The organism is Streptomyces malaysiensis subsp. malaysiensis (assembly GCF_040653035.1).
Lineage (GTDB): Bacteria > Actinomycetota > Actinomycetes > Streptomycetales > Streptomycetaceae > Streptomyces > Streptomyces malaysiensis.
This window is the reverse complement of sequence record NZ_JBEZNG010000003.1, coordinates 230,687-286,770: the sequence shown is the minus strand read 5'-3', so window position 1 is coordinate 286,770 and position 56,084 is coordinate 230,687. Positions and strand designations below refer to the sequence as shown.

The window sequence follows — 56,084 nt, the reverse complement described above, 5'->3', positions numbered from 1 at the left end:
CCCGCTACGACCTGAGCGAGGACGCCGCGACCGAGACCGCCATGGTCTTCGGCGAGCTGTACCGCAACGGCGCCGAGTGGAAGTTCCGCGCGGTCGGCCAGGGCTATGCCTCCGGCCTCGTGGGCATCGCCAAGGACTTCGGCGTCAACGTCTGAGGTTCACCAGCGCGCCATCACCAAGGGCCGCCCCCACTCACCGGGGGCGGCCCTCGCCATGCCTGCGTCGCACTCGCCCTGACCGGCGTCGAAGGGGAACGCCGAAGAGGAACACCGAAGAGGAACGGGGTCAGAACTCGCTGGTGTCCAGGTCGAACCCGAGGGGCTCAGGCAGCGACAGCGGCTGGGAGATGTCGACCTCGACCTTGCGGGTGTACCTCTTGGCGACGGGCAGGGAGTGCAGAACGGCCTGATTCCGCTCCCGGTCGATCAGCAGGTAGAACGGAATGCCCGCTGCCGCATACCCCCGGAGCTTGGGGCCCCGATCGTTGTCGGCGGTCGAATGCGATGTGACCTCGCCGACGAGCATCACCGCTCCCGGGTCGTGGTACTCCAAGGAGTCGTCGAAGCTCCCCTTGGGTGCGATGACGATATCCGGAACAACCTTGCCGGTGGTCGAAGCTCCAGGGACGAGGAGCCCGAGCCCGGTACGCGTCCGCAGTTCCTTGTTCGTGCGACGACTGGTCACCTGGTCCGCGACCTCGGACACAATCTCTTCGTGCTCACCGTTAGCGGGAGGCACCACGTGGATTTCTCCTTCGATCAGTTCCACGCGCCATCCCTCGGGGGCTGCCGCGCTCAACGCCACGAAGGCTTCCTCGACCGATGAAGCGGTGCTCTCGCCACTGTCCGTGCGCGCCTCGCGCTCGGGGGCCGTCAATGCCACGGTGGACCTCCTTCGTACGGAGCGATGCTTCCAGCGTAGGCGAGCGGTCTCGGGCGACTGAGCCCGTTGTCACCCTTTCGGAGGACGGCCGGCGCCTGTGCCGAAGGCGCCCGAGACCGCCTGGGAGAGGGCCTGCTTACGGCGGTCATGGGCCGCGGGCGGGTCGTCGGAGGCGGCCGTGGCGGACGGGCCGACCGCGGACCAGGTCAGGGCCATGGCCAGCACCAGCGCGAGGACGTCCTGGGGTTCGATCGAGGCGGTGACACGCCCGTCGCGCTGGGCCTCGGCGATCGCCTGGAGCTTGACGACGACCGCCGGTGACTCGGTCACCTGGTTGTCGGTGACCACTCCTTCGAGCCTGGCCCAGGCGGCCAGGCGGACCAGCTCCGGCCGCTCCAGGACGGCGTCGTAGAGCCGCACGGCGTACTGGGGAAGATCGTCCGCCATGAACGGCACGGCGTTGACGACGCTGTCGGCGTGCAGGCGGAAGACGGCGCCGAAGAGGCCGAGCTTGTCCCCGAAGTAGGCGTACAGCTGCGCCTTGTTGATGCCCGCGGCGGCCGCGATGCGGTCGACCCGGGCGCCCGCGATGCCATGGGCCGCGAAGTCGACGGTGGCCGCGTCGAGCAGGCGGCGGCGGGTGGCATCGCTTTTCCGGGGAGACACGGAGCTCAGGTTACCAACTGGTTAGTTGCCGGCACGGGCACGGTCCCGTAGCGTACAAAAAACCAACCAACTAGTTAGTTAGAAAATTGAGGTGGGACGCATGACCGTGCGCGCATACGCGGTGGAGCGGGCCGGTGGCCCCGTTCAGCGGCTCGAGTACGAGCCGGAGCCGCTGGGGCCCCTGGAGGTCGACATCGCCGTGACGCACTGCGGCGTCTGCCAGACCGACATCGGCATGGTGGACGACGTGTACGGCTACTCCCGGTTCCCGGTGGTCGCGGGGCATGAGGCGGTCGGCGTGGTCGAGGCCGTGGGCAGCGCCGTCGACGGCGCGCGGCTGGCCGTCGGCCGGCGCGTTGGCATCGGCGCGGTGGCCGGGGCGTGCTTCGCCTGCGAGTGGTGTCTCAGCGGTCGGCAGTATCTGTGTCCGCACAAGGACGACACGGTGCTGCGCGGCGAGCGCGGCGCGTTCGCCACCCGGCTGCGGGCGAGCGACTGGCGGTATGTCCAGCCCCTGCCCGAAGCCCTCGCCTCCGAGCACGCGGCGCCACTGCTGTGCGCCGGGATCACGGTGTTCTCGGCGATCGCCCGGAACGGGGTGCGGCCCACGGACCGGGTCGCCGTGGTGGGGGTGGGCGGCCTGGGCCATCTCGCGATCCAGTTCCTCGCCAAATGGGGCTGCCATGTGACCGCCATCTCCTCGACGGCGGCGAAGGCGGACGACACCCGCCGGTTCGGCGCCCATGAGTTCATCGTCGCGGAGGAGGGGCTTCAGCGGGCCGCGGGCTCGTTCGACTTCATCCTCTCGACCGTCTCGGCCGATCTGCCGTGGGACGCGTATCTCGCGGCGCTGCGCCCGCAGGGGACGCTGTGCGTGGTCGGGGTTCCGCACGGGGCGTTCAGCGTCCAGCCGTTGAGCCTTCTGCTGGGCGAGAAGCGGCTCGTCGGCGGGGTGGTGGGATCGCCGATGGAGAACCGGCAGATGCTGGACTTCGCGGCGCGGCACGGCATCCGCCCGGCCGTCGAGACCTTCCCGGTCGCGCGCGTGGACGAGGCGCTCGACCACGTCCGCCACGGACGCGCGCGCTACCGCGCGGTACTGGAGTTCTGACCCGGCGTCACGCCCCGAGCGGGGACCGCGCAACCCGAGCCGGGACAACGCCCCCGCCCCGCCGGGCCCGCACATCCCGCGGCCGGGGCCGCAACGCCGCCGGACCGGGCCGCACCCCGGACCGGGCCGCGCGCCCGTGCCCGTGCCCGTGCCAGGGGATGCGTACCGTGCGGCCGGGGTTGCGTACCCGCGCGGCCGGGGTTGCGAAACCGGGGGCGCAGGGCCCGAGTCGGGGCTCGGGAGGTGCGGTGGCCGGGCACCCGCCCACGCCACGGTGGCGGCCGGACCTGACCCATCGGCGGAAACGCGCCGCGCGCTCCGCCCGGCGCACAGATCGTCTTCTCGTCGCGTACACAGCAACACACGGCAACGCCGCCCTCCGTGGCCGCCGGACGGTCCGGCGCGCTCGCCACCTGGGCGATCGGCCGGGACCCGGCGCCATCGCGACCGCGGGCGCCAACGCGGCAGGGGCATGACGTAGCGGCATAAGTCGGCATGAACCAGCCGTTGTTGCCTGATGCCTCGCTGACCGAATTCGCCCCCACTTGAACAACGTCGAGTCAAATTCTTGTTACGCGCCTACCCCAATCGATCGTTCAATGACAATCTCTGGTCGGCCCGCCGCACGTCCTCTGACGCCGCGGTAAGGCCCGCACGCACCGCTATGTGCACCACTCGCACCACTCCTGCTCGACCGGACGGCCCACCCATAGCCGTCCGTACCCCCTACACAGGGCCGCGACCCGGCGGCCCCAAAGCAAGGAGATCGAGTGAGACCCATCGCTTCCTCCCCCCGTAAGAAGACCATCCGCGTGGCGGCGCTCGTCGCCTCCGCCGCCATGGTCGTCATCGGGGTGCAGACCGGCCAGGCCAGCGCCCAGCCGGAGCGCGAGGCAGGCGCCTCGGCGCTTCCGCTGACCGCCACCGAGCGCGCCACCGCGATCAAGGCGGCCCAGGCCGACGCCTCCGCGCAGGCCGAGTCCCTCGGACTCGGGGCCAAGGAGAAGCTCCTCGTCCGCGACGTCATCAAGGACGCGGACGGAACCGTTCACACCCGCTATGAGCGCACCTACGCGGGGCTGCCCGTCCTCGGCGGCGACCTGGTCGTCCACGAGAAGACCAGCGGCGCACGCTCCGTCAACAAGGCCACCGGCGCCCGGATAGCGGTCAAGAGCACCGACGCCGCCGTTGCCCCCTCGGCCGCCTCCGGCACCGCGCTGAAGGCCGCGCCCGAGGCGACCACCGGCGAGAAGGCCAAGTCGCCGCGGAAGGTCGTCTGGGCCGCCACCGGCACGCCCGTCCTGGCCTGGGAGACCGTCGTCACCGGGACGCAGGCCGACGGCACCCCGAGCGAGCTGCACGTCGTCACCGACGCCACCACGGGCGCGAAGCTGTCGCAGTGGGAGGGCGTCGAGACCGGCACCGGCACCAGCAAGTACAGCGGCACGGTGACCCTCGGCACCACCAAGAGCGGTTCCACCTACAGCCTCACCGACGGTGCGCGCGGCAACCACAAGACCTATGACCTGAACCAGGGCAGCTCGGGAACCGGCACCCTGTTCACCGACGCGGACGACGTATGGGGCGGCGGCCGCCAGACCGCCGGCGTCGACGCGCACTACGGCGCGGCCGAGACCTGGGACTTCTACAAGGAGTTCCTGGGCCGCAACGGCATCAGGAACGACGGCGTGGGCTCTTACTCCCGCGTCCACTACGGCAACAACTACGTGAACGCCTTCTGGCAGGACTCCTGCTTCTGCATGACCTACGGCGACGGCTCGGGCAACGCCAACGCGCTGACCTCGCTGGACGTGGCCGGCCATGAGATGAGCCACGGTGTGACCGCGGCCACCGCCAATCTCAACTACAGCGGCGAGTCCGGCGGTCTCAACGAGGCCACCTCCGACATCTTCGCCACCGCGGTGGAGTTCTACTCGGGCAACTCCGCGGACGTCGGTGACTACCTCATCGGCGAGAAGATCAACATCAATGGCAACGGCACCCCGCTGCGCTACCAGGACAAGCCCAGCAAGGACGGGGCGTCCAAGGACTACTGGTCCTCGACGCTCGGCAACATCGACGTCCACTACTCCTCCGGCCCCGCCAACCACTTCTTCTACCTGCTGTCCGAGGGCAGCGGCGCGAAGGTGATCAACGGCGTGAGCTACAACAGCCCGACCTACGACGGCTCGACCGTCACCGGGATCGGCCGGGACAAGGCCATCAAGATCTGGTACCGGGCCCTGACCACGTACTGGACCTCGACGACCAAGTACGCGGGCGCCCGCACCGGCACCCTCAGCGCCGCGGCCGACCTCTACGGCTCCAGCTCCACGGAGTACAAGGCCGTCGCCGCCGCGTGGACCGCGATCAACGTGAAGTAATCCCCGTACGAAGCCCGGACGGGCCGTACCGGGGGACCGGTGCGGCCCGTTCCGGACAAGCCTCGTCATCCCTGTCGTAGCCGGTGGTCTGCACTTACGCTGCTGTCATGACTCAACAGGTACGCGGTGTGGTGGCCCCCGGCAAGGGCGAGAAGGTCAGGATCGAGACGATCGTGGTGCCGGACGCCGGCCCCGGCGAAGCGGTGGTGCGGATCCAGGCGTGCGGCGTCTGCCACACCGATCTGCACTACCGGGAGGGCGGGATCAACGATGAGTTCCCCTTCCTCCTCGGCCATGAGGCGGCGGGCATCGTGGAGTCCGTGGGCGAGGGCGTCACGGAGGTGGCCCCCGGCGACTACGTGATCCTCAACTGGCGGGCGGTCTGCCACGAGTGCCGGGCCTGCCGCCGGGGCCGCCCCTGGTACTGCTTCAACACCCACAACGCCGAGCAGCCCATGACACTGACCGACGGCACCCCGCTGTCCCCGGCGCTGGGCATCGGCGCGTTCGCCGAGAAGACGCTGGTGGCCGCCGGGCAGTGCACCAAGGTGGACCCCTCGGCCTCGCCCGCCGCGGCCGGACTGCTCGGCTGCGGAGTGATGGCCGGGATCGGCGCCGCGCTCAACACCGGCAATGTCCAGCGCGGTGACTCCGTCGCCGTGATCGGCTGCGGCGGGGTCGGCGCCGCCTCGGTCGCCGGGGCGCGGCTGGCCGGGGCCGCGAAGATCATCGCGGTGGATCTGGACAAGCGGAAGCTGGAGTGGGCCCGCTCGCTCGGCGCCACCCACACCATCGACGCGGGCAGCGCCGATGTCGTCGAGGCCGTCCGGGAGCTGACCGACGGCAACGGCGCCGATGTCGTCATCGAGGCCGTGGGCCGCCCCGAGACCTACCGGCAGGCGTTCTACGCCCGCGATCTGGCCGGCACCGTCGTCCTGGTCGGCGTCCCCACCCCGGAGATGAAGCTGGAGCTGCCGCTGCTGGACGTCTTCGGGCGCGGCGGCGCGCTCAAGTCCTCCTGGTACGGGGACTGTCTGCCGTCGCGCGACTTCCCCATGTTGATCGACCTCTACCAGCAGGGCCGCCTCGACCTGGACACGTTCGTCAGCGAGACGATCGGGCTCGAGGACATCGAGGAGGCGTTCGCCAAGATGCACCGCGGTGAGGTGCTCCGCTCGGTGGTGATGTTCTGATGACCCCGCCGCCCGTACGCGTCGACCACCTCATCACCTCCGGCACCTTCTCGCTGGACGGCGGCACCTGGGAGGTGGACAACAACGTATGGCTGATCGGCGACGACCACGAGGTGTACGTGATCGACGCCGCGCATGACGCCGACGCCATCGCGGACGCCGTCGGCGACCGCCGGCTGCTCGGCATCATCTCCACCCACGGCCATGACGACCACATCGACGCGGCCCCGGCGCTCGCCGACCGCACCGGCGCACCGATTCTGCTGCACCCGGAGGACGAGGTGCTGTGGCGGATGCGCCACCCGGACCGCGCCCCGGACAAGCCACTGGCCGACGGCGACGTCCTCACGGTCGCCGGGACCCAGCTGCGGGTCCTGCACACCCCCGGCCACTCCCCCGGCGCGGTCTGCCTGCACGCCCCGACGCTGACCACGGTCTTCTCCGGGGACACCCTCTTCCAGGGCGGTCCGGGCGCGACCGGGCGCTCGTACTCGTCCTTCCCGACGATCGTCGAGTCGATCCGGGAGCGGCTCCTGACGCTGCCCCCGGAGACGGTGGTCCGCACCGGCCACGGCGACTCCACGACCATCGGGGACGAGGCCCCGCACCTCGAGGAGTGGATCGCACGGGGGCACTGAGCCGCGGGCGCGGAGGCGCAGAGCCGCGGGCGCGGAGGCGCAGAGCCGCGGGCGCGGAGGCGCAGAGCCGCGGGCGCGGAGGCTGAGCGTCGTGCGGGGGCTGAACTCCGCGCGGGGCTGCACCCCGTTGCGCGGGAACACCGGCCCCGTTGCGCGGGGCCGCCCGGCGGCGGGGCGGCCCCGCGCCCCATGACACCATCGACCGCGTGATCGACCTGGGCTACTCCCTCTCCCGCCGCTTCCCCGACCCGCCGCAGACCGACTACCGGCGCGCGGACGCGCACACCCTGCGGCACGACCTGTTCTGCGGGGACGTCTACCTCGCCGATACGAAGACCGACCGCGAGTTGTCCACAGCCTGGGGATGGGTGCCGGTTCTCGACTTCGCCTGGGCGCTGTGCGACATCGTGGAACGGCTCGACCGGGACCCGCGCGGCAGCCGCTCGGCCACCCCGGTCCACGCCGAACTGGACTTCACCGAATCCACGGACCGGCTGCTCTTCGAGCGCCGCTTCGGCTGGGTGGACATCACCGCCGACTGGGTGCCGCTCGAGGAGGCGCCGCTGACCTTCAACCATGCGGCGCTGCGCCGCGAGGCCCGCGACTTCCTGCACGATCTGATCGCCGACCTCACGGATATGCACGAGGGCCTGGGCGACAACCCGCTGGTGTGGGACGTGCAGTCCCGCTTCCCGCGCGTATGAGATGCCGCCGCGCCGGCGGGTTCGGTTCGTCCCCGATCGATTCATTCGGTTCGTGCCCGATCGATTCAGCGGAGGTCCGGTGCGGCTGGAATCCGTGGCCGAACCTCCGCTCCGGCAGCGTTCTCGGGGGTTGAATGCCGCCGGTGGGGAATCTCCCCCGCGCCGCGGCACGGGGGCTGATTTCCCTCGTCGCCATATGTATCGACCGCCGAGAACCCTCCGCAAAGGGCACTACAGGAAGCTGCCAGACCCGAGCCGGGCCTCGCGGTCACCGGCGTTTCCGGCCCCCGGAGGCCCCGCTCCGCTCGCCGTTTCCGGCCATCATCTCCAGGGCTTTGGGGGTTCCTGGGGCGGTGTCATGGGCAGCAGGCCCAGCTCCGCCGCCCGTACCCCGGCCTGAAAGCGTGAGTTGGCCCCCAGCAACGCCATGATTTCGGCCACATAGCGGCGATATGTACGAACGGAGACCGCCAACTCGCGGGCCGCGACCTCATCGGTGGCCCCCAGCCGCAGCCGCTCCAGGATCGGCCGCACCAACTCCCCTCGCGATCGCTCGCCCAGCTCGACGCGCTCGCTGGCCGACAGCGCGGTGCGCCAGATGCCGTCGAAGAGCGTCTGGAGCGTCTCGATGACCCCCGAGTCCCGCAGGGTGGAGGCGCGCCGGCCCGCGGCCGAGTCCGCGCACACCAGGGCGGCCCGGCCGTCCACGATGAGGGCGGCGAGCAGCGGTATGCGCGCCACCCGCACCTCCAGGGGGTTCCCGTCCCGCACATGCCGCTGTACGAAGCCCCAGTCCACGGTGTTCTGGGCGCACAGCATCCGGGTGCGCACGGTGCCGCCGCCCGACCGCAGCCAGCCGTCGAGGACGCCGTGCAGTACGTGCACATGCGCGGCCTCCGCCGCCAGCACCACGTCCACCCGTTCCGTGGCCGTTCGCAGCAGGTCCTGTGCGGCGGCGTGCACTTCCTTGTCGTCCGCCTCGACGGCCGCCACCCAGGAGTTCCGCAGCTGTCGGTCACGGTGTTTGACCACGGTGGATTCGATGAGCGCCCGGACCGCCAGCAGTTCCTGGGTGATGTCGTCAGCGGGGCGCTCGTCATCGCGAGAGTCCCCCTCGTCGCGGGAGTCCCCCTCATCACGGGAGTGCCCGCCGTCATCAGGGTGCCCCTCGTCACCGGCGCGCCCACCGTCACCCGGATCCCTCTCGTCACCGGGGTGCCCGTCGTCACCGTCGCCGTCATCGTGCTGTCGCTGGACCCCGGCCCCCGTCGGCGTGGGAACCCTCATTGCCCTCACCCCCGTGATTTCGCTCAATCCACCAGCTCGCTGCCCGAATGGGAGAGCAGCCCGAGCTCCACCGCGCGCACCCCCGCCTGGAAACGCGAACTCGCGCCCACGTCCCGCATGATCGCCGCCACATGGCGGCGATAGGTGCGCAGCGAAATCTGGATCTTCTTGGCCGCGACGTCGTCGGTGTGCCCCTCGCGGAGCCGCTCGAGGATCACCCGCATGGAGTCCGAGCGGAGCCGATCGGCCAGCCTCAGATGTTCATGGACCGGCATCGCGCTGCCCCAGGCCCCGGCGAACATCAGATACAGCGCGCGCACGGAGGCGAGGTCGGTGTTGACGGTGGCGTAACGCCCGTCCCGCTCGGGTCCCGAACGCCCGAACGCCGCCTTGCCGTCGACGATGACGGTCCCGTGCAGATCGGCGTCGGTGATCCGGACCTCGAAGCCCAGCTGCCCGCCGCGCAGCGCGGCGAGGATGCCATGGGGGACCGCGAGCACCTGCGGAGTGCACAGCAGCCGGACGGTGACCCCGGACTTGGCCGCCGCGGCGAACCGCCCCATCAGCGCGAGCATCGGCCTGGCCCGCTCCAGAGCGCCCGGAACGATCACGCTGACGCTGTACTTGGCACCGGCCAGCAGAGGCCCGACGGCTTGCCCGACCGCCATTCCATCGGTGGCGAGCACCATGGGCGAGGGCTGCGGCGGAATGCTGCGGTGCAGGGTCACCGCCGATTCGATCAGCTCACATACCTGCTTGAGCGTCTCTTCTACGCCGTCGGATCTTCCACTCGAATTCGACAGTTCTGACATGACTCCCCCATGCGGTACGCGACAGCACCGCCGCGAACCCGTCGATGAACGCCGAGCGGCGGACGGCCGAGATATGGCCGCATCGACGACACCCGACGTTTTCCCCAGCGTTTTGATACGCGAATGACACGGGCAACCGAACTGCCCGTCTCCCCCCTGCATCGCCGTACATTCACGTACGTTCAAGTGCGCGTTGACCAGCGTGCGTTATCTCCGGAAGGCCGCCCCCTAGGCCGTGCGGCGGCGAGATTAGTTCGCCGACCGCGCCTCAGTCAACGCATCATAGTTGATAACGTTCGGATAAATCGGCCGACTCTCGAACGGAAACCGATTCCACTCCGCATCCGGGGCGCGGGATTGACATCAAGCTGCACATCTGTCCGGAATTACGGCTCGGACGATCACGCTCCGGGTGCGCAACGCAGTCGTACGGAGACGGTGCGCAATCAAAACGGTGCCCGATGACCGCTTGCTGTCAGCTATGCACCAACACCCGCCACATCACGGCCCGCTAACCCCGCACGCCACCCGGCAACTCCGTAAAGTACCAGGTCAGTTGGGCTCTTCACACCTCCGACGGCGAACCCCGCCCCGGACCGCGCCACCCCGACAGCGCCACGCTTTACACCGATCGGAGCGCCGTCCATGCACGGGCGCGGACCCGCCGCAAGGGTGCGATCCACCCCGTACCGGCCGAGACCGGCCCACCGGGTGCACCGCCGGGCTTCCGGTGACATGCCGCCCTCAAGCCGCCGCACACGCGTCCTTCATGTCGTCGATGAGCGCCAGCACCGCCCGCGCGGACGGAAGAATCGCCCACCCCGCCTTGGTCAGCTGAGTACCGGTGGAGTCCCGCGTGAAAAGCCGCACGCCCAAGGCTTGTTCAAGACACTTGATCTGGTAGCTGATGGCCGGCTGTGAATAATCGAGTGCTTTCGCCGCCTCATCCATACGTCCGATCTCGGCGATGGATACGAAGGCACGGAACTCACGCTCATGCATTTCTTCCCCCTGATATCCGCTTCAGCCCATATCAACGGATCGAATCCCGATAGGCAACAGCGGATGCAGGAAGCTGCAAGGGGCAACATCATCTGCCCCGCCGTACGCCCGGCACCGAACCGCCCCTCGCCGCCCGACCGCCCCCGGAGCCCGGCGTCCACCCCAGGCCACCGGCCCCGCCGCCACCCCGCGGGACGCGCCACGGAGGCGCCCCGGCAGACCCGCGGAGACCCCACGGCCGCCCCGATCGCCCCGATCGCCCCGAGACAAAGAAAAAACCGCAGAGTCACGTCTGTGATCTGCGGTTTCCAGAGCCGACTGTCGGGTTCGAACCGACGACCTTCGCTTTACAAGAGCGGTGCTCTACCAGCTGAGCTAAGTCGGCGTCCACAGCAGTGTACCCGTCCCCGTGGTGTGATCCGTTCGAAAAATTCTCGGGTCTCACCTAGAGACATGGCCGCCCTCGCCGGTATAACGTCACGCCAATCCACCTCCGGTGGACTAGACCCCTACCTTTACTCGGATCGTCCGGCACGTTCCTGCCGGTGAAGGGACATATCACCATGGCCACGGTCACGTATGACAAGGCGACCCGGGTGTACCCGGGCACTGAGAAGCCCGCTGTCGATCAGCTCGACATCTCGATCGAGGACGGCGAGTTCCTCGTACTCGTCGGCCCCTCCGGCTGCGGGAAGTCGACCTCCCTGCGGATGCTCGCGGGGCTGGAGGACGTCAACGGCGGCGCCATCCGGATCGGCGACCGCGATGTCACCCACCTGCCGCCGAAGGACCGGGACATCGCCATGGTGTTCCAGAACTACGCGCTGTACCCGCACATGTCCGTCGCCCAGAACATGGGCTTCGCGCTCAAGATCGCGGGCGTGAACAAGACCGAGATCCGGCAGAAGGTCGAGGACGCGGCGAAGATCCTCGACCTCACCGAGTACCTGGAGCGCAAGCCGAAGGCACTGTCCGGTGGTCAGCGGCAGCGTGTGGCGATGGGCCGGGCGATCGTCCGGGAGCCGCAGGTGTTCCTCATGGACGAGCCGCTGTCCAACCTGGACGCCAAGCTGCGTGTGCAGACGCGTACGCAGATCGCGAGCCTCCAGCGGCGTCTCGGCATCACGACGGTCTACGTCACGCACGACCAGGTCGAGGCCATGACCATGGGCGACCGGGTCGCGGTCCTCAAGGACGGGCTGCTCCAGCAGGTCGACTCGCCGCGCAACATGTACGACCGCCCCGCCAACCTCTTCGTCGCGGGCTTCATCGGCTCGCCGGCGATGAACCTCGTCGAGGTGCCGATCACCGACGGCGGTGTGAAGTTCGGCAACAGCGTCGTCCCGGTCTCGCGTGAGGCGCTGAGCGCCGCGTCGGACAACGGCGACCGCACGGTCACCGTGGGCGTCCGGCCCGAGCACTTCGACGTGGTCGAGCAGAACGGCGGCGCCGCCAAGGGCCTCGCCAAGACGTCCGACGACGCCCCGGCCGGTCTCGCCGTCACCGTCAACGTCGTCGAGGAGCTCGGCGCCGACGGCTACGTCTACGGCACCGCCGAGGTCGGCGGCGAGGTCAAGGACCTGGTGGTCCGCGTGAACGGGCGCCAGGTGCCGGAGAAGGGCGCTCAGCTGCACGTCGTGCCGCGGCCGGGCGAGACCCACGTCTTCTCGACCTCCTCCGGCGAGCGGCTCAGCGACTGAGCCCGATGCCCTGACGGTCATCCGAAGTCGTTCCGACGGCGCCGTCCGTCCGCTCCCCGCGGACGGGCGGCGCCGTCGCGTCGTACCCGTGCCGTGCTGCCCACGTTGTGCCCGTGCCGTGCTCACGCTGTGCTCGCACCGGGCGTCCCGGCCGGTGGCGCGGGGCACTCCCACGATGTTGTGTTGTCGATAAATTCCCCGACATTTCGAGCATTTCGCCCTCGAACGTCAACTCTTTGATCGCCAAGAGCGGCTTTCCGTCACCCGGGTTGGTGACTGAATGTCGCCAAATCGTCGCTCCTCGCTACGATCACCGCGTACCGCAGTTCCGTACCACCCACCCGCGAGGAACCGCCCCGTGAACACCGCAGCCCGCCGCATCGGCAGAACGCTCGCTCTCGTCCTCCCCGTCGTGCTCGTCCTCTCCGGCACCCTCGCGGTCACCCGCGTCCCCTGGGCCTCGCCGAGCGCCGAGTCGCAGATCCTCACCGCCTCCTCCGACCGGGCCTCCACGCACGCCACCCACCGGGCCCCGCACGAGCTGCTGCGCGATCGCCTGCTCGCCGAGCTCCAGGAGAAGAACCCCTCCGTGGCGCTCACCCACCTCCAGGTCGCCACCGCCGAACGGCCCTCGCTCGCCAAGCACTGCGCCTCCATCGCCCGCGCGCTCGGCCGCGCCGCGGTCGCCAAGTACGGCGGTGTGAGCCGCGCCCAGGGGTACGCCCGGCCCGTCTGCGACACCTCGTTCGCCTCCGGGATCACCCAGGCGTACCGCTGACCCGCGTCAGCCGCGCCGCCTGGGCCACGCGGCTGGCGGGCGTGCCCCGTCGCCGCCGCGCTGCCCGCTGCCGCGCTGCCCGCTGCCGCTCTTCCCGCCGTTCCCGCTCCGGCTCCGCCTACGGCGGTCCCCCCACCGCATATGGTGCGGTTCATGAGCGATGACGACGAGCGCAAACCCGGGCATCACCACCAGAGCGCGCGCCCCACACAAGCCGTCGTCCTGGCCGGCGGCCAGGGCTCGCGGCTGCGTCCGTACACCGACGACCGCCCCAAGCCGATGGTCGAGATCCCGGGCACCGGGACGCCGATCATCGGCCACCAGCTGGCCTGGCTGGCCGCCGAGGGCGTCACCGACGCCGTCGTCTCCTGCGGCCACCTCGCCGCCGTCCTCCAGGACTGGCTCGAGGCGGCGGAGCTGCCGCTGCGGGTGACGACCGTCGTCGAGAAGGAGCCGCTGGGGCGCGGCGGCGGCCTGAAGTTCGCCGCCGCCAGGCTCCCCCACCCCGACCGGCCCTGGTACGCCACCAACGGCGACATCTGGACCCGCTTCTCGCTTCGCGACATGGCGGACTTCCACGACGAGCGCGGCGCCACCGCCACGCTCGCCCTCGCCCGGCCGCGCATTCCGTGGGGGGCGGTGGAGACCAATGAGTTCGGGCATGTCCTGGACTTCATCGAGTCGCCGCCCTCGCCGTATCTCATCAACGCGGGCGTCTACGTCTTCTCCGCCGCCTTCACCGCGCTGCTGCCCGACCGGGGCGACCACGAGCGCACCACCTTCCCGCGCCTGGCGCGCGAGCGGCGGCTGGCGGGCTTCCCACTGCCCCAGGGCGCGTACTGGCGCGCCATCGACACCGCCAAGGATCTGACCGAGGCCGCGAAGGAACTCGCCGCGGGCCCGCCGCCGCACGGCCACGGCCCCTTCGACTCGGAGCCGGTGCCGCACGGCTGAGCCCACGGCTCAGCCGTGCGGCACCGCTGAGCCGCGACTCGTTCGGCACGACACCGGCGGTGCCGGGCCCGCCACCGCTCGCGGACACAGCACCACACAGCTGAGCCGCGCTTCGCTGGCACCGGGCCCGGACCCGGGGCGTCGGCCGCACCCACTGGTCCGTCCTCCGCCCACGGCCTCATCGCCAGCTGCGGGCAGTTCCCCACAGCCGAACCGCGACTAAGCCACTTCGGCGGTGCTGAGCGCAGGCCCAGGCCGTCACAGCCGCCCACAGGGCCGTCGGCCACCCGCGGCCTCGTCACCGCCCGCAAGCAGCACCGCTCAGCTGAGCCGCGGCCAAGCCGCGCTTCGATGGTGCCGGGCCTGGGCCCAGGTCGCCGACCGCCCACGGGGCCGCCAGCCGCCCGCAGCCTCGCCGCAGACCGCAGAGCTGAACCGCGCTGACCCGCTCCGGTGATACTGAGCGCGGCCCGGGGCGTCAGCCGCCCGCTGGTCCGTCGTACGCCCACGCACTCGCCGCCGACCGCGACAACTCCGCACAGCCAAGCCCCGGCTGCTCAGCCACGCTCCGGCAATACTGAGCACGAGCCCAAGCCCTCAGCCGCCCACAAGACCGCCCGCCGCGCGCGGCCTCGCCGTCGCACGCAAACAGGACCGTGAACCGCGGCTCAGCCACGCTCCGGCAATGCTGGGCACGGGCCCCGGCCGACAGCCGCCCTCTGGTCCGTCGTACGAACGCCCACGACCTCGTCACCGCCCACAGACAGCACACCGCACAGCTGAGCCGCGGCCAAGCCGCGCTTCGATGGTGCCGGGCCTGGGCCCGAACCGGCAGCCACCCACGAGGCCACCGTCCGCCCATAGCCTCGCTGCCGACCACAAACAGCGCCGTACGGGCCAGGCAGCCCTGGGCCCAGGCAGCGCCGTGCAAGGTCAGACAAACGCCGTACGCGCCGTGCGGACCCCGGCTCAGCCGAGGAGGCCGCCCAAGGCGGCCTCCTCGGCTGCCGGGTCGGTGTTGCTGTACGTGTTCTCCTCCGACGGGCCGCCCTCCGGGCCGCCCGCGGACAGCCCTCCCCCGGCGCCGCCCAGCGACGACGGGTCCGCCGTCGGGGCGAGGGGGTGGCGTGGGGTGCGAGGGGTGGTCCCCAGGCCCGGGCGCGGCCGCGATCCGCCGGTGGGGCGGCCGGAGATGCCGGACGCCGACTCCTCGGCGCTCGGCACGCCGGAGGAGGACGTCGACGCCGCGGTGTCCGAGGCGGACGGCTCCGGGTGGCGCGACAGCCGCTCACGCGGCGACGGGGCATCGGCCGATCCGGTGCCCGTGCCCACCGGCCCGCGCTGCCCGCCGCGCTTGCTCTCCGCGGGCTTGCTGGGCAGCGGTGAGCCGGGCAGGTTGTTCGTCGGCAGATCGCTGGGCTCCGGCGCCTTCACGACCTCCGAGGACCGTACGGCGGCACCCAGCATCGAACCGATCAGCAGCGTCAGCCCGGCGACCACCATCGCCATCACGCCGCCACGGCGCAGCACCCGCCGCCGCAGCTCCCACAGCCCGGCCCGGGGGCCGAGCCGCCGCCATGCCTCGCCGGTGAGCCGGGCGTCCACCGAGTAGACCGGCGCGCCCGCGATGATCAGCGGGCTCCAGGCGGCGAGGTAGATGATGTCGGGCGCGTCGTAGACCGGCACCGTACGCCAGCTCACGGTGACGATCAGCGCCGCGGACAGCAGCGCGCCGAACGCGGCGGCCAGCCGCTGCCAGAGCCCGAGCACCGTGAGCACGCCGACCACGATCTGGAGGAACGCCACGGTCAGCCCGGCGCCCACCGGATGCTCCAGCGCCAGGTCGCGCAGCGGCTCCGCGATCGGCCAGGGGTGGAGCGTGCGCAGCCAGGTGACCATCGAGCCACGCTCGCCGCCGTCGAAGTAGACGGGGTCGGAGAGCTTGCCCATCCCGCCGTAGACGCAGATGAAGCCGAGGAAGATGCGCAGCGGGAGCAGGACGACGCCGAGGTTCATCCGGCGCCCGGGGTAGTAGGCGTGGCGTACGGACTCGGAGTGGCGGCGCGGGCGCGGCAGCGGGGCGCGCCCCGGCTCCTGCCCATCGCCGTCGGTGGCGCCCGGCCGCACGGAGGACGCGCCGCGCCGCTCCGCCCCGGCCGCCCTGGCCACCTCGCTCGCCCCGCCCGCCGCGGCCGGGCGCTGCCGCCCGGACGACCGGGGCACGCTGTCCGTATGAGGGCTGCGCGGGCCGATGACCGTGGGCGTGTCGTCGTCGAAGGCGATCCGCGGCAGCACCTGCGTGGCGCCCACCACGTCATCGGCGCCCTCGCCGGACCGGGAGCGGCCCAGAGGGTCGTTCAGGCCGTCGGACAGAGTGTCGGCCGGACCCTCGGCGGAGTACCGCACGGCCTGGAGCAGCCGGGTCGCCGCGGTGTCCCCGCCGGGGCGGGTGCGGCCGCTCCACACCACGGGCGGCCGGCGCCGGCCCGGGGCCGGGACGCGGGCGAGCCGGGTCGTGTCCGCCAGCGCGCTGCTGACGACCGGCGTGCTGAGCTGCACCCGGAAGCTCGGGGCGTTGACGGCGACCTGCGCCGGATCGCATGGCACCTTGGCCATGGTCAGCTGCGGCTCGTCGTCAAATCCCCGCGCGCGTCCCGCCAGGGGCGAAGGCATGCGGGCGTTTCTGGTCTCCACGCCCAACTAACCGAGTGACGGACGGGAAAGACACTGCCGGGGACGTCCCGATCTGTCCGAGGCCCGTCAAGATCATCGCCCGGAGGCCAGGGCCCTACGGAGGCGTCCACGCCCCGCCCACGGCCCCACCGGTCACGCGTCGCGGCCGCACCACGACTCCACCGAGCCCGCACCGCGGCCGCATCACGGCCGCACCACGTCGCCACAGCGGCCGGACAACGACCGGACCACAACCGGACGGCGACCACGCGACCACCGGTCGACGCCGACAGCGCACACCCCTGCCAGGACTCGCGCGGCGGCCCGCACCAACCCCGCAACGGAGCCCGCAGCAGACCCCCGTCCCGCCTACGCCCGGCGGCGTGCCGCCTCGTAGAGGACGACGCCCGCCGCCACACCCGCGTTGAGCGACTCCGCGCCGCCCGGCATCGGGATCCGCACCCGCAGGTCGCAGGTCTCGCCCACCAGCCGGGAGAGCCCCTTCCCCTCGCTGCCGACGACGATCACGACCGGGCCGTCCAGCGCCTCGAGGTCCTGGAGCTCGACATCGCCGTCCGCCGCCAGGCCGACCACCATCAGGCCCGCCTTCTGGTAAGCCTCCAGCGTCCGGGTGAGGTTGGTCGCGCGGGCGACCGGGGTGCGGGCTGCGGTGCCCGCGGAGGTCTTCCAGGCGCCCGCGGTCATCCCGGCCGCGCGCCGCTCCGGTACGACCACGCCGTGGCCGCCGAAGGCGGACACCGAGCGGACCACCGCGCCCAGGTTGCGCGGGTCGGTGACGCCGTCGAGGGCGACGATCAGCGGGTCCTCGTCCTCGTCGAAGGCGGCCGCGCTCAGGTCCTCGGGGTGGGCGTACTCGTACGGCGGGACCTGGAGCACCAGGCCCTGGTGGTTCAGTCCGTTCGTCAGCCGGTCGAGCTCGGCCTTGGGGGCCTCCATGAGGTGGATGCCGCCGCGGTCGGCGGCCAGCTTCAGCGCCTCGCGCACCCGGTCGTCGCTGTCGATGAACTGCTGCACATACAAGGTGTTCGCCGGAACGCCCTCGCGCAGCGCCTCGACCACCGGATTACGGCCCACCACCATCTCGTTCGGCCCCTTGCCGCCGCGGCGCGGTACGGGTCGCTTGGCGGCCTGGCGGGCGCGGGCGTTGGCCACCCGCTGCTTGACGTGCCCCTTGCGCATCTCGGCGGGCGGGGTGGGCCCCTTGCCCTCGAGGCCCCGGCGCCGCTTACCGCCGCTGCCGACCGTCGCACCCTTCTTGTTGCTGGTACGGCGGTTCCTGCGCTGGCTGTTGCCGGCCATGAATGGTCACCTGTCTCTTCACTGCTCGGCGCTGCTCAGCAGGCGGCTCGAACGTCGAACGTCACACATCTGTGTGGTCGAAGGCGTCTGTGCGGTCATTTGTACGGTCACAAGTGTGCCGCCCGGGGCGCCGGGCGGCACAACACGGGAGGTCAGGGCCTCAGCGCTGACCCAGCTCCCAGCGCGGTCCGGACGGGGTGTCCTCGATCACCAGACCCGACTGCTGGAGCTGGTCGCGGATCGCGTCCGCCGTCGCGTAGTCCTTACGGGCCCGCGCGGCCTGCCGCTGCTCCAGGACCAGCCGGACGAGGGAGTCGACCACGCCGTGCAGATCCTCGCCGCGGTCCGAACCGCCCGCCCAGTGCTCATCGAGCGGATCGAGGCCCAACACGCCCAGCATGGCCCGCACTTCGGCGAGCCGGGCGACCGCCGCCTCCTTGTCGTCGGCGGTCAGGGCGGAGTTGCCCTGGCGGACGGTGGTGTGGACGACCGCGAGCGCCTGCGGCACCCCGAGGTCGTCGTCCATCGCCTCCGCGAAGGCGGGCGGCACCTCGGCCGCTGCCGGGACGGCCTTCCCCGCCTTCTCGGTCACCCGCTGGACGAAACCCTCGATCCGCGCGAACGCCGACTCCGCCTCGCGCAGGGCCTCCTCGCTGTACTCGATCATCGACCGGTAGTGCGGGGTGCCCAGGTAGTAGCGGAGCACGATCGGACGCCAGCGCTTGACCATCTCGGAGACCAGCACCGAGTTGCCGAGCGACTTGCTCATCTTCTCGCCGCTCATGGTCACCCAGGCGTTGTGCGCCCAGTAGGCGGCGAAGTCATCGCCGAACGCCTTGGCCTGCGCGATCTCGTTCTCATGGTGCGGGAAGATCAGGTCCACGCCGCCGCCGTGGATGTCGAAGGCGCGCCCGAGGTACTTGTGCGCCATCGCCGAGCACTCCAGATGCCAGCCGGGGCGGCCGCGCCCCCACGGGGTCTCCCAGCTGGGCTCCCCCGGCTTCGCCGCCTTCCACATGGCGAAATCGCGCGGGTCGCGCTTGCCGGTCTCGCCCTCGCCGGAGGGCTGGCGCAGCCCGTCCAGATCCTGGTTGGAGAGCCTCAGATACTCGGGGAACGAGCGCACATCGAAGTAGACATTGCCCTCGGCGGCATAGGCATGACCCCGGTCGATCAGCTCCCGCATCATCTCGATCATCTCGGGAACATGACCGGTGGCCCGCGGCTCATAGGTCACGGGCAGGCAGCCGAGGATGTCGTACGCCTGGTTGAAGGCGCGCTCGTTCTCGTAGCCGATCGCCCACCATGGGCGCTTCTGCTCCGCCGACTTCGCGATGATCTTGTCGTCGATGTCCGTGACATTGCGGATGAACGTCACGTCATAGCCGCGGTAGGCGAACCAGCGGCGCATGATGTCGAAGTTCAGCCCCGACCTGATGTGCCCGATGTGCGGGGCGGCCTGCACGGTGGCACCGCACAGGTAGATCGAGACACAGCCCGGCCTGAGCGGGACGAAGTCACGAATCTGCCGGGCGCTGGTGTCGTACAGGCGAATAGTCACGCATCAAGGGTAGTGGGAAGCGAACGGTGCCCCGTGCTCCTTCGACCACGGGGACACAGAAGCGTGACACTCCGGACGCGCGTGACACTCCGGACGCGCCCGCGCACCCCCGCCTCCCGTGCACCGGCGCCACCGCCGGAAAAGCGCCGGAGCCCCCGCCGAAAAGCGCCAGCGCCACCGCCGGAAAGCGCCGAAACCACCGCCGGGATACGGGTGCCACCACCGCGATACGGGCACTGCTGCCGCGATACAGGCGCTACCGGCACTACCGCCGGAACACCAGCGCCGTCGCGATCGCCGCGAGGCCCTCGGCGCGGCCGGTCAGACCGAGACCGTCCGTGGTGGTACCGGACACCGAGACGGGGGCGCCCACCGCCGCCGTCAGCGCCTTGATCGCCTCCTCGCGCCGTTTGCCGATCTTGGGGCGTACGCCGATCACCTGGATCGCCACATTGCCGATCCCGAAGCCCGCGTCCCCGACGATCCGGGCCGCCTCGGCGAGCAGCGTGGTGCCCGCGGCGCCGGACCACTCGGGGCGGTCGGTGCCGAAGTGGGCGCCGAGGTCGCCGAGCCCGGCGGCGGAGAACAGCGCGTCACAGGCGGCGTGCGCGGCCACATCGCCGTCGGAGTGACCGGCCAGACCGTACGGCTCGCCCTCCCACAGCAGCCCCGCGCACCACAGCTCACGGCCCTTCTCGAAGGCGTGCACATCCGTGCCGATGCCCACCAGGGGGAGCACCACCGGGTCAGAAGCCATCGTTCGCCCTCCTGCGGGCCAGGACCGCCTCGGCCAGCACCAGATCCAGCGGCCGGGTCACCTTGAACGCCTCCTCATGGCCGGGGACGACCACGACCTCGACGCCGAGCCGCTCGACCATGCCCGCGTCGTCCGTCGCACCGTCGCCCTCCAGGGCGATCTTCTCGTGGGCGGCCACGAGCGTGGCGCGGTCGAAGCCCTGCGGGGTCTGGACGGCGCGCAGCAGGGCGCGGTCGGGGGTGCCGACGACCGGCTCGGGCTCACCGGCCCGCTCCCCGGTGCGCGGCTCGACCTCCTTCACGGTGTCGGCCAGCGGCAGCGCGGGCACGACGGCGGGCGCCCCGTCCCGTACGGCGGCGACGACCGCGTCCACCGTGTCCACCGGCACCAGCGGCCGCGCCGCGTCGTGCACCAGCACGGTGGTGACGGTCTCGGGGACGGCGGCCAGCCCCTTGCGCACCGACTCCTGGCGGGTCTCGCCGCCGGGCACGACCACCACCTCGGTGGTGTCGGTGAGGCTGCCGCTCAGCGGATACGCGTCCAGCAGCAGCCGCACCTCGTCGGCGCCGTCCGGCGGGGCGACCACGACGACGAGGGAGACGGAACGGGATCCGGCCATCGCCCGTACGGCGTGGACGAGCATGGGCGTGCCGCTCAGCGGGCGCAGCGCCTTGGGGGCGCCCGGACCCAGCCGCACTCCGCGGCCCGCGGCGGGGATCACGGCGGCGGTACGGGCGGTTCGACCGGACGCTCCGGAGCCGCCGTGATCCTGGGTTGCGGACATTGAGTTGGCGTTCAGGTTTGCTTCCTCAGCCGAAATGGGTATGGCCACAGCGTGCCGGGCGCGATGCCCCGACCGGCCCCTTCCGTGACGACTGGTCGAGCCAGCTGCCCGGGCCCGGCACACCTCTACACCGCGCACCGTGGCGCGGATGCACCCATCGGCACAGGGTGCGGTGACCGGGGGCTCAGGAGATCGCGTTCAAGGGATCACAGCGTCCGGCAGGTACGCATGCCGCAGCGCCCGGCGACAGACTTGGCGGGATCAGGTCTGAGTCACTCGGGCACCACGGCATTGATATGTCAGGACGCGAGAACCTCGTCGAGCAGGGCCTCGGCCTTGTCCTCATTGGTGCTCTCGGCGAGAGCGAGCTCGCTCACCAGAATCTGGCGGGCCTTGGCGAGCATGCGCTTCTCACCGGCGGAGAGTCCGCGCTCACGCTCTCGGCGCCACAGGTCACGCACGACCTCGGCGACCTTGATCACATCGCCGGAGGCGAGCTTCTCGAGATTTGCCTTGTAGCGACGGGACCAGTTCGTCGGCTCTTCCGCATACGGTGCGCGCAGCACCTCGAAGACCCGATCCAGCCCGTCCTGGCCGACCACATCACGCACACCGACGAACTCCGCATTGTCCGCCGGCACACGAACCGTCAGGTCACCCTGAGCGACCTTGAGCACCAAGTAGGTCTTGTCCACGCCTTTGATCTGGCGAGTTTCGATGGCCTCGATCAGCGCGGCCCCGTGATGGGGATAGACCACGGTGTCGCCAACCTTGAACGTCATGTGACAGGTACCCCTTCCGTGGCTATCCAGGGTAACACGGGAACGCCTTCTTCTGAATGGCGTTTTCGCAGGTCAGGGCATATCTCGGGGCTTGACAAGTGCGGCACGAACGTGCTGCACGGAGCCTGCGGAACCGGGTATTCGCAGGTGGGAGCGGCTGTCCGGGCACCGGGAAACCCGCCCGTTACGTACCGGAAGAGCCCCCGACGAGTGGTCGTACGTCCCGTTTTGCCGGAGTCCGGTCGATGGACTTCCGCTACTCCGTTCGGATCAGGAGCGGGGGATCCGGCACCGATTCGCGAATTGATCACGAACTTGATCACGCAGAGCGGATCAAGTCTGTGATCAATTCTCGGACATGCATGGATTCCTTACCGATAATCTCCCGCGCGACCCGTCGAGCCGATATTCGGGACGGTGTCACACCCACCTCGTAAGGCACACCCGAACCTCGTAACCCACCCGGTAACCAGGATCGCACGGGTGCCCCACCCCGGGTCCGGTCGCCTTGAGGCGGGTCGGGTGCGGGCCGAAGAGGGCGGATCGGTAATCTAAGCGCGCTGATCCAACCTTTACCTCGTCCTAGGAGATGCCGCCGCCGTGAGCAGCAGCCTTCGACGCGGCGCCCTCGCCGCAGCCGCCATCGTGGTCTCGGTCGCCCCGCTCTCCGCCTGCGGAGCCGGGAAAGACGCGCAGACACTGGGGGTCAAGCCCGACAACGCCGCGACCGCTGTCGGCGATATCAAGATCCAGAACGCCACCGTGGTGACCCAGCCGGACCGCAAGGCCGTTGGCCCGGCCGTCGTCACCGGCAGGCTCTTCAACAACGGCAAGAAGGACCAGACCGTCAAGGCCGTCTCCCTCCCCGGCACCGACGCCCGGGTGAAGCTCTCCCCGGCCAAGGGCAAGGGCCCGGTCGTGGTCCCGGCCGGCGGCTCGGTGGCCTTCGGCGGCAAGGGCAACGCCTCCGCCGTCATCAGCGACGGGCGCGAGGCCGCCCAGGACGGCAACGCGCAGCGGATCGTCTTCGACCTCAGCTCGACCGGCAATGTCCCGATCACCGCGTTCGTGGTCCCGGCGAAGAGCTACTTCGAGGGCTGGGGCCCGTCCGAGCTGCCCACCGCCAAGCCGTCGGGCTCGGCGACCCCCGGCGGTACGCCCAGTGGCACGCCCAGCGGCACCCCGTCCGGCTCGGCGAGCAACAAGCCGGGCGGTACGGCGAGCGGCCAGCCGGGCACCGATGCGAGCAGTGGCGCCCCGAACGGCATCGCCTCCGGCGAGCCCAACCCGAACGGCACCGATCACTGACACGGGTCCGCCGGGCCCGCGCGGGCATGCGCGAGGGCGGCCCTGGAGCTCTCCAGCCCTCCAGGGCCGCCCTCGCGCATGAGCCGGTTCCCCGCGGCTCATGCCCGGTGGTCCACCGCCCGAGTCCCCTCCCCCGTGCGCCCCTCGCACCGCTCGGCCCTGGCGGGCCGCACGGGCTTCGGGACGCCGTGCCGGACTCCGTCCGGCGGTCCGGGGCCGGGGCCGGGGCCCGATTCTTACGGCTCGAACTTGTAGCCCAGACCCCGCACCGTCACCAGGTAACGAGGCGCGCCCGGGTCGGGCTCGATCTTGGCCCGGAGCCGTTTGACATGGACGTCGAGCGTCTTGGTGTCGCCCACATAGTCCGCGCCCCAGACGCGGTCGATCAGCTGCATACGGGTCAGCACCCGGCCCGCGTTGCGCAGCAACATCTCCAGCAGGTCGAACTCCTTCAGCGGGAGGTCCACCTTGCCGCCGCCGACCGTGACCACATGGCGGTCCACGTCCATCCGGACCGGTCCGGCCTCCAGGGCCGCGGGGGTGACCTCCTCCGGCTCGCCGCGGCGGCGCAGTACGGCCCTGATCCGGGCAACCAGCTCGCGCGAGGAGAAGGGCTTGGTCACATAGTCGTCGGCGCCTATCTCCAGCCCGACCACCTTGTCGATCTCGCTGTCCTTGGCGGTCACCATGATCACCGGGACATTGGACCGGCCGCGCAGCTGGCGGCAGACCTCCGTACCGGGCAGGCCCGGCAGCATCAGGTCGAGCAGCACCAGGTCGGCGCCGTTCCGCTCGAACTCATCGAGGCCCTCGGGGCCCGTGGTCGCGATGGCGACCTCGAATCCCTCCTTGCGAAGCATGTACGACAGCGCGTCGCTGAACGATTCCTCGTCCTCGACGACCAGAACTCGGGTCACGGAAGGACCTCCGGGGCTGAGAGTGGTTCATTGGTGAAGGTCTCGTACGGCCGGCCGTGCTCCTCGCCATCGAGGTCCGCTCCGGTCTCGTACGACTCGCTCGACTCGCGCGTCCGGCTCCGCGAGCGGTCCCGGTCCCTCGCCGCACCGGCTTCCGGGAGTCTCAGGGTGAAGGTGGAGCCCTGTCCTTCGGCGCTCCACACGGTGACCTCTCCGCCGTGCGAGGCGGCCACATGCTTGACGATGGCGAGCCCGAGCCCGGTCCCGCCGGTCTGCCGCGAGCGGGCCGGGTCGACCCGGTAGAAGCGCTCGAAGACCCGCTCGCGGTCCTTCTCGGAGATGCCTATGCCCTGGTCGGTCACGGCGACCTCGATCAGATCCCCGCCGGTCGCGGGGATGCGGCGGGCGGCGATACCGACCCGGGTACGGGCCGGGCTGTAGTTGACCGCGTTCTCGACGAGGTTGCCGAGTGCGGCGGCCAGCTGGCCTCGGTTGCCCCATACGTGCAGGTCGGCGGTGCCGCCCGTGGCCATCGTGATCTGCTTGGTGCCCGCCTGGTGGCGGCACCGGTCGATGGCCTCGGCGACGAGCTCGTCCACCCGGACCGGTTCGGCGTCCTCCAGCGGATCGTCGTTCTGCACCCGGGAGAGGTCGATCAGCTCCTGGACCAGGCTGGTCAGCCGGGTCGCCTCGACCTGCATCCGGCCGGCGAAGCGGGTGACCGCCTCCGGGTCGTCGGACGCGTCCATCACGGCCTCGGACAGCAGGGACAGCGCGCCGACCGGGGTCTTGAGCTCATGGCTGACGTTGGCGACGAAGTCGCGCCGTACGGCCTCGATCCGGCGGGCCTCGGTGAGGTCCTCCACGAGCAGCAGGACCAGCCGGGAACCCAGCGGGGCCACTCTGGCCGAGACCGCGAGCGCGTCGCCGCCCCGGCCGGTGCCGCGGCGCGGCAGATCCAGCTCGATCTGCCGGATCTCACCGTCCCGCCGGGTGTCGCGGGCCATCGCCAGCATCGGCTCGACGGCCAGCTTGCCGCCGCGCACCAGGCCCAGTGCGTACGCGGCCGAGCTGGCCTTGACGACGGCGTCCGCCTCGTCGAGGACGACGGCGGAGGAACGCAGCACCGAAAGCACCGTGTCCACGCCGGGCGGCAGCACGGCGTCGGTATGCAGCGAGGAGCGCGTAGGCTTCGCCTGTTCGCGCTCACTCCAGCGGAACGCCAGCATGGCGATGACGCCGGTGCACAACCCGGCGAGCGCCGCCACTGCGGCGATCGCCGCGTTCACGTTCATGCGTCCAGGTTATGCGGGCGGTGAGACCCCTCCACAGCCTTGTGACGATCCCCTCGGTCAGACGTTGCCGAGAGTTCACCGGGGCGTCGGTATCGGTTCACTCCGGACGTTTCGACAGGCCGGTGTCACACGGGCGAGCCGGGGGTGCGTTGCCGAGAGTTCACCCGGGAGTCAGCTGTGATTAACGCCCGATGCCGGAAGCGGACGCGTTTCGGCCGGAGCGTGGAAGTGTGGGGCCCCCGGGGGCATGAGCCACGGAGATCTGCCAGAAATTTGTCAGAGATCGTCACCGAGAGTCAGTGAAAGAGGTCATGATGCGGGACGCGTACCACGAGGAGCTTGATTCGATCGGGGACGGCCTGGTCGACATGGCCCGGCTCGTCGGTTCGGCCATCGGCCGTGCCACCACCGCCATTCTCGACGCGGACCTCAAGCTCGCCGAGAGCGTCATCGCCGCCGATGAGAAGGTCGATGATCTTCAGCGGGACCTGGAGGGACGGGCGATAGCCCTGCTCGCCCGGCAGCAGCCGGTCGCCACCGACCTGCGGATCGTGGTGACCAGCCTCCGGATGAGCGCCGACCTGGAGCGCTCCGGCGACCTCGCGCAGCATGTCGCCAAGCTGGCCCGGCTCCGCTTCCCGGACACGGCCGTACCGCACGATCTGCACGCCACGATCCTGGAGATGGGTCAGCTCGCCCAGCGGCTGATGGCGAAGTCCGCCGAGGTGATCATCACCAAGGACGTCGACCTCGCGCTCCAGCTGGAGCAGGACGACGACGCGATGGACCTGCTGCACCGCGCCCTCTTCCAGCACCTGATGGACGACCGCTGGAAGCACGGCATCGAGACGGCCGTGGACGTCACGCTGCTGGGCCGCTACTACGAGCGGTTCGCGGACCACGCGGTCTCGGTCGCCAAGCGCGTCGTCTACCTGGTCACCGGTGAGCACGCCGACGAGATCGCCCCGCAGGGAGACGTCGAAGGGGCGTGAGCCTCCGCGACGGCGTGCATCGAAGCGCCGTCGACGCGCCCCTGCGCGCGGTCGCCGGGTCGTCGGCACCATGGGCGGCAGGTGACATGACCCCTCCCGAGGAGGAGACGCATGGCGGACCTCTCCAAGCCCGAACCCGCTCCGACGCACCCCGTCGGCCACCCCGTCGGCGCCTGCGGCTGCGGCTCGAGCTGCGGCTGTGGCTGCCAGTCCGGCGGCCCGTGTCAGTGCGGCGGCAACTGCGGCTGACCTCGGCCCGGCCGAGACGACCGGCACGACCGACACAACCGACACGACAGAGGGCCTGGGACCGGTGACCGGTCCCAGGCCCTCTGTCGTGGCTCCCGGTCGCCCGGGAACTCCTGTGTCTCCCAGGCTGTCTTGCGTCGGCACCTCCGGCGCGTCCCGCCCGAGGTGCGGTCGGAGTCGGAAGCGGCGAGCCTGGTGCTGTGACTCCGCCCCCACCTGAGGGAGGGGGCTTCCAACCCGAAGGTTGCGGTCCAGCCCGAACCGATCCCTTTCGGGACAAGAGGAAGATATCAAATCACGGCCCAGGGAAGCGATTCCCCCACCGGCTGAAGCCGGTGGTCCCTCGCTAGGAGACCAATGGAGGACAAGACCCCGTCCGCACCTCGTGTGGTGGTGGACGAACCGCTGGACGGCCGCCGCCTCGTGCTGATCGACGGCCAGGACGCCGGAGTGGTGGTGAGCGCGGACGAGCTCCGGCGGCTCCTGCACCGTGCGGGTGTGATGGAAGAGGACGCGCCCCTCGACAACCCCGAGCTGATCGAATGGAACGGCGGCGGCTCCGACGACTGGCCCGCCGCGCCCAGGTGACGCATCGGATGACGTATCGGATGACACACCTGATGCCGCACCTGATGCCGCGCCAAATGGCATATCGGACGACATAACCGCCACAACGTCCGGCGCCGGTCCCTCCCCTCGTGGGGACCGGTGCCGAACGCTGGAGCGGTGTCGATCCGCGCCGTACCGGTGCGGATCAGGGGAAGGGCCAGACCCGTGGTAGATGCGACAGCCGCCCCGACGGGGCCGGCTCCACGGATCTCCCGAGCTCACACGACGAGCCCGATGCCACCGTCTCGTGATTCCGACAAAAGCTGACCGAGAACATGCGGTGCCATGGGTTGTCTCTCCGTGCGCTGAGCTGATGGCCTGGCTGGGCGGCTCGTGGTGGGTGCGCTACTGCGTCATGATCCTGCCAGTTGCGCCTGCCGCCGAGGAGGTTCCGGCGTTGTGCTACCGGTTTCACCGCTGGTCAGCCATATAAAGTGAGTTTTCCGGTCCGGATGACCAGTGCGGGGGAAGTAAGGAGTGGAACCTTGAGTTCCGACTCGGGGGCGCGCACAGCCTTCGCGGAACGCCTCGCGCTGCTGTACAAGGAGGCCGGTAACCCTCCCCTCAAGAGCGTGGCAGACGCGGTCGTCAGACTCCAGCGGACCGATGAGCGGGGGCGTCCCGTACGGGTCTCCGCCCAGCGGATCAGCGACTGGCGACGTGCCAAGAACGTACCCGCCCAGTTCGCCGCGCTCGCGGCCGTCCTGCATGTCCTGATACCCGACGCACGGCGCGCCCGCCCGGTGCCGGTGTCCAAGGGCCTGTACGACATGGCCCGCTGGCAGCGGCTGTGGGAGCGGGCCGTGGCCGACCCGGTCGGCGAGCGCCCCGCCCCGTCCGCGGAGGAGGAGGAAGGGCCCCCTGCCGAGGCCCCGGCCGCCGTCCCCGGTGTCGTATGCCCGTACCGGGGGCTGGCCTCGTACCGCCAGCAAGACGCCCGGTGGTTCTTCGGCCGGGAGCGGAGCACGGACGCCCTCGTCGCTCAACTGCGCGCGGCGGAGGCGGCGGGGGGCCTGATCGTGCTCGTGGGCGCTTCAGGAGCGGGCAAGTCCTCGCTGCTGAACGCCGGTCTGGTGCCCGCACTGCGGGCCGAGGCGCCGGACGGCGGGGACGGCCGGACGAGGGGGGTGCTCCAACTCGTACCGGGCGCCGACCCGCTCACGGAGCTGGCCCGCCATATCCCCGAACTCGCGCAGGTGGTCGCCACCGAGGAGGAACCGGGGGCCGAGGACCGGGGCGCGGACGAAACGGGGACGGACGGACGAGCGGCCGATGAACCGGGGCCTGACGTTCCGGGGCCTGACGTTCCTGAGGCTGACGGCCCGGCACCGGTCCATGCCGCAGCAGACGTGCTGCCGGCCGAGCCCGGCACTCCACGGTTCGCGCACGCGGTGCGCGAGGCCGTCACCACATGGGCGGAGCGCGAGACATCCCCCGCCGCCCGCCCGGTCGTGATCGTGGATCAGTTCGAGGAGGCGTTCACCCTCGGCTCCGACGAGGCGGACCGGCGTACGTTCATCCAGCTCCTGCACGCCGCGTGCACACCCACCGGCCCCGGCGAGCCGCCCCCCGTGCTCGTGGTCCTCGGCATACGCGCCGACTTCTACGAGCAGTGCCTGGGCTACCCCGAACTGGCCGACGCGCTCCAGCACCGGCACATGGTGCTCGGGCCGCTGACCACCGCGGAGCTGCGCGAGGCGGTCACCGGCCCGGCCAAGGCCGTGGGGCTGGAGCTGGAACCGGGGCTGGCGGAGCTGATCGTCCGGGAGGTGAGCGCCGACGGCCCGCGCGGGACGCATGACGCGGGCGTACTGCCGCTCCTCTCCCACGCCCTGCTCGCCACCTGGCAGCGGCGGAAGGCCGGCCGGCTGACGCTGGCCGGCTACCGCGCGGCGGGCGGCATCCAGGGAGCGGTGGCGGCGACCGCCGAACGGGCCTGGTCCAGCCTCGACTCCGAGGCCCGTACGGCCGCGAGGCTGCTGCTCCTCCGGCTGGTCAGGCTGGGCGAGGACACCCAGGCCACCCGCAGGCGGGGGACGCGGCACCAGCTGGCGAAGGAGTCCACGGACCCGGGCAAGACGGAGGAATCCCTCGAAACGCTGGTGCGCGCCCGGTTGGTGACGCTCGACGCGGAGACCGTGGAGATCACCCATGAGGCGCTGCTCCACGCCTGGCCACGGCTGCGCGAATGGATCGACGAGGACCGCAACGACCATCTGGTGCGGCAGCGGCTGGAGGAGGACGGCCGGGCCTGGGAGGGCTCGAACCGCGACTCGTCCCTGCTCTACCGGGGCTCCCGGCTGGAGCAGGCCCACACCTGGGCGAGGACCGCAGGTGGCACCTATCTGACCCGGAGCGCGGTGGAGTTCCTGGCCGCGTCGGTCGGGCTGCGCAGGCGCACGGTGTGGCTGCGCCGCGGCGCGGTGTCGGCTCTGGTCGCCCTGGCGGTGCTGGCGGCCGGTACGGCGGTGGTCGCGTGGCAGCAACGGGACGACGCGGTGTTCGAGCAGGTGGTCACCGAGGCCGATCGCTTCCAGTACACCGATCCGTCGCTGTCCGCCCAACTCGCCCTGGTGGCACACCACTTGCGGCCGCACGACGAGGCCACCAGGAACCGGCTGCTCTCGGTGGTGAACGCGCCGCTGGCCACACCGCTCCATGGCCACACCGGCGCCGTCTACCTCACCTCGTTCAGCCCGAACGGGCGGCTTCTGGCCACCGCGAGCTACGACCGGACCGTCCGGCTGTGGGACGTACGCGACCGGACGCGCCCCAAACCGCTGGGCAAGCCCCTCACCGGCCATAAGAGCTGGGTGAGCAGTGCGGTCTTCAGCCCGGACGGCCACACCCTCGCCAGCGCCGGCGACGACGGCACCGTCCGCCTGTGGGACGTACGCGACCCCCGCCATCCGCGCCCGCTCGGCGCGCCCCTGTCCCGCGACGACGGCACGATCTATCTGCTCGCCTTCAGCCCGGACGGCCGCACGCTGGCCACCGCCACCGAAGGTCGCGTCGTTCGGCTCTGGGACATGAGCCATCCGGACCGGCCGAAGGCGCTCGGCGCGCTGACCGGCCACACCGCCGCCGTGCGCTCCGTGGCGTTCAGCCCCGACGGCCGGACGCTGGCGGCCGGGGGCGACGACGCCACGGTCAGGCTGTGGAACATGGCCGATCCGCGCCATCCGAAGCCGATCGACAGGGTGCTGAAGGGGCACAAGGATCTGATCCACTCCGTGGCCTTCAGCCCCGACGGCCGGACGCTGGCCAGCGGCAGCGCGGACAACACCATCCGGCTGTGGGACGTCGACGACCCACGGCGCGCGGAGCCACTGGGCTCGCCGCTCACCGGCCACACCGGCCCCATATGGTCCGTGTCCTTCAGCCCGGACGGCTCCATGCTCGCCGCCGCCAGCCAGGACAGCACGGCGAGCCTGTGGAACGTCAGCGATCCGGACTATCCGTCGCAGGTCGGCGAGCCGCTCGCGGGGAGCAGCGGCGAGATGTACGCCCTGGGCTTCAGCCCCGACGGCCGGACCCTCGCCACCGGGACCGGCGACAACACGGTCCGCCTGTGGTCGCTGCCCACGTCGGACATGCTCGGCCGGGTCGGGGCGTTCCGCCCGGACGGGCGGGTGCTCGCCACGGCCGCGCGCGACGAGCGGATCCGGCTGTGGAACGTGGTCCAGCCCGACCGGCCGGTTTCGCTGGGCGAACCGTTCAAGCCCGGGGAGGGCGCGGTGCGCGAACCGACGTTCTCCCCCGACGGCCGCACCTTCGCGGTGATGACCGGCAACCGCGCGCTACGGCTGTGGAACGTCAGCGACCCGGCCCACCCCGTCGCCTACGGCCCGCCCATCCCCCTGCGGACCCGGTTCGCGAGCGCGGTGGCCTTCAGCCCGGACGGGCGCACGCTGGCCACCACGTATGACGACCGCACCATCCAGCTGTACGACGTCGGCGACCCGTCCCATGTACGCCGGCTCGGTAGGCCGCTCACCGGCCACCGGGGCTATGTCAACACCCTCGTCTTCAGCCCGGACGGCCGGACGCTGGCCAGCGGCAGCGCGGACAACACCATCCGGCTGTGGAAGGTGACCGACCCGCGTCACGCCACCCCGCGGGGCGGCGCGGTCACGGGCCACCTCGGCCCCGTCAACGCGCTCGTCTTCACTCCGGACGGCCAAACGCTGGCCAGCGGCAGCGACGACAACACGGTCCGGCTCTGGGACGTCACCGATCCGCGCAGGACGACGCGGCTGCGCTCCCCGCTCACCGGCCACACCGACGCGATCGTGTCGCTGTCGTTCAGCCGGGACGGCAGCACCCTGGCGAGCGGCGGCAACGACAACACGGTCCGGCTCTGGGACGTCACCGTCCCGGCCAAGGCCGCCTCCATCGGCCAGTCGCTGAGCCCCAACGCCAAGACCGGCAATTTCCTGTCGTTCAGCCCGCACAGCCGGATGCTCGGGGTGTCCAGCGGCGCCGACACGGTCCGGCTGTGGAGCCTGGACGTGGACGAGGCGGTGCGGCGCATCTGCTCGATGAGCCGGGGTGTGCTGACACCGGAGAAATGGGACGAATACCTGCCCCGGCTCTCGTACTCGCCCCCCTGCGGTCAGTAACCACGTTGCACGAACGTTGCGTGATCGCGGTCACAACTCCTCGCCGCAAGCGAGGAGTCGGCCTCGCCACGCCGATGGCCGCGTTACTCTTAGGTAGAGCCCGACCGCTGGTGCATCCCCCGTCGCCAGCGGTCGGGCCCTTCCATGTGGGGGACACTCGGTATGGGTGCCGCGGCGGCGGCGTACGAAGGCGCCGCGCCGGGCGAACGCGCGACCACGACGGCCAAGGGGACGCGCGGCGAAAACGCGGGGCGGGAGCGCACCGCGAGGGCACACCGCCGGTACGCATCGCCAGAACGCACCATGAGAACACCCCTCCCCACCTGGAGACCCCGTGATCCGCAGGCTCGACCAGGCCGCTCTGGACCTCGGCCGCGAATACGTCCGCCACGCGCCCTGGAGCGCCGGGAAGCGGGCCCTGGTCGAGAACCACCTCAACGCCGCCCTGCGGGACCGCCCCCTGCACCGCTTGGCCCGTACGCGCTTCGGCGCCACCTTCGCGGTCGACACACAGGACCTCATCCAGCGCTACCTCTACCTCTTCGGCGTCTGGGAGCCGCATATGACCCGGTGGCTTCAGCGTCGGCTGAAGCCCGGGGACGTATTCGTGGACGTCGGGGCCAACATCGGCTACTACAGCGTCCTGGCCTCGCGCCTCGTCGGGGGAAGCGGGAAGGTGGTGGCGGTCGAAGCCTCGCCGACGTTCCTCGGGCTCCTCCAGAGGCACGCACGGCGAAACGGCTGCGCCAACATCCGTACGGTCAACGCGGCCGTCTCCGACCGCGAGGAGCTGCTGACCTTCATCCTCGCCAGCTCGCGCAACATGGGTGCGAACAGCGTCGTCCCCTACGACGGCCCGGCCGAGTCCACCTTCGAGATCGCGGCCCGGCCACTGCCCGACCTCCTCACCGAGGACGAGATCACCCGGGCCAGGGTGATCAAGGTCGATGTGGAGGGGGCGGAAGGCGGCGTGGTCCGCGGACTCGTCCCCCTGCTGGACAGGCTGCGCCCCGACGCGGAACTGACCGTCGAGGTCACCCCGCAGCGGATGGCCGAGCTGGGCGACTCCGTGGAAGAGCTGCTGGCGGCCCTGACGGGGCACGGCTTCCACGTCTACCGCCTCACCAACGACTACGCGGCGGGCAGCTACCCGGACGCGCTCCGGCGCGCACCGGAGGTGCCGGTGCGCTGGCGCGGGCCGGTCGCCGAGGAGAGCGACCTGGTCTTTTCACGGGTCGACGCGGAGAGCCTTCCCTGACCTGACCTGGCCTGGCCTGGCCTGGCCTGACCTGACCTGACCTGACCTGGCCTGAGGGTGCGGGCGCCTACGGGTCGCTGGGGCGGGCGCCTACCGGTCGCTGGCGCGGGCGCCTACTGGTCGCTCTGGGGCAGGTGCGCCTTGGCCTCGTCGTAGCCGGCGTCGCCGGGGCGCTCGGCCGGGGCGTAGACCAGGTACAGCACACCGGTGCTGAACGTCGCGGAGGAGATCAGCCGCAGCGGGATCGGGGTCTCGCCCTCGTCGAACAGCCGCATGCCCTTGCGGACGGCGATCGGGTGGACCAGCAGATGCAGCTCGTCCAGCAGGCCGTGCGCCATGAGCTGCCGTACGACCGAGACGGAGCCGCTCAGGGCGATGTCCCCGCCCGGCTCATTCTTCAGCGCGGTGACGGCGTCCGCGAACTCGCCCTTGAGCAGCTCGGAGTTCCGCCAGGTGAAGGTGAGGTCCTGGCGCGACAGGACGATCTTGCGGGCGTCGCCCAGCTTCTTGGCGAAGTGGGCGTCCTCACCGCCCGCCGCCTCCCGGTCCGGCCACGCTCCGGCGAAGCTGTCGTAGGTCTTGCGGCCGATGAGGAGGGTGTCGGAGGTGCCGAGGACCGCGTCGACGGCGGCGCCCATCTCGTCGTTGAAGTAGGGGAAGTGCCACTGGTCGGGCGCCTCCACGACGCCGTCGAGCGAGATGAACAGGCTGGCGCTGATCTTCCTCATGGTGCACTCCTTGAGAAGCGGTCGGTGAGCTCTTCCTCCTGTCAGACCGGGGAGGCCGCACAAACTCATCGGTGCCGACCCGAGCGGGCTTTCAGGGCGCCTCGTACCGCCAGCCGTCCATGGCGGCCAGGACGCGCGCCCGCGCCTCGACGACCGCGAACCGGGCGGCGCGCTCGGCCTCGTCCGTGTGGGCGGACTGGCTGGTGACCTGGCCGGGCCACTTGCGGTAGAGCAGACCGGTCTCGGCGGTGAACCAGCCGCGGCTGACCGCGTTGAGGGCCATGAGCAGACCGGTGTCCTCGGACGCGGGGAGGGCCATCCAGCCGCCGAGGGCGAGGAGGAGGTCGCGGCGTACGAAGAGGGTGGCGGGGTGGACCTGGGCGCGGTGGTCGTTCGCCCGCCAGAACTCGAGGACGGCGCCGCGCGCGATGGGCCCCTGCGGCGGATCGCCCTCGAAGCCGACGGTGGAGCCGTCGGGCAGCAGGTCCAGGGCGCGGGAGGTGGCCCAGCCGAGATCGGGGTGGTCCGCGAGCGCGCGGAGGTCGCGGGCGAGGGCGCCGGGGGTGAGCATGTCATCGGCGTCCAGCACCTTGATGTACGCGCCCTCGGCGCGGGAGAGCCCCATCGTCCGGGCCATCGCGGCGCGCCCGGCCCGGCCCTGCCCGAAGCTGACGCGGACGTCGTCGGGTACGTAGGGCCGTACGGCGTCCGACGCGCCGTCTTCCTGGATCACCCACTGCCAGTCCCAGCCGTCGGGCAGCTCCTGCTCGCGCAACGACTTGTAGGCGTCCGGCAGATGCACGGCGCCCGGGGCGTGGACGGCGGTGATGACGGTGATGGTGTTCGGCATGGTCACCACCTCTTCAGGGGCGTGGTGAAGACGAGCTCCGTACGGTCGCCGCACAAGGTCACATCGGAGACTTCGACCACCCGACCGCCGATATCCGTGCAGATCTTCCTGAGAACGATCACCGAAACCCCCTTCTTGAGGCCGAGCCCTTCGGCCTCCTCCACGGTCGGCGGCCGGGCCGTGATCCGTTCCGCTATCCGGTCGAGCTCGATGCCGATCGTGTAGAGCTGATTCTGGGTGCCGCCGGGCCAGGGCTCATTGGCGGCGTCGAGCAACTCCGGATTGACGGCGACGACGTCATGCACCAGATACGAGTGCACCAGGGCGAACGGCGCATCCTCCTCGAGGCAGTTGGTGCGGTAGATCCGCTCCAGCAGCCGGGTGCCCACGGGGATGCGGAAGACGGACGCCAGGTCCTCATCGGCCTTCGCATCGCGGTACTCGGCGTGAAAGGCGAGGTCGGTCACCTCAAGACCGGTGTCATGCTCGGTGGACCCGGTCCTCAGCCGCTCCGCCCTGGACCGGCGTGCCCGGTCCTTCTCCCACTGATGCCGATCATTGCTCCGCTCGACCCGCCGACGCGGGGTCCGTACGAAGGTCCCCACCCCGTGCCGTCTGTCGATCAGCCCCTCGGCCACCAGCTCCGACAACGCCCGCTGAAGCGTCGGCACGCTGGTCCGATACCGCGCCGCCAGCTTGTCCTCCGCCGGCAACCGCTCCCCGGGCCCCAACTGCCCCGCGCGAATGCCCTGCCGCAGCGCATCCGCGATCTGCTCGTACTTGGCCATGCGTGCTCACCGCCCGGGTTTGCGCGATCGCTGCGGACGGTTTCAGCGTAAGTCCTTAAGAGGTCTTGAGCCCCTCGGCCCTGCTCGGGCCGCCGAGTTTGCCGCTACGCGGCGCCATCGTGATGTGGCCGACCAGTGTCTGACCGCCGTCGGCCACATTGGCGTCATGCTCCGCGACGCCCAGGGCCGTCAGGTCAGCTCCAGGCCCCCGTCGACGGTGAGGATCTGCCCGGTGAGCCAGGTGGTGGCTGGATCGGCCAGGCGCAGGATCCAGGCGGCGACCTCGTCGGGGTCGCCGCGGCGGCCGAGGGGGATGCGCGAGGCTTCTTCGCGCTTGATCTGTTCGATGGCCTCGTCGGGGAGTCCGGCGGCGGCCAGGGCCTGGCTTTCCGTCGGGCCGGGGGCGAGAGCGTTGACGCGGATGCCGTCGGCGGCGAGTTCCACCGCCCAGCTGCGGGTGAGCTGCTCGAGGGCGGCCTTGGACGCCGCGTAGTGGGCGCCGCCCGGCATCGGCCGGTGACCGTAGGTGCTGGAGATGTTGACTATCGAGCCCCGGCTCCGGCGCAGGTGCGGCAGCGCCTCACGCGCCAGCAGGCTGGGGGCGACGACGTTGAGGCCGAACAGATCCGTGATGCCCGTGTCGGTGGTGTCGACCAGCGGCATGATCTTGGTGATTCCGGCGTTGTTGACCAGCACGTCCAGTTGCCCCCAGCGATCAACCGCGGCGTTGACCACTTCCCCGGGTGCTCCTGGATCGCTCAGATCGGCCGAATACGCGACGATCGCGGGCTGCCCGGCGGCGGTCTCCTGAAGAGCGTCGATTCGCCGACCGACACCCAGTACCCGGGCACCGGCGCGGGCGAAGGCCCGCGCCGCGGCCCGGCCGATGCCGGATCCGGCGCCGGTGACGATGACAACGCGTTCGGCGAGGTCGTCCGCGGGGGGCTTGACGCTCATGGCACCTCATTGTTCGTCGTTCGTTGAACATCGAATAACGTAACATGGCTTCCGTGAAGCACGCGCGACATCCCGCTACGGACGAGATCACCCTCATCGATGTGATGGGGGCGCTCAACGACCCCATACGGGTCGGTCTGATACGCGTACTCGCCGACGAGCGCGAGCACGGATGGGGCGAACTGCGTGCGCCAGTGGCCAAGTCCACCCTCAGCCATCACCTGCGCGTACTCCGGGACGCGGGCGTCACCCGCACCCGACAGGAAGGCACCCGCTGCTTCGTCAAACTACGCAGCGCCGACCTCAACACCCGCTTCCCAGGGCTCCTGACCGCCATCCTCGACGCCGCCCACCACGACGACGTCGGCTCCCACGTCGGCCTCGCCGACGATTCACCGACCGCGTGAAGCCGCTCCCGGCCCGGCGCCGGGGTTCCTGTGACTCACCGCTGACGCTTGACGCGTTCGTGCTCCGCGTTGCCGATGATGGCCTCGGCCCCGTCGATCTGGCGCCTGAGCTTGTTGAGCACGTCGGTGCGGGCCGAGTCGATCAGGTGGTCCGTGGTGGGCGTAGTGCCGGTCGGGGTTCCGGTGGGAACCCAGAAGGTCATGTGGCTGTGGTCACGAACGACGTCCTGGCAGATGCGGATGACCCAGTTCATCGCAACGGTGATCTCGTCGCGGTGGAGCTGATCGAAGTCGCAGCCGTGAGCATGGCCGCGCCGCACCGTCATTGGGCGCGCCCCTGAGTTTGTGTTGCCTTGACGACGAACCAGACCGTCTTGCCGACCGTGTGCTCGACGTTGCCCCAGGCGTCCGCGAGTTCGCCCACGAGCAGCAGGCCGCGGCCGCTCTCGCTGTCCGTGCGTGGGGATTGGGCGGTCGGTCGGCCGTGGCCGGAGTCGCGCACTTCGATGCGTACCTCCTCCTCGGCGGCCTCGATCCGCACCCGGAACAGCCGGCCCGGTGGGACACCGTGCAGGAGGGCGTTGGTGGCGATCTCCGATACGCATAACTGGATCTCCTCCAGGCGGTCGACATACCCCCACTCGGAGAGCGTGCGGCTGACGAACTGTCGCGTTGCGCGAATGGATGGCTTGCGCCGCGTGAAGGACTGCTGCCGCATCAAGGGCATGGCGAGTCACCACCTCAGAGCTAGGTACAAGAGCGAAGCCACCTTATCGCTATTCACGAAAGGCGGGGAGGTAGTCTCTTGAGGTGGTGGCCAAGGGGTCGCTTACTGTGTAAAGCGGCAAGGTCGGCAAGTGTCGATCACGCTTGAGGAGGGGCTCAGTGGCCAGCGATGCGTGGATCAGTTCCTCGATGCCCTATCTGCGGCCCGTTGAGGCGGGCGGTCAGGGCGACGCTTGGGGTGAGGAAGCAGCAGCGCGCGGGAGGCGTGGGACGCAGCGCATCATGCATGCCGGAGAAGTTTCGGCCCCGGCTGCCGTCGCCCGCCTTCTGGGGCTCGAGGACGGGGATACGGTCGTCGTACGACGCCGGATCATGTACCTCGACGAGGAGCCGTGCGAACTGACCGACTCCTACTACCCAGCTCATATCGCGGCAGGCACCGGCCTCGCGGGCACCGCGAAGATCCGCGGCGGAGCGGTGGGGCTGCTCGCCGAGCTGGGTCATGTGGGGCAGCGGGTACGTGAGGACGTGACGGCACGATTGCCGGACGCGCGGGAGCGGGAGCTGCTGCGGACCGGCGCGGAGGAGCCGGTGCTGTGCCTGGAGCGGGTCGTGCTCGACGAGGACAAACGACCCATTCAGGCCGACCTGATCACCATGCCCGCCCAACGCCAGCGCTTGCGCTATGAACTCAGGATGGGATGACCGTGCCGAAGGCCGAACAGGACGCAGTGGACCGGCGATCGCTGCATGAACGGATCGCCGCCGACCTACGCGACGAGATCATGTCCGGCGATCTCCCTCCCGGCGCCAAACTTCCCTCGACCGCCCAGCTCAAGGAGCGATTCACCGCCTCGAACGCGACCGTGCAGAAGGCCCTGCAACTCCTGAAGGACGAGGGGCTCGCGGTCGGCCGTGCCGGAGCGGCCGTCACCGTACGCGAACACCGGCAGCGCACCATGCGCCCCGCCTCGTACATGGCACCGGCCGCGCCCGGGGAGCCGTACCGATGGATCAGCGAGGCCGCGGCGGACCACCAGGCTCGGGGAACCAGCCGCCTTCTCGATGTCACCGAGATCCGCCCGCCCGCCGACGTCGCCGAGGCATTGCGCCTCCCGGAGGACGGCACTGCACTGCTGCGAGCGCAGGTGCTGCTCCTGGACGATGAACCGGTGGAGCTGGTGAAGTCGTACTACCCGCTGGAGCTGGCTCGCGGGACGGCGATGATGGACCGCCGCAAAATCAAGGGCGGCACCCCGGCCCTCCTGGCGGAGCTGGGCTACCCGCCCCGCCTCAGCGTCGACAAGGTCTCCGCGCGCGTACCGACCCAGGAGCAGTACATACTGCTCGACCTACCGGGCAACCTCCCGGTCCTGCGGACGCTGCGCGTCGTCTACAGCGACGGCGAGCGCCCCATCGAAGCCACGGTGATGGCCAAGGCGGGGCACCTCTACGAGCTGCAATACGAGTTCACCCCCGCCTGACCTCCTCCTGAGGATGCCCGGCCGACATGCCTACGCGCTGATGGACAACTCCCGTGCCCGCTGCCGCGCTTGGGCCCGCAGCTCCTTCAGGCGGCTGTGGAATGCGTTGTGGCCGTTCTGGTCGAGGTTCAGCGGTAGGTCGAGCCGGGAGATGAGCTGTGACTCCAAGGCCCATGGCTCCCCCCGCTCGACCCAGCACACCCGGGCGTTGTCCGCCATCCACTGGCTCAGGGTGGCCTCGCCGGCCTTGCCGAAAGTCATCCGCTTACCGCTGCCCACGCGGCGCAGCTCAAGCCCGAGCAGGCAACCGAGCGTAAGCCGGAGCGTCGAGCCCGCCGCGTTGCCCCGATAGTGGTACCGCACCCGCTTGCGCAGGTTCTGGGTGCTGGTGCGGTTCGCCATGTACCGCGGCGCTATGCCGACGTAGAGCAGGCATCGGGCGTCCAAGTCCGGGTGGGGCGGCTGCTCGAAGTGCCACCCATAGACTCCCGGGACCGCGGGGACGGGGCTTGGACGCGTCAGGACCTCCTGCCCCAACCACAGCCGGTCGGGGCTGGTGAGAGCGGTAGCTTCCATGAAACCTCCAGGCGCGCCACGGCTGACAGTCCCAGGCTATTGCTCGGCACCGACAGACCGCTCCTGGCTTACATCGCCCCTGCGCTACACCGCTTCAGGCTCGGCCACCCTGACCCGATACGTCCGGGATCGCAGATAGGCACCTCCTCCGGGCTTTTCTTCCCATACGCTATGGCGCACGCCACGCCGTCGCCGTGGCCGGGGGGAACATGATGGAGCAGCTTCAGAAGCTCGTTGACCACCATCGTGATTGCAGGCAGGAGCCAGTGCGCTTTCGCCCCAGCACGTGGCACCCGCGGCTGGAGCCGTACGGAGCGGCACACGTACTCGATGTCGGCGTTGGATGTGTGAGTCCGAGTGGTGACCGGCTCATCAGCCGAGGCGATCTGGTCGACCTCCGTGACCGCGTCGGCGACGATCCTGACGGTCTACGCGACCTGTTCGTGGCTGTCATGATCTGGGGCTCGGGCACCACGAACGGACGCGGCCCGCGCTACACCGAAGCCGCCCTGTCCGACGCCCGCCTGCCCGCTGTTCTCCGGACCACGCGCCAGGCGGTCCGAAGCGGTGACTTGAGCGGGGCCTATAGGCAGTTCGTCCTCAGCGGGGTGCGGCGATCCTCCTCCACGAAGTGGTTCGCGGCCGTCGACGACCGCGACGTCGGGTGTGCCCGGGCCTTGATCCTGGACAGTCGGGTCCTTCATTCACTGAATGCCCTCGGGTGGTCCAGCTGGCAGGCGGCCGGCACTCGTCGCTGGCCGACCCGTTACGCGACTTACGTCAGCTCCATGCACGGCTGGGCCTCGTCTCTGGGCGTCACAGCCGACTGGCTTGAGTGGCTTCTCTTCCATCTGAACGGTCGCGTCGACGGGCCCCGGGAGGGACACGACAGCACATGACGGCCCTGCGGCGGACCCTCGACAGCGGCGAGAGCCCCCTACTTGCGGTGAAACCGCAAGTAGGGGGCTCTCCGGTGTGGGCTTACTTCTTCTTGCCCTGGTTCTTGACTGCCTCGATGGCGGCCTTCGCGGCGTCCGGGTCGAGGTAGGTGCCGCCCGGGGTGACGGGGCGGAAGTCGGTGTCGAGGTCGTAGGAGAGGGGGATGCCGGTGGGGATGTTGAGGCCGGCGATGTCGGCGTCGGAGATGCCGTCGAGGTGCTTGACCAGGGCGCGGAGGGAGTTGCCGTGGGCGGCGACCAGGACGGTGTGGCCCGCCAGGAGGTCCGGGACGATGCCGTCGTACCAGTACGGCAGCATGCGCTCGACGACGTCCTTGAGGCACTCGGTGCGCGGGCGCAGCTCCGGGGGGATGGTGGCGTAGCGCGGGTCGTCGCTCTGGGACCACTCGGCGCCGTCCTCGAGCGGGGGCGGCGGGGTGTCGTACGAGCGGCGCCACAGCATGAACTGCTCCTCGCCGAACTCGGCGAGGGTCTGGGCCTTGTCCTTGCCCTGGAGGGCGCCGTAGTGGCGCTCGTTGAGGCGCCAGGAGCGGCGGACCGGGATCCAGAGGCGGTCGGCGGCGTCCAGGGCGAGCTGCGAGGTGCGGATGGCGCGCTTCAGGAGGGACGTGTGGAGCACGTCGGGGAGCAGGCCGGCGTCCTTCAGCAGCTCACCGCCGCGGACGGCCTCCTTCTCGCCCTTCTCGTTCAGGTTGACGTCCACCCAGCCGGTGAACAGGTTCTTCGCGTTCCACTCGCTCTCGCCGTGGCGGAGGAGGATCAGCTTGTACGGTGCGTCGGCCATGTCGCCGAGCCTACTGGACCCGCCTGCGGGGGTCGGTTGACGGACCCCGTCAATTGGCTGGCGGCGCGGGGTCCACATCGGTAAGTTGCGGGTGCTGGTTGCGCCACTTACAGGTGTGTTGCTCACGGGGGGAGTCGTCCGGTGTCCGTCGCTCGACTGAGGCAGGCCACGAAGGAGAGCGTCTCGGGGTTGCCCCGGGAGTTCTGGTGGCTGTGGACCTCCACGCTGGTCAACCGGCTGGGCGGGTTCGTGGCCACCTTCCTCGCCATGTACCTGACCGCGGATCGTGGCTATTCGGCGATGTTCGCCGGGCTGGTGGGCGCGCTGTACGGGCTGGGCGGGGCGGTGTCGGCGGTGGTCGCCGGGGTGCTGACCGACCGGCTGGGGCGACGGCCCACGCTGCTGGTCTCGCAGCTGTCCACGGCCGCCACGGTCGCCGCGCTGGGCTTCGTCCAGGACCCCGTCGCCATCGCCGTTGTGGCCTGTCTCGTGGGTATGACCAGCAACGCGTCACGGCCCGCCGTGCAAGCGATGATCGCCGACATCGTCGCCCCCAAGGACCGGGTGCGGGCCTTCTCGCTCAACTACTGGGCCATCAACCTCGGCTTCGCCGCCTCCGCGGCGGCGGCCGGGCTGATCGCGCGCCACGGTTATCTCACGCTCTTCCTGGCCGACGCCGGGATGACGCTGGCGTGCGCGCTCATCGTCTTCGGGAAGCTCCCGGAGTCCAGGCCCGCCCGGCCGGAGCCGGGTGGCGCCGCCCTGGGAGCGGATGCGCCGGAGCCGGCGGTCGGGCTGGGCACGGTGCTGCGGGACCGGCGGTTCATGGCCGTGGTCGGGCTGTCGTTTCTGATCGCGACCCTCATCCAGCAGGCGTTCGTGGCGCTGCCGGTGGCGATGGGGGCGGACGGGCTGTCCAGCACGGACTTCGGGCTCGCGATCGCGACGAACGGCGCACTGATCGTGGCCGTGCAGATCCCGGTGACGCGGTTCCTCGAACGCCGCGAACCGGCGCCGCTGCTGATCGTCTCCGCGCTGCTGACCGGAGCGGGCTTCGGGCTGACCGCCTTCGCCGGGTCGGTCGGGATGTACGCGGTGGCCGTGACCGTCTGGACGCTCGGCGAGATCATCAACTCCCCCACGCAGATGGGGCTGGTGGCCCGGCTCTCCCCGACCCATGGGCGCGGCCGCTACCAGGGGATGTACACCCTGTCGTGGTCCCTCGCCTCGCTCATCGCACCGCTCGCGGGCGGCGCCGTCATGGACCGCTTCGGCGCGGATGCCCTCTGGGCGAGCAGTGCTGTGGTGGGGCTCGTCGCGGCCGGGGGGTATGCCGCCCTGGGCCGTGCCATGCGGTCCCGGCCTGCGGCCGGGGGGTCTGGAGGGTCTGGGGGTTCGGGGGCTTCCGGCGCTTCGGGTGGTTCCGGCGCTTCGGGTGGTTCGGGTGCTTCGGGGGCTTCGGGTGCTTCCGGGGGTTCCGGTGCTTCCGGGGGCGAGGCCGGTGACGCCTCCGGTGACGCGGCGCATGCGGGAGGTGTGGGGGCCGGTGGCGAGGTGCGCAGCGGCTCGGGTGGCAGCGCGCCCGCGGTCGGGGCGGGCCCCGGTCTCGCGGTCGGTGACGCCTCCGATGGCTAGGTGGACAGCGGCTCGGATGGCGGCCCACCCGCGGTCAGGGCGGGGGCCGGTGGCGCCGCCCGGCGTGGGGGCCTGGGCGGGCTTCGGGCACGGGCGACGCTCTTACGGTGCGGGTCTGGGGATTACGGGCTCGATCCTGATGGTCGGCACCGAGCGTGGTGGCAGCTGAAAGGTCGGAATCGTCGGCCGCGCCGGGAACGTGGGCTGCTGGTAGGTCGGAAACGGAGCGGGTTCCGTGCCGGTGCCGCCGCCCGGCTGGTAGCGGTCGGTCCAGCGGGTCACCGGCACCCTCGGGTAGCTCGGATCGTCGCTGTTCGCCCACAGTGCGAGCGACAGCCCCGTCATCAGCAGCAGCACGGTGAGCGCCAGCCCGCCCACGGCCTTGATGCGTCGGCGCGCGGGGCCGGTGATCCCGGGCGTGATGCTGATCTGTCGCGCCTTCCCCGCCGGCGCCGGGCCGTCGACCGTACCCCCTGCCGGGTCCGTGGAGGGCAGCGGTGCGCGTTCGTCCACGCCCAGGGCGGCCAGGTGCAGCCCGAGCTGCCGGGTCTGACCGGGCAGCCGTACGGCGGTGTCGGCCCAGGTGCGGATGGTCTCGGGGGCGATGCCGTCGGGCGGTACGAGGATGCTGGGGCCGGTCCAGTTCATGGCCCAGTACGCCGTCCCCTTCGCCACCAGCTGCGCCCCGATCAGCACGGCCAGGGCCTCGGCCAGGGGGCCGAGCGGGTCGTGTTCGGTCCGCTCGCCGTGGAACATCCGCTCGCCGTGCGGCAGACGGGAGTTGAGGGCGCGGGCGAGCGGCATACGGCGGCCGCTGTCCAGCAGCCACAGCACCCGTTGGACCGTCAGCGCGTCCGGCTCCGTCGCCGGTGCCGTGACCGACCCCGGTCCCGGCTCCTTTCCTGACTCCTTTCCCGGCTCCGGTTTCGGTTTCGGATTTGCTTTCTTGCGCCCCACCCCCTCCGTCTCCTCGACCTCCCGCACCGCCTCGGCCAGCGGGGGCAGGATCCGGGTCGCGCGGTGCTCGGCCAGTTCGGTGAGCCAGTCCCGCCAGGGCACCCTCGTACCCGCGTCCGGGCCGGGCAGCATGACGCGGCCCAGCGCGACCGCGTACCGCGGCCGCAAGGCGAGGGGGTCCAGGGAGAAGGGGTCCAAGGAGAGGGGGGCCGTGCCGGGTTCCGCGGCGGGCAGGCGCGCCAGCCGTTCCAGCCGGGTGGCCAGGGCCGGATGCGCGTCGTCGGGGTCGGCGGGCCGCTCGACGGCGCGGGCGCGCAACGCGGCCAGCGGCTCACGCAGTTCGGGGGCCTCGACCATATGGGCGAAGGCGCGGAACGGATCGTCGGGGATCCGGCCCGTCGCCCGGCGCATCGGGGCCAGGAATTCCGCGAGGAACTCCTGCCACGCCGCGTCCAGCGCCGTCGTGGAGCGCAGCGCGTCGGCGACGGCGTCCGGACCGGCCACCCGGGCGGCCTCACGGTCGGCCTCCAGCTCCTGGCGCCGCCGGACCGGGCGGGTGAGCCAGCGGAAGACGTAGGTGTAGAGGTTGAGCAGCAGCAGCGGCCCGCCCGCGTACAGCCGTACCAGGTCATTGGCGGCCGCCGCGTCCTGGATCGCCTGTCGGGCGGCGACCAGCCCCGCCGCGCCCCGGTGGGCGACCACGCCGAAGCGGCTGTGGCGGCGGGAGAAGTGGCCGAGCTCATGCGCGAGGACGGCGCGCAGTTCGGCGCGCGACAGACCGGCCAGCAGGGGCAGTCCGAGGTAGAGGACGCGTCGGCCGGGGGCGAGCCCGAGGAGCGGTGCGTCCTCGGTGACGGAGGCGTTGGCCTCGGCGGTCAGCCGGATATGGCCGGGCGGCCGGGTGCCGATGTCGAGGGCCAACTCCTCGACCGTGTCCCATAACTCCGGCGCCCCGCGCCGGGTCACCGTCACCGCGTCCTCGCGCGCGGCGGCGGGGCGGGCGGTGCGGATCACCGCCCACACCATGCCGAAGACGATCGGGGCGAACGCCGCGCAAGCGGTGATGACGCTCATGGGCGGCGTCTGGACGCCCGGCGCTCCTGCGGTCCATAAGGCCGCCGCGAGGAAGGCCGCCCAGAGCAGCACCATGGCCGCGACCAGCGCGTAGAAGACGGCGAGCAGGGCGAGGGCGAGGATGGCGCGGGCGGCGGCGATCATCGCCGCCCCCGGAAGCCGTCGCGGGCCCGGCCCCGCCCACTGCCGTCGCGGGCACCGTCCGGGACACAGCCGTCGCGGGCACCGTCCGGGACACTGTCGCTGGCCCCGTCCCCAGCACCGTCACAGGCACCGTCCGCACCGCCACCGCGGACCCGGCCCCCATCACCATCACGACCACCGTCCGCGACGCCATCCCGCGTCCGTTGTTCGCCCCGGAAGCCGTACGACAGCCACCGCGCGGCGCCGTGCAGCGCAAGCGTCAGCGGGTCCTCCGGTGTGCGGGTGAGCAGGCGCTCGGTGGAGCGGCCCAGGTCCGGGGAGACGTCGAGCAGCAGGCTGAGCCGGGCACGGGCCTTGTGGAGGTTGCTGCCGACGCTGCCGACCGAGATCCCCAGCTCGGTGGAGATCGCCTGATAGCTCATGCCCTCGAGCGAATGCATGACGACCACCTGGCGCTGGCGCGGCGGCAGCGTGCCGAGGGCGCGCAGTGCGGCCAGCGCCTCGGCGGTCTCCTCCACGGAGGCGGTCGCGGCGGCCGGGACGGTCATCTCGACCGGCTTCCAGCGGAACCACCAGCGCCGCCCGTCCCGCGAGAGCTTGCGCCGCATGGTGGTGGTCACCCATGCCTCGGGCGAGGCGTACGTCCTGACCTCCGGCCAGCGGCGCATCGCCTCGATGTACGCCTCCTGGACGGCGTCCTCGGCGTTCTGCCGGTTGCCGCTGAGCATCACCGCACGGGCGGCCAGCCAGGGGTAGGTACGGGCGTAGAAGGCGTCGAAGTCCTCGTCCGCTCTCCCCTCGGACTCCCCCTCGAACTCCCCCTCGGACGGCCCGCCGCCCTCGAACTCCTCGACCGTGTCGCTCACGCCGATCGCCCCCGTCCCGCGCCTCCGGACGCCACCGTACGGTCGGTGTCGCGCCGTATGGTCAGCGCCGCGCCGTCGGGGCGGCGGTCGGTGAGCACCGTGCCGGGCTCCGTTCTGCTCACCAACTCGGCCAGCGTGCGCGCCCGGAGCCGTTCGCCCGAGCGCGCCGCAAGCCAGCGGATGACGTCCCCCATCAGCCGTAGCACCCCCACCGTCACGACCGTTGCCACCGTGAGCCACGGATTGTCCATGAGCACCGTTGTGTCTCCTCTTCATGGTTCCCGGCCGGAGCCGGTTCACCATGAAGAGCCGTCATGGACCGTATTTCTTCACCGCGTTTCTCACCGTGTTTTCCGGGAGATGTCAGCCGGAGGTGTCAGCCGTGCGTACCTGCCGGGGATAGCCATGAGTACCGGCCGTGGATAGCCGTGCGTACCTGCCGGAGACAGCCGTGCGTACCTGCCGGAGATATCAGCGCAGGGCGCGCTGCGCCTGGTACAGGTTGCGGGGCTGGACGGCCTCCGGATGCCCGTAGGACTCGATACGGGAGTGGAGCGGACCGGTGAAGTCCGGGACGTCGATCTGGCCGAACTGCCGGACCTCGCTGATCCCGACCGTCGCGCTGTACGGCGCGATGTCGTCGATCCGCACGCAGCCGGCCCGCTCGTTGGTGACCGTGACGTTCCAGTGGGCGAACCGCGCCCCGTAGAGCGGACCGGCGCTCGCGTCGCCCCCGTGCGACCCCGTGTTGTCCGCGGTGATCTCCGTACGGACGTTGGCGAAGGGCATCCCGCGGTGGGTGTCGAAGGTGCCCATCTCCATCCGGCCGCGCGACCAGACGTTGTAGCTGGACAGCCCCTCCACGTTGATCCCGTGCAGCTGTGTCCCGGCCGGGGCCGGGACGGTGCGCCGCGCCAGCACGAAGTCCTCCACGAGGTTGTCGTGCGAGCCCTCGCGGCAGCAGTAGGGATGGTGGCTGCCGCGCCCCGTCACCCGGGTGCGGCGCAGCGTGCACGCCTTGGCGGCGACGAGCAGGAAGCCGTTGTCGACGTTGTTGACGGTCACGTCGTCCACCCAGCAGTCCCACGCGCACTGCAACGCGACGCCGTTGTACCCCTTGTCCAGCAGATGCTGCGCCTGCGGGGTCTCGACGACGTCGAGGGTGATGCCCTCCACCCCGGAGCCGGTGACCGGGGGCACCAGCGTGGTGAACCGGGGCTGCCAGGCGGGCCGGGCGTCGAGCGGCAGCGGACGGTCGAGGGTCACCCGGCCGCGCCCGCGGTCGACGGCGGCGACGCGGCACGGCCATTCGTAGGGGACGTACGAGGTGAGCTTGGTCTTGTCGGTCCAGAGGTAATCGGCGGCGCCCTCGACATCGCCCGCCATATGGCTCAGGAGCGAATGCGTGTTGTCATCGGCGAGTTGGAGCAGCACGCGGTCGCCGGGGCGCAGGGCCGACGGGTTCTCGACGGTCACCGTCCAGTCGCCCCGGCGGGCGGGGGCGGCGAGGCCGGTGAGGGTCCGCCACTCGTCGCGCCGGTTGCCGGTCCAGCCCTCGAACGGCCACGCGCGGGCCCGAATCGCGTCGGTGAGGGAGCGCAGGCGGGCGTCCGGGCAGATCCAGATGAGCCCGCCGGCCCAGGACCAGGACGACTTGTCCCCGCCGTAGCGGCTGCCGTACGGGCCGATCAGCTCGGTGAGGTTACGGGTCGCGTGGAGGGTGGTGCGGCCGCTGCCCGCGCCGCGCAGTACGACGTTGTCGTGGCCGAGGCGGATGACGTCGTCCACGCGGTAGGTGCCCGGGGGCACCAGGACCGTGCCGCCGCCGCGGCGCCCGGCCGCCTCGATGGCGCGGTTGATCGCGGGGGCGGCGTCGGCGGAGCCGTCGGGCCGGGCGCCGTAGTCGCGGACGTCGGCGACCACGGGCGGCCGGGGGAAGGACGTACGGCCGCCGAGGTATCCGGCGCGGCCGACGTAGGGGAGCTGCGGATGGGTGTACGGCCGGTCGAGGAACTCCTGCCAGAGGGGGGACGTACGGGCCCCGCCCGGATCACCTGTCCCGCCCGCGCCACCCGTCCCGCCAGTGGTACGCGGTGCGGCCGCCGCGTCCGTGGCGCTCAGGAGCGGGGCGCCCGCCCCCAGGGCCGTGGCACCCGCCGCCAGGCCCATCGCACCGCCGAGCAGCCGCCTTCTGCCGATCTCCATGCCCATGAGCCAGCCCCGCCTTCCATGGATGTGAACGCAGTTCAGGTGAGAGACGGCGTGAGAATGCCATGGGGCAGGGGCGCGCGGAAGGGGTCGCGTCAGGACGCATGCATGTCAGGCAGCGGGGACGGACGTCAGGCGGAGACCGGGCCCGGACCGTCGTTCACTTCGCCGCATCGCGGGTCAAATTGCTGAACGCCTCGAGGTTACGCGTCGATTCGCCGCGCGAGGTGCGCCATGCGTACTCCTTGCGGATGGCGGTGGCGAACCCCATCTCCAGCAGGGTGTTGAAGCTGCCGTCCGCGTTCTCCAGCACCGTGCCGAGCAGCCGGTCCAGCTCCTCCGGGGTGACGGCCGCGAGCGGCAGCTTGCCCACCAGATAGATGTCGCCGAGCTGATCGATCGCGTAACTCACCCCGTAGAGCCGGGTGTTGCGCTCCAGCAGCCAGCGGTGGACGGCCGCGTGGTTCTCGTCGGGATGGCGGACGACGAAGGCGTTGACCGAGAGGGAGTGCCGGCCGACCCGCAGCGAGCAGGTGGTCGACAGCTTGCGGGTGCCCGGGAGCGTGACGACGTAGGTGCCGTCCTCCGGGCTCTCCCACTCCAGCTCGGCGTCGTTCAGCGTCCGCTCGATGACGGCCCGGGGGTCGGCCTCGGGGGCGGTGTCAGCCATGGGGTCAGCCATGGCCCGATCGTAGGCGACGCCGCTCCCGCATGGCCTCCGTGTACACCTCCGCCGTCGCCGCGGCGGCCGTGTCCCACCCGAAGGACTCGGCGTGCCGGGCGGCCGCCGCGCCCATCCGGTCCGCCCGCTCCGGTTCCGCCGCGAAGGGGCGCAGCGCGCGGGCGTAGTCGGCGGGGTCATGGCCGTGGATCAGCGTGCCGCTGACCCCGTCCCGTACGGCCACCGGCAGACCGCCCACCGAGGCCGCCACGACCGGGGTGCCGCATGCCTGCGCCTCGATGGCCACCAGCCCGAACGACTCGCTGTACGAGGGCATGACCAGCACGGACGCGGCCCGGTACCAGTCGGCGAGCTCATCTTGCGCACAGGGCGGCCGGAAGCGCACCACATCGCAGATCCCGAGCCGCGCCGCCAGCTTGTGCAGCCCCTCGGGCTTGGCCAGACCGCTGCCGCTGGGGCCGCCCACCACGGGCACGACGATGCGCTCGCGCAGTGAAGGGTCATCCTCCAGGAGGTGGGCGACCGCGTGCAGCAGGATGTCGGGGGCCTTGAGCGGCTGTATGCGCCCGGCGAAGAGGGGTATGAGCGCGTCGGCCGGGAGGCCCAGCCGGGCGCGGGCGGCGGCCCGGCCGTCGGCGGGGCGGAAGCGGTCGAGGTTCACCCCGGGGTGGACGACCGCGACCAGCTCGCGCGCCGCCTCGTAGTGGCGCGCCAGCTCCTCGGCCTCCTCGTCGGTGTTGGCGATCAGCCGGTCGGCGGCGCGGACGATCTGCTGCTCCCCGATGACGCGGGCGGCGGGCTCGGGGGTGTCGCCCTCCGCCAGCGCGGCGTTCTTGACCTTGGCCATGGTGTGCATGGCGTGCACCAGCGGCACTCCCCAGCGCTCGGCGGCCAGCCAGCCGACGTGGCCGGAGAGCCAGTAGTGGGAGTGGACCAGGTCGTAGTGGCCCGGCCGGTGCCCGGCCCACGCCTGCATGACCCCGTGGGTGAACGCGCACAGCTGCGCCGGCAGGTCCTCCTTGGCCAGCCCCTCGTAGGGCCCCGCGTCCACATGCCGGACGAGCACGCCGGGGGCGAGCTCGACGGCCGGGGGGAGCGCGGCGGTGGTGGCCCGGGTGAAGATCTCCACCTCGATGTCGATGGCGGCCAGGCGCTTGGCCAGCTCCACGATGTAGACGTTCATCCCCCCGGCGTCGCCGGTGCCGGGCTGATGCAGCGGCGAGGTGTGGACGCTGAGCATGGCGATGCGCCGCGGCCGCCGTGGCATACGGCGAAGCCGCTGGTGGGACGGGGTGCCGAACGGTACATGAGACCGGCCTCGCAGGCCGCCGAGCCGGGACGCGTGCTGGCTCACCGCGCGTTACCTCCTTGACAGGGGGGGCTCCCTCCTCGGTCGTCAACACCGGAACTGGTGGTTCCCATTTCCGCTTTGCCAAAGCGTGACGTTCCGATACCCGTCGGCCACGCCGCGTCCGCCCCCGCATAGGCTCTGCGCCATGCCCGCCCGCGTTCCCCCGCCGTCCCGTCCGATCGGTTCGGCGACCCGCGGCACGACCAACCCCAACCGGCTGCGCCGGATGGACCGGTGGATCGCGGCGGCCCACGGGGCCGCGCTGCGCCGGGCCGGGGAGCCGCCGGTGGCGGTCGATCTGGGGTACGGGGCGGCCCCGTGGACCGCCGTCGAGCTGCTGGACCGACTGCGGACCGTACGGGGCGGGACCCGCGTCGTGGGCGTCGAGATCGACCCCGGACGCGTGGCCGCCGCGCGGCCGTACGAGCGCGAGGGGCTCACCTTCGCGCACGGCGGCTTCGAGGTACCGCTGCCCGGCGGGGCGCGCCCGGCGCTCATCCGGGCGGCCAATGTGCTGCGGCAGTACGAGGAGGGCGAGGTCGCCGCCGTGTGGCGGCGGCTGTGCACACGGCTGGCGCCCGGCGGGCTGCTGGTGGAGGGCACCTGCGATGAGATCGGGCGGCGGCACGTCTGGGTGGCGCTCGGCCCGGCGGGCCCGCGCACCGTGACCTTCGCGGCCCGCCTCGGCTCCCTGGAACGCCCCTCCGACCTGGCAGAACGGCTTCCCAAGGCGCTGATCCACCGCAATGTGCCGGGCGAACCGGTGCACACCTTCCTGCGCGACTTCGACCGCGCCTGGGCGGCCGCCGCCCCGTACGCGCCGCTCAGCGCGCGTCAGCGCTGGATACGCAGCGCCCAGACGCTGCGCGCGGCGGGCTGGCCGCTCGCCGACGGCCCGCGGCGCTGGCGCCAGGGCGAGGTCACGGTGCGCTGGGAGGCGCTGGCGCCCCGGGGCTGACGCCTCCTTCCGGGCCGTCGCCTCCGTCCGGGCCGTCGCCCGCGATGCCCGCGCCGTCGCCCGTGGCGCCCGCGGCGTTCGCCGCGCCCCCGGTGGCGGCTGCCGTGTCGGGGTCGCGCCCTGCCGTATCGGGGGCGGCGCCCGCCGTATCGGGGTCGGCGCCCGCCGTGTCGGGGTCGGCGCCCGCCGTGTCGGGGTCGGCGCCCGCCGCGTACTCCTCGCTGATCTCCTTCGGCCCGAACGGCCACACCTTCTCCACCCGCGCCCACAGCACGAACGCCACACACCCCGCCGCGACCCAGGCGAGCGACCATTCGATGGGGTGCCGGCCGGGGGAGTTCTTGTCCGCGTAGCCGTAGATCACCAGCCAGCCCACCAGCGCCACCACGCTCGGCAGCGGATAGAGCCACATCCGGTACGGCCGCCGCAGCCCCGGCTGGCGGCGGCGCAGCACCGTGAGGGCGACGATCTGAGCCAGGGCCTGCACGATCACCATGACCGTGGTCAGCAGCTGGATGAGCGTGGCCAGATCGGTGTGGCGGCCGATCAGGAAGCCGATCGCGGTGACCACGCCCATCGTGGCCAGGCCCAGCGCGGGAAAGCGATGGCGCGGGTGGAGCCTGCCGTAGGGACGGAAGAAGACCCGCTCGCGGGCGGCGTCGTACGGCACCCGGGAGCCGCCCAGCAGCCCGGCGAAGACGGACGCGAAGGCCGTGATGAGGATGAGCACGGTGACGACGTCGGCCGCGCCCTTGCCCCACGTCTCCTCCAGCACCGCCGAGGCCACGGACTGGGAGGCCACCGAGCCGGGGTCGGTCATCTCATGCCAGTCGACGACGCCGAGGGTGCCGATCTGGAGCAGCAGATAGATCCCCATGATCCCGGCGATCGAGGTGACGATCGCCCGCGGCAGGGTGCGGCCGGGGTCCTTGATCTCGGCGCCCATGTACGCGGCGGTGTTGTAGCCGAGGTAGTCGTAGATCCCGATGGTCAGGCCCGCGGCGAACCCGGTCCAGAACTGACCGCTGCCCAGGTCGAAGGCGTGGTCCGGATAGGTGAACGCCTGCCCGGCGTCGAAGTGGCTGAAGGCCGCGACGATGACCAGGAGCACGGAGGCGATCATCACGCACCACATGACGGCCGTGATCCGGGCGATGTGCTCGACCCCCCGCCACAGCAGCCCGATGACCAGGACGATGACCCCGAGCCCGACCAGATCGCCCTGAGTCCGCGTCATATCCGGCCACAGATAGCCCAGATACTGCACCAGACCGACCACGCCCGTGGACATGATCAGCGGAATGAACAGCATCGCCGTCCAGACGAACAGAAACGGCATCAGTTTGCCGCTGCGGTACTGGAACGCCTGGCGCAGATAGACATAGCTGCCACCGGCCCCCGGCAGCGAGGCGCCCAACTCGGCCCAGATCAGCCCGTCGGCGAGCGCGAGCACCGCGCCCGCGACAAAGCCGATGACGGCCTGGGGCCCGCCGAACGCGGCGACCATGAGGGGGATGGTGACGAACGGTCCGATGCCGCACATCTGGCTCATATTGATGGCGGTCGCTTGGAACAGGCCGATACGGCGGACGAATCCGCCCTCGTCGGTGCCGGACATCCGGACCTCCATTGCCCTCTCGCGCCACAGGCGCCACCGTGGGAGGGAATGAAAGTAAGGAAACTTTCCAGTCGCGTCAAGGAGGTGGGACGCGACAAAAATGACGAGGGGCGGGGCACGTGGCGGGCCCCTCAGGCCACCGGGCCCCACCCCGGCCCGCGCCGTCAGACCACCGCCGCCGCGCCCGACAGGGCCTTCAGCGCCTCCGCCGTCGCCGACCCCTCGTCTGCCGTGTACGTACACAGCGTCTGCCCCGGATCCGCGGGCAGGACGAACGCCTCGAACCGCAGCACCAGCTCCCCCGCCTCCGGATGGCGGAACCGCTTGACGCCCCGGGTCCGCTCCTGCACCGCCTGTGCCTCCCACCGCCGCCGGAACTCCTCGCTTCCCTCCAGCAGCTCATGCGTCACCCGGCACACCCGTGAGCTGCCGGGGTGGCGCCCGACCTCCGCGCGCAGCCCGGCCACCGTGTCATCGGCGACTTCGTCCCAGTTGGGGTGGATCTCCCTGAGCCGGGGGTCGAGGAAGACCAGCAGCGGGCCGTTGCGCCGCTCCTCGGGGATCGCGGCGTAGTCGATGCCGAGCCGGGTGCCCAGCCGGTTCCAGGCCAGGATGTCCATCGCGGGCCCGTAGACATAGGCCGGGACACTGCCGTCCATCGCGTCCAGCAGCTGCTGGATCTCCGGCCGCACCCGGGGCCGCGGATCGGGGTCGGGCACTCCGCCACGCCGCCGCGGCAGCGTGATGTTGCGCAGATAGGTGTGTTCGGACGGGGTCAGCCGCAGCGCCCGCGCCAGTCCGTCGACCACCGAGTCCGAGATGGCCGGGGCGCGGCCCTGCTCGATACGTGTGTAGTAGTCGACGCTGATCCCGGCCCGCTGGGCGACCTCCTCACGGCGCAGCCCCCGCACCCGGCGCCGGACGACCCCCTCCGGCAGCCCCAGCTCGGCCGGGTCGAGCGCGGCGCGGTGCGCCTTGAGAAACCCCTTGATCTCCGGTTCGGAATGGCCCATCGCTCCATTATCCGGGCGCCGCCGGATTCTGGGCCGTACAGGTGGTTCTGGCAGACCCAGGTTGAGCCGGGCCTGGTGAGGTGTCCGCCCGGAGCCGAGGCTGAAGGCGCATGACGGCATGGACGCCATGGACGCCATGGACGGCACAGGCCATGGACGGCAGAGCGGGCCACGGAAGACAAAGGAAGGCATCAGCATGAAGCGCAGGATCCTCGGTGGGACCGGCATCTCGGTGAGCGAGTACGCCCTGGGCGCGATGATGTTCGGCGCCCTGGGGAACCCCGACCACGACGACTCGGTACGGATCATCCACCGCGCCCTCGACGCGGGCATCAACTTCGTCGACACCGCCGACGTCTACTCCGCGGGCGAGTCCGAGGAGATCGTCGGCAAGGCACTCAAGGGCCGTCGCGACGACATCGTCCTGGCCACCAAGGCCCGTTCCTCGATGGGCGACGACCCCAACCACGGCGGCAGTTCACGGCGCTGGATCACCCGTGAGGTGGAGAACAGCCTGCGCCGTCTGGGCACGGACCATATCGACCTCTACCAGATCCACCGGCCGGACCCGGCGACGGACGTGGACGAGACCCTGTCGGTCCTGTCCGACCTGGTCAGAGCGGGCAAGGTACGCGCCGTCGGCTCCTCCACCTTCCCGGCCGAGCAGATCGTGGAGGCCCAGTGGGTCTCCGACCGGCGTGGGCATGTGCGGTTCCGCAGTGAGCAGCCGCCGTACTCGATCCTGGCGCGCGGGGTGGAGGCGGCGGTGCTGCCGACCGCGCGGAAGTACGGGATGGGCGTGCTGAGCTGGGGTCCGCTCTCCGCGGGCTGGCTCACCGGCCGCTACACCAAGGCGGCCGATGTCGATCTGTCGGGCGGCCGGGCGGCCGTGGAGAAGCACAAGTTCGACCCGTCGCTGCCCGGCAACGCCCGCAAGCTGGAGGCGGTCGGCGCGCTGTCCGAGCTGGCGTCCGACGCCGGGGTCCCGCTCGCGCATCTGGCCGTCGCCTTCGTACGGGCCCATCCGGCCATCACCTCGGTGATCATCGGCCCGCGCACCATGGAGCAGCTGGAGGATCTGCTCGCCGGGTCCGAGGTGGAGCTGGGCGAGGACGTCCTGGACCGGATCGACGAGATCGTCCCGCCGGGCACGGACCTCAACCCGGCGGACAGCTACTACACACCGCCGGCGCTCGGGGACAAGCGGCTGCGCCGCCGCTGAGCGGCGCCGGGGGCGGATCACTCCATCCGGCCGGCGGAGGAGGAGGCGGCGAGGGCGATCAGCTCGGCGATCTGGTCGAGCGCCGCCCCGTCCCGCGTCAGCCTGCTGGTGGCCACCCTCACATGGGGCCGCGCGTAGGAGACGCAGAACCGGCTGCCCGGTGAAACGGTGATGCCCCGCGCGGCCAGGGTGACCAGCGCGGAGGTCTCGTCCACCACCGGCACCCACAGCATCAGACCGTCCCGGTTGGCGGTGTGCACACCGCGCTCCGCCAGCCGTTCGGCCAGCGCGGACCGCCGGGCGTCATAGTGCCGGGCGGCCTCGCGCACACACCGGTCCGCGTCCTCGTCGGTGAGCAGATGGGCCAGGGCGTCCTGAAGGATCCGGCTGGTCCATCCAGTGCCGAAGGTGCGCAGCACCCGCGCCCGTTCGACCATCTCGCGCGGCCCTCCGACCACGGCGATCCGCAGATCCGGGCCGTACGCCTTGGAGTAGGAGCGGACCAGGGCCGTCCGGTGCGGCAGATGGGCGCCGAGGACGGCGACCGGGCCGGTGGTCAGGGGGCCGAGGCCGTCGTCCTCGAGGATGGCGACGTTCGGCGCGCCCTCCAGGACCCCGGCCAGTGCGGCGGCCCGTTCGGGGCCGAGCGACCAGCCGCAGGGCACCTGCGCCCGGGACTGATGGAGGAAGAGCGCGGGGCGCGCGGTGAGCGCCCGGGCCAGCGAGTCGGGGAGGGGGCCCTGGTCGTCGCAGGCCACCGGCACGGTCTGGGCGTCCAGCGCCTCGAGGATGTCCAGCAGCCGGGCCGCCGTCGGATCCTCCACCGCCACCCGGTCCCCCGGCACCAGCAGGGCCTGGC

At 71.3% G+C, this 56,084-nt stretch carries 51 protein-coding genes and 1 tRNA gene (2 of these 52 running past the window's edge); 21 read left to right on the top strand and 31 right to left on the bottom strand.

All coding sequences use genetic code 11. The features are described from left to right. On the top strand, positions 1–155 hold the end of the coding sequence (locus AB0E24_RS08405; RefSeq protein WP_069870653.1) for a TerD family protein. Its footprint begins 421 nt before the window's first position; the window shows 155 of its 576 coding nt (coding positions 422–576); the start codon falls outside the window, past its left edge; the stop codon is at positions 153–155. Positions 156–285: 130 nt separating this feature from the next. On the opposite strand, the gene AB0E24_RS08400 is transcribed toward AB0E24_RS08405, so the two are convergent. After that, a complete protein-coding gene (locus AB0E24_RS08400; RefSeq protein ID WP_351372640.1) occupies positions 286–882 on the bottom strand; it encodes a Uma2 family endonuclease in 597 nt (198 codons plus the stop codon). Between the two features lie 69 nt (positions 883–951). Next, positions 952–1,548, bottom strand: coding sequence for a TetR/AcrR family transcriptional regulator (locus AB0E24_RS08395; protein WP_079153573.1), 597 nt, complete (start codon positions 1,546–1,548; stop codon positions 952–954). Positions 1,549–1,648: 100 nt separating this feature from the next. On the opposite strand from AB0E24_RS08395, the gene AB0E24_RS08390 reads away from it, so the two are divergent. The 5 genes from AB0E24_RS08390 (at position 1,649) to AB0E24_RS08370 (ending at position 7,578) form a co-directional block, all read left to right on the top strand. Next, complete coding sequence (locus AB0E24_RS08390; RefSeq protein WP_069870660.1) at positions 1,649–2,659, top strand: NAD(P)-dependent alcohol dehydrogenase; 1,011 nt, start codon at positions 1,649–1,651, stop codon at positions 2,657–2,659. 770 nt (positions 2,660–3,429) lie between these two features. After that, a complete protein-coding gene (locus AB0E24_RS08385; RefSeq protein WP_069870662.1) occupies positions 3,430–5,043 on the top strand; it encodes a M4 family metallopeptidase in 1,614 nt (537 codons plus the stop codon). A 107-nt stretch (positions 5,044–5,150) separates the two neighbouring features. Beyond that, positions 5,151–6,236, top strand: coding sequence for an S-(hydroxymethyl)mycothiol dehydrogenase (locus tag AB0E24_RS08380; RefSeq protein WP_359375540.1), 1,086 nt, complete (start codon positions 5,151–5,153; stop codon positions 6,234–6,236). Next, entirely contained in the window at positions 6,236–6,874 is a 639-nt protein-coding gene (locus AB0E24_RS08375) for an MBL fold metallo-hydrolase (RefSeq protein WP_069870666.1), read from the top strand. Before AB0E24_RS08380 ends, AB0E24_RS08375 begins: the two co-directional genes overlap by 1 nt. 206 nt (positions 6,875–7,080) lie before the next feature. Then, positions 7,081–7,578, top strand: a complete 498-nt coding sequence (locus tag AB0E24_RS08370) for a hypothetical protein (protein WP_147967263.1) — start codon at positions 7,081–7,083, stop codon at positions 7,576–7,578. Positions 7,579–7,899: 321 nt separating this feature from the next. Here AB0E24_RS08370 and AB0E24_RS08365 read toward each other — a convergent pair whose 3' ends face one another. The 4 genes from AB0E24_RS08365 to AB0E24_RS08350 form a co-directional block, all read right to left on the bottom strand. After that, positions 7,900–8,865 (bottom strand): LuxR family transcriptional regulator, encoded by a 966-nt coding sequence (locus AB0E24_RS08365; protein ID WP_359375537.1) that lies wholly within the window; start codon positions 8,863–8,865, stop codon positions 7,900–7,902. A 23-nt stretch (positions 8,866–8,888) separates the two neighbouring features. Beyond that, positions 8,889–9,677, bottom strand: a complete 789-nt coding sequence (locus AB0E24_RS08360; protein ID WP_174884815.1) for a helix-turn-helix transcriptional regulator — start codon at positions 9,675–9,677, stop codon at positions 8,889–8,891. Between the two features lie 744 nt (positions 9,678–10,421). After that, positions 10,422–10,679 (bottom strand): LysR family transcriptional regulator, encoded by a 258-nt coding sequence (locus AB0E24_RS08355; protein WP_359375535.1) that lies wholly within the window; start codon positions 10,677–10,679, stop codon positions 10,422–10,424. Positions 10,680–10,991: 312 nt separating this feature from the next. Beyond that, positions 10,992–11,064 (bottom strand) — tRNA-Thr (locus AB0E24_RS08350). 178 nt (positions 11,065–11,242) lie between these two features. Between AB0E24_RS08350 and AB0E24_RS08345 the strand changes: the two genes are divergently transcribed. From AB0E24_RS08345 to AB0E24_RS08335, 3 genes are all read left to right on the top strand, one after another. Then, positions 11,243–12,379: an ABC transporter ATP-binding protein gene (locus AB0E24_RS08345; protein WP_069875151.1), complete on the top strand. Its 1,137-nt coding sequence runs from the start codon at positions 11,243–11,245 to the stop codon at positions 12,377–12,379. Positions 12,380–12,737: 358 nt separating this feature from the next. Continuing rightward, a complete protein-coding gene (locus AB0E24_RS08340) occupies positions 12,738–13,157 on the top strand; it encodes a hypothetical protein (RefSeq protein WP_069875118.1) in 420 nt (139 codons plus the stop codon). A 153-nt stretch (positions 13,158–13,310) separates the two neighbouring features. After that, positions 13,311–14,111, top strand: a complete 801-nt coding sequence (locus AB0E24_RS08335; RefSeq protein WP_069875153.1) for a nucleotidyltransferase family protein — start codon at positions 13,311–13,313, stop codon at positions 14,109–14,111. A gap of 969 nt (positions 14,112–15,080) precedes the next feature. Here the strand turns inward: AB0E24_RS08335 and AB0E24_RS08330 are convergent. From AB0E24_RS08330 to AB0E24_RS08305, 6 genes are all read right to left on the bottom strand, one after another. Next, positions 15,081–16,784 (bottom strand): DoxX family protein, encoded by a 1,704-nt coding sequence (locus AB0E24_RS08330; protein WP_359375531.1) that lies wholly within the window; start codon positions 16,782–16,784, stop codon positions 15,081–15,083. A gap of 369 nt (positions 16,785–17,153) precedes the next feature. Then, positions 17,154–18,104: a 23S rRNA (guanosine(2251)-2'-O)-methyltransferase RlmB gene (gene rlmB, locus AB0E24_RS08325; protein WP_069875120.1), complete on the bottom strand. Its 951-nt coding sequence runs from the start codon at positions 18,102–18,104 to the stop codon at positions 17,154–17,156. 160 nt (positions 18,105–18,264) lie between these two features. Next, positions 18,265–19,665, bottom strand: a complete 1,401-nt coding sequence (gene cysS, locus AB0E24_RS08320; protein ID WP_079258069.1) for a cysteine--tRNA ligase — start codon at positions 19,663–19,665, stop codon at positions 18,265–18,267. Between the two features lie 265 nt (positions 19,666–19,930). Further along, positions 19,931–20,422, bottom strand: a complete 492-nt coding sequence (ispF, locus tag AB0E24_RS08315) for a 2-C-methyl-D-erythritol 2,4-cyclodiphosphate synthase (protein WP_359375528.1) — start codon at positions 20,420–20,422, stop codon at positions 19,931–19,933. Further along, on the bottom strand, positions 20,412–21,206 hold the full coding sequence (gene ispD, locus AB0E24_RS08310) for a 2-C-methyl-D-erythritol 4-phosphate cytidylyltransferase (RefSeq protein ID WP_069875127.1): 795 nt from the start codon (positions 21,204–21,206) through the stop codon (positions 20,412–20,414). Before ispD ends, ispF begins: the two co-directional genes overlap by 11 nt. A 299-nt stretch (positions 21,207–21,505) precedes the next feature. Further along, a complete protein-coding gene (locus AB0E24_RS08305) occupies positions 21,506–21,988 on the bottom strand; it encodes a CarD family transcriptional regulator (protein ID WP_009716930.1) in 483 nt (160 codons plus the stop codon). A gap of 600 nt (positions 21,989–22,588) precedes the next feature. On the opposite strand from AB0E24_RS08305, the gene AB0E24_RS08300 reads away from it, so the two are divergent. Beyond that, on the top strand, positions 22,589–23,296 hold the full coding sequence (locus AB0E24_RS08300; RefSeq protein ID WP_069875129.1) for a DUF461 domain-containing protein: 708 nt from the start codon (positions 22,589–22,591) through the stop codon (positions 23,294–23,296). 236 nt (positions 23,297–23,532) lie between these two features. Here AB0E24_RS08300 and phoP read toward each other — a convergent pair whose 3' ends face one another. Then, positions 23,533–24,213, bottom strand: a complete 681-nt coding sequence (gene phoP, locus AB0E24_RS08295; protein WP_037960596.1) for a two-component system response regulator PhoP — start codon at positions 24,211–24,213, stop codon at positions 23,533–23,535. Further along, positions 24,210–25,508 carry a two-component system sensor histidine kinase PhoR gene (gene phoR / locus AB0E24_RS08290; RefSeq protein ID WP_069875131.1) on the bottom strand — a complete coding sequence of 433 codons (1,299 nt, stop codon included), beginning with the start codon at positions 25,506–25,508 and terminating at the stop codon, positions 24,210–24,212. Before phoR ends, phoP begins: the two co-directional genes overlap by 4 nt. Before the next feature lie 314 nt (positions 25,509–25,822). Here phoR and phoU point away from each other — a divergent pair, with 314 nt between their 5' ends. The 4 genes from phoU to AB0E24_RS08270 all read left to right on the top strand — a co-directional run bounded on the left by phoU (position 25,823) and on the right by AB0E24_RS08270 (position 33,238). Beyond that, on the top strand, positions 25,823–26,500 hold the full coding sequence (phoU, locus tag AB0E24_RS08285; protein ID WP_069875157.1) for a phosphate signaling complex protein PhoU: 678 nt from the start codon (positions 25,823–25,825) through the stop codon (positions 26,498–26,500). A 606-nt stretch (positions 26,501–27,106) separates the two neighbouring features. Next, complete coding sequence (locus tag AB0E24_RS08280) at positions 27,107–27,337, top strand: hypothetical protein (protein ID WP_069875133.1); 231 nt, start codon at positions 27,107–27,109, stop codon at positions 27,335–27,337. Positions 27,338–27,810: 473 nt separating this feature from the next. Beyond that, positions 27,811–31,980, top strand: coding sequence for an nSTAND1 domain-containing NTPase (locus AB0E24_RS08275; protein ID WP_359375523.1), 4,170 nt, complete (start codon positions 27,811–27,813; stop codon positions 31,978–31,980). A gap of 334 nt (positions 31,981–32,314) precedes the next feature. Then, positions 32,315–33,238, top strand: a complete 924-nt coding sequence (locus AB0E24_RS08270; protein ID WP_079153852.1) for an FkbM family methyltransferase — start codon at positions 32,315–32,317, stop codon at positions 33,236–33,238. A gap of 113 nt (positions 33,239–33,351) precedes the next feature. Here AB0E24_RS08270 and AB0E24_RS08265 read toward each other — a convergent pair whose 3' ends face one another. The 4 genes from AB0E24_RS08265 to AB0E24_RS08250 all read right to left on the bottom strand — a co-directional run bounded on the left by AB0E24_RS08265 (position 33,352) and on the right by AB0E24_RS08250 (position 36,561). Beyond that, positions 33,352–33,966 (bottom strand): dihydrofolate reductase family protein, encoded by a 615-nt coding sequence (locus AB0E24_RS08265; protein WP_093702676.1) that lies wholly within the window; start codon positions 33,964–33,966, stop codon positions 33,352–33,354. A gap of 91 nt (positions 33,967–34,057) precedes the next feature. Next, positions 34,058–34,816 (bottom strand): glycosyltransferase family 2 protein, encoded by a 759-nt coding sequence (locus AB0E24_RS08260; RefSeq protein ID WP_257633679.1) that lies wholly within the window; start codon positions 34,814–34,816, stop codon positions 34,058–34,060. 2 nt (positions 34,817–34,818) lie between these two features. Continuing rightward, entirely contained in the window at positions 34,819–35,604 is a 786-nt protein-coding gene (locus AB0E24_RS08255; protein ID WP_069875141.1) for a GntR family transcriptional regulator, read from the bottom strand. 189 nt (positions 35,605–35,793) lie between these two features. Then, positions 35,794–36,561 carry an SDR family NAD(P)-dependent oxidoreductase gene (locus AB0E24_RS08250; RefSeq protein ID WP_359375518.1) on the bottom strand — a complete coding sequence of 256 codons (768 nt, stop codon included), beginning with the start codon at positions 36,559–36,561 and terminating at the stop codon, positions 35,794–35,796. 44 nt (positions 36,562–36,605) lie between these two features. Between AB0E24_RS08250 and AB0E24_RS08245 the strand changes: the two genes are divergently transcribed. Beyond that, positions 36,606–36,968 carry an ArsR/SmtB family transcription factor gene (locus tag AB0E24_RS08245; protein WP_079258074.1) on the top strand — a complete coding sequence of 121 codons (363 nt, stop codon included), beginning with the start codon at positions 36,606–36,608 and terminating at the stop codon, positions 36,966–36,968. Between the two features lie 35 nt (positions 36,969–37,003). Here AB0E24_RS08245 and AB0E24_RS08240 read toward each other — a convergent pair whose 3' ends face one another. Both AB0E24_RS08240 and AB0E24_RS08235 read right to left on the bottom strand, forming a co-directional pair. Next, complete coding sequence (locus AB0E24_RS08240; RefSeq protein WP_359375515.1) at positions 37,004–37,294, bottom strand: hypothetical protein; 291 nt, start codon at positions 37,292–37,294, stop codon at positions 37,004–37,006. Beyond that, positions 37,291–37,695 carry an ATP-binding protein gene (locus tag AB0E24_RS08235; protein WP_359375513.1) on the bottom strand — a complete coding sequence of 135 codons (405 nt, stop codon included), beginning with the start codon at positions 37,693–37,695 and terminating at the stop codon, positions 37,291–37,293. The genes AB0E24_RS08240 and AB0E24_RS08235 overlap by 4 nt, the downstream gene beginning before the upstream one ends. A gap of 158 nt (positions 37,696–37,853) precedes the next feature. On the opposite strand from AB0E24_RS08235, the gene AB0E24_RS08230 reads away from it, so the two are divergent. Next, positions 37,854–38,399 (top strand): GntR family transcriptional regulator, encoded by a 546-nt coding sequence (locus AB0E24_RS08230; protein WP_102935005.1) that lies wholly within the window; start codon positions 37,854–37,856, stop codon positions 38,397–38,399. Beyond that, entirely contained in the window at positions 38,396–39,178 is a 783-nt protein-coding gene (locus tag AB0E24_RS08225) for a GntR family transcriptional regulator (protein WP_359375510.1), read from the top strand. Before AB0E24_RS08230 ends, AB0E24_RS08225 begins: the two co-directional genes overlap by 4 nt. A 30-nt stretch (positions 39,179–39,208) precedes the next feature. On the opposite strand, the gene AB0E24_RS08220 is transcribed toward AB0E24_RS08225, so the two are convergent. Next, positions 39,209–39,754 (bottom strand): GIY-YIG nuclease family protein, encoded by a 546-nt coding sequence (locus tag AB0E24_RS08220; RefSeq protein WP_359375507.1) that lies wholly within the window; start codon positions 39,752–39,754, stop codon positions 39,209–39,211. Between the two features lie 209 nt (positions 39,755–39,963). Between AB0E24_RS08220 and AB0E24_RS08215 the strand changes: the two genes are divergently transcribed. Then, positions 39,964–40,653: an 8-oxoguanine DNA glycosylase OGG fold protein gene (locus AB0E24_RS08215; RefSeq protein WP_359375505.1), complete on the top strand. Its 690-nt coding sequence runs from the start codon at positions 39,964–39,966 to the stop codon at positions 40,651–40,653. A gap of 82 nt (positions 40,654–40,735) precedes the next feature. On the opposite strand, the gene AB0E24_RS08210 is transcribed toward AB0E24_RS08215, so the two are convergent. Further along, positions 40,736–41,497, bottom strand: coding sequence for a phosphoglyceromutase (locus AB0E24_RS08210; protein WP_069860843.1), 762 nt, complete (start codon positions 41,495–41,497; stop codon positions 40,736–40,738). A 141-nt stretch (positions 41,498–41,638) separates the two neighbouring features. On the opposite strand from AB0E24_RS08210, the gene AB0E24_RS08205 reads away from it, so the two are divergent. Continuing rightward, positions 41,639–43,132 carry an MDR family MFS transporter gene (locus tag AB0E24_RS08205; protein WP_359375503.1) on the top strand — a complete coding sequence of 498 codons (1,494 nt, stop codon included), beginning with the start codon at positions 41,639–41,641 and terminating at the stop codon, positions 43,130–43,132. Between the two features lie 102 nt (positions 43,133–43,234). Here AB0E24_RS08205 and AB0E24_RS08200 read toward each other — a convergent pair whose 3' ends face one another. From AB0E24_RS08200 to mshA, 6 genes are all read right to left on the bottom strand, one after another. Beyond that, complete coding sequence (locus AB0E24_RS08200; protein WP_359375500.1) at positions 43,235–45,307, bottom strand: M48 family metalloprotease; 2,073 nt, start codon at positions 45,305–45,307, stop codon at positions 43,235–43,237. Then, entirely contained in the window at positions 45,304–46,173 is an 870-nt protein-coding gene (locus AB0E24_RS08195; RefSeq protein WP_359375498.1) for an RNA polymerase sigma factor, read from the bottom strand. Before AB0E24_RS08195 ends, AB0E24_RS08200 begins: the two co-directional genes overlap by 4 nt. Continuing rightward, positions 46,170–46,424, bottom strand: a complete 255-nt coding sequence (locus AB0E24_RS08190) for a hypothetical protein (RefSeq protein ID WP_100806905.1) — start codon at positions 46,422–46,424, stop codon at positions 46,170–46,172. Before AB0E24_RS08190 ends, AB0E24_RS08195 begins: the two co-directional genes overlap by 4 nt. Positions 46,425–46,644: 220 nt before the next feature. Then, positions 46,645–48,384, bottom strand: coding sequence for a glycoside hydrolase family 55 protein (locus tag AB0E24_RS08185; protein ID WP_359375495.1), 1,740 nt, complete (start codon positions 48,382–48,384; stop codon positions 46,645–46,647). A gap of 157 nt (positions 48,385–48,541) precedes the next feature. Then, complete coding sequence (locus AB0E24_RS08180; protein ID WP_100806903.1) at positions 48,542–49,063, bottom strand: type III secretion system chaperone family protein; 522 nt, start codon at positions 49,061–49,063, stop codon at positions 48,542–48,544. After that, positions 49,056–50,417 carry a D-inositol-3-phosphate glycosyltransferase gene (gene mshA, locus AB0E24_RS08175; RefSeq protein WP_093705299.1) on the bottom strand — a complete coding sequence of 454 codons (1,362 nt, stop codon included), beginning with the start codon at positions 50,415–50,417 and terminating at the stop codon, positions 49,056–49,058. The genes AB0E24_RS08180 and mshA overlap by 8 nt, the downstream gene beginning before the upstream one ends. Positions 50,418–50,559: 142 nt before the next feature. Between mshA and AB0E24_RS08170 the strand changes: the two genes are divergently transcribed. After that, complete coding sequence (locus tag AB0E24_RS08170) at positions 50,560–51,372, top strand: class I SAM-dependent methyltransferase (protein ID WP_102935027.1); 813 nt, start codon at positions 50,560–50,562, stop codon at positions 51,370–51,372. On the opposite strand, the gene AB0E24_RS08165 is transcribed toward AB0E24_RS08170, so the two are convergent. Both AB0E24_RS08165 and AB0E24_RS08160 read right to left on the bottom strand, forming a co-directional pair. Beyond that, positions 51,335–52,990 (bottom strand): APC family permease, encoded by a 1,656-nt coding sequence (locus tag AB0E24_RS08165; RefSeq protein ID WP_359375491.1) that lies wholly within the window; start codon positions 52,988–52,990, stop codon positions 51,335–51,337. The genes AB0E24_RS08170 and AB0E24_RS08165 overlap by 38 nt on opposite strands. Before the next feature lie 164 nt (positions 52,991–53,154). Further along, complete coding sequence (locus tag AB0E24_RS08160) at positions 53,155–54,003, bottom strand: helix-turn-helix transcriptional regulator (protein ID WP_079258080.1); 849 nt, start codon at positions 54,001–54,003, stop codon at positions 53,155–53,157. A gap of 196 nt (positions 54,004–54,199) precedes the next feature. On the opposite strand from AB0E24_RS08160, the gene AB0E24_RS08155 reads away from it, so the two are divergent. After that, the gene (locus AB0E24_RS08155) at positions 54,200–55,225 is read left to right on the top strand and encodes an aldo/keto reductase (RefSeq protein ID WP_359375488.1); all 1,026 of its coding nucleotides are present in this window, start codon (positions 54,200–54,202) and stop codon (positions 55,223–55,225) included. 17 nt (positions 55,226–55,242) lie between these two features. Here the strand turns inward: AB0E24_RS08155 and AB0E24_RS08150 are convergent, their stop codons facing one another. Beyond that, positions 55,243–56,084 carry the 3' portion of an aminotransferase class I/II-fold pyridoxal phosphate-dependent enzyme gene (locus AB0E24_RS08150; protein ID WP_093705450.1) on the bottom strand. 556 nt of this gene lie beyond the right edge of the window, so the window shows 842 of its 1,398 coding nt (coding positions 557–1,398); the start codon falls outside the window, past its right edge; it ends in the stop codon at positions 55,243–55,245.

Bases quoted from the DNA above. Each gene is read 5' to 3' on its own strand.
- AB0E24_RS08390 (WP_069870660.1), top strand. From the start codon at position 1,649: ATGACCGTGCGCGCATACGCGGTGGAGCGGGCCGGTGGCCCCGTTCAG.
- AB0E24_RS08380 (WP_359375540.1), top strand. From the start codon at position 5,151: ATGACTCAACAGGTACGCGGTGTGGTGGCCCCCGGCAAGGGCGAGAAG.
- AB0E24_RS08375 (WP_069870666.1), top strand. From the start codon at position 6,236: ATGACCCCGCCGCCCGTACGCGTCGACCACCTCATCACCTCCGGCACC.
- AB0E24_RS08365 (WP_359375537.1), bottom strand. From the start codon at position 8,865: ATGAGGGTTCCCACGCCGACGGGGGCCGGGGTCCAGCGACAGCACGAT.
- AB0E24_RS08360 (WP_174884815.1), bottom strand. From the start codon at position 9,677: ATGTCAGAACTGTCGAATTCGAGTGGAAGATCCGACGGCGTAGAAGAG.
- AB0E24_RS08355 (WP_359375535.1), bottom strand. From the start codon at position 10,679: ATGCATGAGCGTGAGTTCCGTGCCTTCGTATCCATCGCCGAGATCGGA.
- AB0E24_RS08345 (WP_069875151.1), top strand. From the start codon at position 11,243: ATGGCCACGGTCACGTATGACAAGGCGACCCGGGTGTACCCGGGCACT.
- AB0E24_RS08335 (WP_069875153.1), top strand. From the start codon at position 13,311: ATGAGCGATGACGACGAGCGCAAACCCGGGCATCACCACCAGAGCGCG.
- AB0E24_RS08330 (WP_359375531.1), bottom strand. From the start codon at position 16,784: ATGCCTTCGCCCCTGGCGGGACGCGCGCGGGGATTTGACGACGAGCCG.
- rlmB (WP_069875120.1), bottom strand. From the start codon at position 18,104: ATGGCCGGCAACAGCCAGCGCAGGAACCGCCGTACCAGCAACAAGAAG.
- ispF (WP_359375528.1), bottom strand. From the start codon at position 20,422: ATGGCTTCTGACCCGGTGGTGCTCCCCCTGGTGGGCATCGGCACGGAT.
- ispD (WP_069875127.1), bottom strand. From the start codon at position 21,206: ATGTCCGCAACCCAGGATCACGGCGGCTCCGGAGCGTCCGGTCGAACC.
- AB0E24_RS08305 (WP_009716930.1), bottom strand. From the start codon at position 21,988: ATGACGTTCAAGGTTGGCGACACCGTGGTCTATCCCCATCACGGGGCC.
- phoR (WP_069875131.1), bottom strand. From the start codon at position 25,508: ATGAACGTGAACGCGGCGATCGCCGCAGTGGCGGCGCTCGCCGGGTTG.
- phoU (WP_069875157.1), top strand. From the start codon at position 25,823: ATGCGGGACGCGTACCACGAGGAGCTTGATTCGATCGGGGACGGCCTG.
- AB0E24_RS08280 (WP_069875133.1), top strand. From the start codon at position 27,107: ATGGAGGACAAGACCCCGTCCGCACCTCGTGTGGTGGTGGACGAACCG.
- AB0E24_RS08275 (WP_359375523.1), top strand. From the start codon at position 27,811: ATGACCAGTGCGGGGGAAGTAAGGAGTGGAACCTTGAGTTCCGACTCG.
- AB0E24_RS08265 (WP_093702676.1), bottom strand. From the start codon at position 33,966: ATGAGGAAGATCAGCGCCAGCCTGTTCATCTCGCTCGACGGCGTCGTG.
- AB0E24_RS08260 (WP_257633679.1), bottom strand. From the start codon at position 34,816: ATGCCGAACACCATCACCGTCATCACCGCCGTCCACGCCCCGGGCGCC.
- AB0E24_RS08255 (WP_069875141.1), bottom strand. From the start codon at position 35,604: ATGGCCAAGTACGAGCAGATCGCGGATGCGCTGCGGCAGGGCATTCGC.
- AB0E24_RS08250 (WP_359375518.1), bottom strand. From the start codon at position 36,561: ATGAGCGTCAAGCCCCCCGCGGACGACCTCGCCGAACGCGTTGTCATC.
- AB0E24_RS08245 (WP_079258074.1), top strand. From the start codon at position 36,606: ATGGCTTCCGTGAAGCACGCGCGACATCCCGCTACGGACGAGATCACC.
- AB0E24_RS08240 (WP_359375515.1), bottom strand. From the start codon at position 37,294: ATGACGGTGCGGCGCGGCCATGCTCACGGCTGCGACTTCGATCAGCTC.
- AB0E24_RS08235 (WP_359375513.1), bottom strand. From the start codon at position 37,695: ATGCCCTTGATGCGGCAGCAGTCCTTCACGCGGCGCAAGCCATCCATT.
- AB0E24_RS08225 (WP_359375510.1), top strand. From the start codon at position 38,396: ATGACCGTGCCGAAGGCCGAACAGGACGCAGTGGACCGGCGATCGCTG.
- AB0E24_RS08220 (WP_359375507.1), bottom strand. From the start codon at position 39,754: ATGGAAGCTACCGCTCTCACCAGCCCCGACCGGCTGTGGTTGGGGCAG.
- AB0E24_RS08215 (WP_359375505.1), top strand. From the start codon at position 39,964: ATGATGGAGCAGCTTCAGAAGCTCGTTGACCACCATCGTGATTGCAGG.
- AB0E24_RS08210 (WP_069860843.1), bottom strand. From the start codon at position 41,497: ATGGCCGACGCACCGTACAAGCTGATCCTCCTCCGCCACGGCGAGAGC.
- AB0E24_RS08200 (WP_359375500.1), bottom strand. From the start codon at position 45,307: ATGATCGCCGCCGCCCGCGCCATCCTCGCCCTCGCCCTGCTCGCCGTC.
- AB0E24_RS08190 (WP_100806905.1), bottom strand. From the start codon at position 46,424: ATGGACAATCCGTGGCTCACGGTGGCAACGGTCGTGACGGTGGGGGTG.
- AB0E24_RS08185 (WP_359375495.1), bottom strand. From the start codon at position 48,384: ATGGGCATGGAGATCGGCAGAAGGCGGCTGCTCGGCGGTGCGATGGGC.
- AB0E24_RS08180 (WP_100806903.1), bottom strand. From the start codon at position 49,063: ATGGCTGACCCCATGGCTGACACCGCCCCCGAGGCCGACCCCCGGGCC.
- AB0E24_RS08170 (WP_102935027.1), top strand. From the start codon at position 50,560: ATGCCCGCCCGCGTTCCCCCGCCGTCCCGTCCGATCGGTTCGGCGACC.
- AB0E24_RS08165 (WP_359375491.1), bottom strand. From the start codon at position 52,990: ATGTCCGGCACCGACGAGGGCGGATTCGTCCGCCGTATCGGCCTGTTC.
- AB0E24_RS08160 (WP_079258080.1), bottom strand. From the start codon at position 54,003: ATGGGCCATTCCGAACCGGAGATCAAGGGGTTTCTCAAGGCGCACCGC.
- AB0E24_RS08155 (WP_359375488.1), top strand. From the start codon at position 54,200: ATGAAGCGCAGGATCCTCGGTGGGACCGGCATCTCGGTGAGCGAGTAC.